Consider the following 57,340-nt stretch of genomic DNA (forward strand, 5'->3'; position numbering starts at 1 on the left):
GAACGTTTCATACGTGCTGTTACGGTAGAATCTACTATAATAGTACGAACAACATCTCCAACATCTGCAGTTTCTCCTCCTGTTGAATGAATGGTAACTCCAAACGATTTCAACTCGTTAATTAATTCTTCTGTTCCGTTGATGATTGCCGAAATAACTTCAGCTGGAATTAAGTTTTTATTTCTTCCAATTGTTGAAGAAAGCAAAATATTATCGGTTGCGCCAACACATAATAAATCGTCAATATTCATGATTAAGGCATCCTGAGCAATTCCTTTCCATACTGAAAGATCTCCGGTTTCTTTCCAATACATATAAGCTAAAGAAGATTTTGTCCCCGCTCCGTCTGCGTGCATAATAAGGCAATGCTCACCGTCTTGAGTTAAATAATCTGGAACAATTTTACAGAAAGCCTGTGGAAATAAACCTTTATCAATATTTTTTATGGCGTTGTGTACGTCTTCCTTTGATGCCGAAACACCTCTTTGCGCGTACCTTTTGCTAGAATCTGAACTCATGAAAATTAGTTTGTGTTGATGTGGTGCAAAGATAATCCCTTTTTTTAATTCTTTGATTGATTCTTATATCTGTTTCAAAAAAAAATCGGCTGAATGGTTTCTTCTGCCGATTTCCCTAAATAAAATTGGTTATGAAGCTTTTGGCTTGCTATTTTTATCATTTCAAAAGAAGACTAATCTCGTTTTAAAACAATTGATCTTATACACAAAATCATATTCAAAATTAGAAAACTAATCGAAACCGGAGCCAATCAGAAAGATTTAATTTTCAACAACTTATCACCTTTTCGACAAACTGTAGGACTATCTCGATAAACTTCAAAACACAAAAAAAATAAAAGGAAGAAATTACTTCTTTTTTATATTTTTCCATTGTATAAAAACATTAAAAAAGCCTGTCTTTTCTAGAGACAGGCTTCAAATAAAGTATTTTTTTTGAGATTATTTTGTAAATAACAACTCTCTGTATTTTGTTAATGTCCAACTTTCGTCATCAACTAATAATTCTAATTTATCGCAGTGATTACGAATTTCATCAAAATAAGGTTTCACTTTATTGCAATACGCTTCTGCCATTTTTTGAGCATCAGTCAATTGATTGGCTTTCTTTCTTTCGTTAGTCATTGCCAATACTTTAGAATTAATTCCTTCAATATGACCTGAGATTTCTTTAATTAAAACAATCTGCTCTTTTGCAATCGTTTCAAATTCTTTTCCGAAAATCTCTTTTAAACCTTTTACATTTTCAATTAATGTATTTTGGTAACGAATAGCAGTTGGAATTACATGATTTCTTGCAATATCTCCTAAAACTCTTCCTTCAATCTGGATTTTTTTAGTGTATTCTTCCAATTCAATTTCATAACGAGCTTCGGCTTCTACATGATTAAAGATTCCTAATTCTTCAAATAAATCCAAAGCTTGTTTAGAAACTTTAGCTTTAATCGCTTCCGGAGTAGTTTTGAAATTACTTAAACCTCTTTTCGCTGCTTCTTTTTCCCAAGCTTCGCTGTAACCGTCGCCTTCAAAAAGAATCTTTTTAGATTGTTTGATGTATTCTCTTAAAACATTAAAGATGGCATCATCTTTTTTCATGTCTTTATTTTCAATCAAATTCTCTACTTCTTTTTTAAAGTCAATTAACTGTTTTGCTACAATAGCATTTAAAGTGGTCATGGCATTTGAACAGTTTGAATTTGATCCAACCGCTCTAAATTCCCATTTATTTCCTGTAAAAGCAAAAGGCGAAGTTCTGTTACGATCTGTATTATCTAATAATACGTCTGGAATTTTTCCAACAACGTTCAATTTCAAATCTGTTTTTTCTTCCGGAGAAAGTTTTCCAGTTGTTACGCTTTCTAATTCAGATAAAACTTTTGTCAATTGCGCTCCAATAAATACCGACATAATTGCTGGTGGCGCCTCATTTGCCCCTAATCTATGGTCGTTACTTGCTGTTGCGATAGAAGCTCTTAATAAAGTTTCGTTATCGTTTACCGCTTTGATGGTATTAATAAAGAAAGTCAAGAACTGTAAATTGCTCATTGGCGTTTTGCTCGGACTCAATAAATTAACTCCAGTATCTGTTGCCAATGACCAGTTATTGTGTTTTCCAGAACCGTTTACTCCTTTAAATGGTTTTTCGTGAAATAACACTTTAAAGTCATGACGTTCAGCCACTCTTTGCATTACATCCATTAATAAAGAGTTGTGATCTACCGCTAAATTCGTTTCCTCAAAAATCGGAGCTAACTCAAACTGATTTGGTGCGACTTCATTATGACGCGTTTTTACTGGAATCCCCAATAACATACATTCTTGCTCCAAATCTCTCATATAAGTAAGAGCACGAGTTGGGATCGATCCAAAATAATGATCGTCTAATTGTTGTCCTTTTGCAGAAGTATGTCCTAATAAGGTTCTTCCTGTCATCATTAAGTCAGGACGAGAATTCGCCAAAGCTTTATCAATTAAGAAATACTCTTGCTCCCAACCTAAAGTTGCTGTTACTTTTTTTACGTTTTTGTCAAAATATTTACAAACTTCCGTTGCTGCTTCGTCAATTGCAGATAATGCTCTTAATAAAGGTATCTTATTATCTAAAGCTTCACCTGTATAAGCGATAAAAACCGTCGGAATACATAAAGTTGTACCATATATAAAAGCTGGAGAAGTTGGATCCCAAGCGGTATAACCTCTTGCTTCAAAAGTATTTCTGATTCCTCCGTTAGGGAAACTAGATGCATCTGGTTCTTGTTGTACTAACTGTGCTCCGCCAAATTTCTCTACAGATTCGTTTCCGTCATAGGAAGTTTCAAAAAAAGCATCATGTTTTTCTGCCGTTGTTCCTGTAAGAGGCTGAAACCAGTGTGTATAATGGGTTACACCTTTAGAAAGAGCCCATTCTTTCATTCCCATAGCAATATAGTCTGCCAGTTTTCTGTCGATTTTAGTTCCGTGCTGAATGGCATCTCTTACTCCTTTAAAAGCATCTGAAGTCAAATACTGCTTCATCGCTTTTTCGTTAAACACATTTGATCCGAAAAGATTTGATTTTCGACCAATTTCTTCAAAATGCACCGGCTTTCTGTTAGAAGCTTGTTGTAAAGCTTGGAAACGTAATGTTGACATGGTTATGTATATTTTAAATTCGTACTAATTTTCACTAAAAATTGATCGACAAATATAAACAAATTAAATCCCTGATTCGAATATTAATTTTCGATTTTTGAACTAGAATTTTTCAACATAAAATGCTTTTTTCAAAGAATAATGAATCCAATCAACAGAAATATAACAAAACTGTACGTTAATCTTGATTAAATAAACATTTTTTCATAATTTCTTAACTCAGGAACTCAAAAAAGCGTCGTAATTATTACGAATTTATTTTTTTAAGGTTAATAAAATTGCTTTTTTTAAAATATACCCCTCTTAAAATTGCGCTTATCCAAAAAATTATAGTTCACTAAACAAAATAGCCCCCTAATTTTTAGGACTAAAAAAATAAATCTATATTTGACCCAGCGAAAAAACAAAAAAAATAAATTTATATTATTATGGCTAAAATTAAGTTAGAGTACATTTGGTTAGACGGATATGAACCAACTCAAAATCTTAGAAGTAAAACTAAAGTTGAAGAGCACGAAAATTTCAAAGGAACATTAGAAGAACTTGGAAACTGGTCATTTGATGGTTCGTCAACAAGACAAGCTGAAGGTGGATCTTCTGACTGTTTATTAGTTCCTGTTGCAATCTATCCAGATCCAACTCGTATCAACGGATGGTTAGTAATGTGCGAAGTTATGTATGCTGACGGAACACCACACCCTTCTAACGGTAGAGCCACAATTGATGATGATAATGATGATTTTTGGTTTGGATTCGAACAAGAGTATTTCATCATGGATACTAAAACACAACTTCCACTTGGTTTCCCAGTTGGAGGATACCCTGCTCCACAAGGGATGTACTACTGTTCAGTAGGTGGAAAAAACACTCACGGTAGAAAATTAGTTGAAGAGCATGCTGATTTATGTATCGCTGCTGGAATCAACTTTGAAGGTATCAACCAAGAGGTTGCTTGCGGACAATGGGAGTTCCAATTATTCGCTAAAGGAGCTAAAAAAGCTGGAGATGAAATCTGGGTTGCTCGTTACTTATTAGATCGTTTGACTGAGAAATATGGTTACTATATCGAATATCACCCAAAACCTCTAGGAGACACAGACTGGAATGGTTCTGGAATGCACGCTAACTTCTCTAACGAAGTATTAAGAACATGTGGTTCTCAAGAAACTTACGAGAGAATCTGCGAAGCTTTCCGTCCTGTTACTGCTGAGCACATTGCGGTTTACGGAGCTTACAACGACCAACGTTTAACTGGTAAACACGAAACTGCTTCTATCAACGATTTCTCTTATGGAGTTTCAGACAGAGGATGTTCTATCAGAATTCCTTTGATGACTGTTCAAAAAGGATGGAAAGGTTGGTTGGAAGACAGAAGACCAGCTTCAAACGGAGACCCTTACAAAATTGCTGCTAGAATTATCAAAACTGTTAACTCAGCGCTATAATTCAAAGCTTACATTATATTCTAAAAGTGCCAACATTTATTTGTTGGTACTTTTTTTTTGCATTTAACATTATTTGCCCACTTTGACAAAGTTAAACATTGACAAAGTTCTCAAACAACCTCTCAATTCATATTTTTAAATCTTAAACTCGACACTTCAAAAACCAACAAACCTTATAACTTTATAACACTTAGCATTTTACAAATAACAAATATTACTTAATTTTAGAGGTAAATTTAATTTTTAAGTTAAACATCAAAACTTATCTTTGTATACCATTTAAAAAAAATATTATGATAGTCTGGTCCCTCTTTTTACTTGCTGTAATTTTCATTCTTGCTTTAGACCTTGGTGTCTTCAACAAAACACCACATATTATTAGTACTAAAGAAGCCAGCAAATGGACTTTGGTTTGGGTTACTTTATCATTCCTTTTTTCAGGAGTAATTTATTGGCTTTATACCACAGATTATATTGCAAATCCCGACAATCTAAAACCTACTGTCGCAGCAATGAAGTTCATTACAGGATATTTAATCGAACTTTCTTTAAGCGTAGATAATATTTTTGTGATTGCAATTATTTTCGCTTCCTTTAAGATTCCGCAAAAATACCAGCATCGTGTTTTATTCTGGGGAATTTTAGGAGCTATTGTTTTCCGTGGTTTGATGATCTTCTTTGGCGTAATGTTAATTAGCAAATTTACTTGGACGACTTATGTCTTTGGAATTTTCTTGATTTTCACTGCTATAAAAATGTTGTTTTCTGGTGAAGACGAAGACTTTCATCCAAAAGACTCTTTTGTATACAAGACATTAGGAAAAATTATTCCGATCACTTCAGAAATGGATGGCGAAAAATTCTTTATCTCAACCAACACCGCTAAAAAAGCTGCAACACCATTATTTGTTGCCCTGATTGTAATTGAAGTTATGGATGTGCTTTTTGCAGTAGATAGTGTTCCTGCAATTTTAGCCATTACAAAAGACCCATTCTTAGTATTTAGCTCTAATATTTTTGCCATTTTAGGATTACGTTCCATGTATTTCTTCTTAGCAAATATGTTAGCAAAATTCAGTTATTTAGAATACAGCTTAGTAGCCATTTTAGCTTTTGTGGGATTAAAAATGTTATTACACGATTATATTGAAGTTCCAGAATGGGCTTCTTTAGGATTTATTGCTTTATCTCTTTTAGTTGGAGTTTTGGTTTCATTAAAATTCGGAAAGGAAAAAATATTAACCGATTCATCAAGTGAAGAATAATTGTTCTTCAAATATATTCATAAAAAAAAGGAAATCTTGCGATTTCCTTTTTTTTATTACTTAATTTTTAAAACATTAAAGTTTAATATTTTTTATCTGACTCTCACTTAATTTAGCTGCTTTCATTACTTCTAAATAATTAGCTTTATTTACAGACGAAGCTAAAACTGAAGGAATTATTACAATTCTAAAAGTTTGATTTGTTGCAAATGTAGATGATGCAGATAAATTAAAATTAGCACCTACGTAAATCTTAAAATCTTCTTTACTAAAATCATAATCATAAGTTATCTCATCTCCATTATCAAAAAACAAAGTTGTTGGAATTAATTGCCAAATCGGAGTCTGAGAATCAATAGTTCCTTTTAATCTGTAAATTAAAACCGTTTCATCATTAAATAAATCTCCTCCAACATAGTCATAAAATGTACCATATATAGTTAAACCTTCCAAAGGACTTTGTGGCTTTACTGTGAAATTTTGATTTCTCACTTCAAATGCCTGAGGAATTGTGTCATTATCAACATCATCATCGTTCGAACAACTCGAAAACGCCATCATTCCAACAACAGCGAATAGTGTAAGTATCTTTTTCATAATTTTTATTTTTTTAAGGATTATACTATAAAGGTATTCCAAAAATTAAACCAAAAAAAGTAATTCGGTTAATTTTAGAGCAAAAAAGCCTTTATTTTTTCGCAGTTACCTGATTCTTAAACAATATTTTACTGAAGAACAAAACATGATAAGGCAATGAATTTTCCCAATAATCCCAAGTGTGCGCTCCTGGACGCTCTGTATAATCGTGATCTGTTTTATTGTAAACCAATCTTCTATGCAATTCTCTGTTGGGTTCAATTAAAAAATCATCAACACCACAGTCAATCACCAAAGGAAGTTTGTTTGCTTTGATTTTATCAGCCATTCTTAAAACAGAATTTTGTTCGTACAATTCTGTATTGCCACTTTTATCTCCGAAAACAGGTTGCATTAATTTTACAATCTGAGCCGATGAATCTCTATTCAACATTGTACTCATATCTACTGCGCCACTCATACTTCCTGCTGCACAAAACAAATCAGGATGTCTGGCCGATAAATATAGCGCGCCATGTCCGCCCATTGAAAGACCAGTAATTACTCTTCCGTTTCTATTGGCAATTGTTTTATACGTTTTATCTACTTTCTGAATCACTTCCTGCGTAATAAAAGTCTCAAACTGACTTTCTTTATTTATCGGACTGTCCAGATAAAAACTGAATGTTTCTCCTTCGGGCATTACAATAATCATATTGTATTGATCTGCCAGATTATGAACCAGTTTTTTGTTGGGAGTATTTTTAAGCCAGTCGCTAAAATGTCCGTAAGCTCCGTGCAATAAATACATTACCGGAAAAGCAGTTTTACTTTTAGCGTAAGAACTAGGCAAAACTACGGCCGCTTTATAGGTTTTCCCCATTGCGGTGCTGGCGACTTGCAAAGTGTCTACTTTTGCCGCGTATGTCAGGGTGGTCAGACATAGCAAAAATGCAGACAACAGCATTTTAATTTTCTTCATTTTGATATATTTTTTCTGATTAGGGTTTGTAAATATACCTTTTTTCAGAATAGTATATATGAAAAATCCGACTGAGTCTTAGTAGTAAAAAAAGATAGCCACGAATTCACGAATTTTATTTTACAGCATTCTCATATAACACGATCCTATAAATTTCACCAATTAATTTGATAGCTCCCCAATTCGTGAAATAAAAATTAAATAGCCACGAATTCACGAATTAATATTAAAAAAATTCGTGAATTCGTGGCTAAAAAAAAACTTAGCTAAAAACTAGCTAATTATAATCTTATGCTCGTGTCGGTATTGCGAAGCGCTTTTACCTGTATATTGTTTAAACGATTTACTAAAGTGACTGAAATTATTGAATCCACTTTCGTAACAAACTTCATTAATACTCATTGGCTGTTCTGCCAAAAGTTTTGAAGCATGTACCAAACGATATTCATTTACAAACTCAGTAAATGTTTTGTTGGAAATCTTTTTGAAATAACGACAGAATGAAGGCGTTGTCATACTTACCAAACTCGAAACTTCGTCTATTGAAATCGATTCCTGAAAATGATCTTTCACAAAATTAAAAACCACATTGATACGATCATTATCCTGAGTCTGCAACTCTAACGAAAATCCGTCTGCATTTAATACGGTATATTCAGCCGATTCTAATTCGTCTAAAACACTTAAAAGCGTCATTAGTTTCTGAAATGGCGGTTCATTTTCCATCATTTCAATTTTCTTTCCTATTCTTTTTTTTGCTTCACCACCAAAAGCGATTCCGCCTTTAGCCTGATTCAAAATATTCTGAACCCTTTTCATTTCAGGAGCAGCAAGAAAATCGCTTCCTAAAAATTCAGGTTTAATATGAATTACGGTTTCATTTGTATTCCCCGTATTTTCATTTGTAAATCCGCAATGGGGTAAATTGGCTCCTATCAAAAGTAAACTACCATTGGTATAATAAGAAACATGGCTTCCTATTTGTCTTTTTCCTGCCCCGCCATTTATATACACCAACTCAATCTCTGGATGATAATGCCATAAATGAGCTTTACTATTGGTCTTTTCGGCGTGTTTAGTGTAGGTAAAAGAACTTCCGTATGAGTTAGTTATCACTTCAAGAGCTGGGGCAATTGTCTTCATGATAATTCTTTTAAAAAATAATAGCAAAATTAACAAAAACACCTAAAATAATTTAAATTTTAACCTATAACGGTTTCGTAAATGCGAATTTTACATTAAAATAACGTTCTTAACACTGCGAATTATACATCAAAAATGACTTTTTTTTCAGGTCTCATTTTTTTTCTCGACATTTTTTTCAATAATCTTATTTAAAACCCGAATTAATACCAATATGGCAAATTTTGTAAGAAAGATGGAAATTTTATAAAGTATTGAATTATTGCAAAACTTTGAAGAATAACAATCAAATTAACAAAAACATAAGATTTAAATCAAATTTTAACCTATAACGGTTTCGTAAATGAGAATACAGCATATAAATTGGAAAATATAGATGTTAAAATAACACACATGTTGGTATAACTTTGCCTCAGAGAAATGAACGAAAAAAATTTAATACTATAGAATATGAAAAAGATTATGAAATTAAGTTTAGTATGCGCAGTACTTCTAACAGGAATGAGTACTTATGCAATTGATGGAAATGAAGCGTTAAATCTTCACGTATTAAAAGGAAATGGCAAGGTTATTGCTTTTGGTATTAACCAACTTCAAAAAGCTGTTATCAGTATTTATGATACTAATGGTAACTTACTTTATACTGAAAACGCATCTGGTAAAGATGGAATTTTAAGAACTTTCAGTTTAGAAGAATTTCCACAAGGAAAATACACTTTAGAAGTTGCTGATAATTTCAAAAAAGTAAAATACGATATCACTGTAGATTCAAAAACTTCAGTTTTATCTTCAAAAGGAACTACTTCTTCTTTATAAGAAGTAAATATTCTAAAAATTAAGTGTTACTTCACGGCACTTAAAACTTTATACTCTAATAAAGTATAAAAAGTGAGGTTAGATAGTTAGTAAGTTAAAAACTTTCAAAAGTTTTAGAAACAGCTCTTTGTGGTTACTGAGCTGTTTTTTTTTGCTCTTTACTTTTTTTTATTTAACCGCAAAGACGCTAAGAAAAAAAAGTGCAAAGTTCGCAAAGGCTTTCTTTAGCCACAGATTATAAGGATTAAAAGGGTTTTAAAAATCTGTGTTAATCCTTTAATCTGTGGCTAACTTTTTATATAACAATTTCGCAATTTATTCAGAACATAGCCCAAGGTTTCAACCTTGGGCACGTATGATGTTCCAATCTTTCCCAAGGTTGAAACCTTGGGCTATGTTTTATATAGAATTCGCAAAAGATATTTCACAAAGCTTTGCGAACTCTGCACCTTCTTTGTGTCTTTACGGTAAAAAACAAATCTTAACATTCAAAAATTCCTACATTTTTAAAGAAATCTTTACCTCAATGTAAATTAAAAATCATCAAAAACGTTGAAAAATAATTATCGATTTAGCCAAAACGATAAAAATAATTCAAATTTTAACCTATAACGGTTTCGTAAATGAGAATACAGCATATAAATTGGAAAATATAGTTGTGTATTTACACTTACAACTGAAGTAATTTAGCATCAGAGAATTAGAACTATTAATTTAAAAACTAAATACCATGAAAAAGATTATTAGATTGAGTTTAGTAGCAGCGTTGTTTTTCGCAGGAATAAACACTTACGCAATTGATGGCAATGAAGATTTTAATCTTCATGTTATAAAAGCAAATGGAAAATTAATCAGTTTCGGACTTAACCAGACTCAAAAAGCCACTTTAACTTTATATGCAAAAGACGGATCTTTTATTTATTCTGAAAATGCAACTGGTAAAGAAGGAATTTTAAGAACTTTCAGCCTGGAAGAATTTCCTGAAGGAACTTATTTCTTAGAAATTGAAGACAATACAAAAAAAGCAAAATACGAAATCTTAGTAGGTGAAAATGTTACTGTTTTATCTCAAAAAGCAGTTTCTTCTGTTTACAAATCAGATTTTGCTAAAAATACTAGCGTAGCAGTACGCTAAAAAAGTTTTTATACTCTCATACAGTATAAAAAGTGAGGTTAGATAGTTAGTAAGTTTAAAAACTTTCAAAAGTTTTAAAAACAGCTCTTTGTGGTTACTGAGCTGTTTTTTTTTGCTCTTTACTTTAGAATTTTATACCACAAAGTTTCACAAAGATTTTTCACAAAGGTTCACTAAAAACTTTGTGAATCTTTGCGTTTTCTCTTTGAGAATCTTTGCGGAATAATTTCTCTTTTCCGTAAATAAATTCTTAACCCATTGTAAAGTTAAAACCAAGCGAAAGTTTAAAAAATATTAAATGAATTAACATAAACATTAAATATAATTCACAATTTAACCTATAACGGTTTCGTAAATGAGAATATAGCATAGAAATCGGAAAATACAGTTGCGCTTTTTCATGCATTACATAAGTAATTTAGCATCAGAGAATTAGAACTAATAATTTAAAAACTAAGTACCATGAAAAAGATTGCAAAATTGAGTTTAGTAGTAGCGTTGCTTTTCACTGGAATTAGCACTTACGCAATTGATGGAAATGAATTTAATCTTCATGTATTAAAAGCTAATGGAAGACTGATCACTTTCGCACTTAATAAAGTACAGAAAGCCAATTTAGCTATTTATGACAAAGACGGAACTTTAATTTATTCTGAAAGCGCAACCGGTAAAGACGGAATCTTAAGATCTTTCAGCTTAGAAGAATTTCCTGAAGGAACTTATTTCTTAGAAGTAGAAGACAATGTAAAAAAAGCAAAATATGAAATTACAATTAAAGGTAATGCTTCATTATCTAGAACTGCAATTTCTTCTGTTTACAAATCAGGTTTTGCTAAAAATACAAGTGTTGCTACACGCTAAAATTTTATACACTCTAAAAAAGGTATAAAAAACAAGGTTAAAAAAAATTAAAAGTATTTTATTGTTTGAAGGAAAAAGACAGCTCTTGATTGGTTATAGAGCTGTTTTTTTTATTTCAAATTAAATGTAACATTTACACTAATACTTGTTCCTGAAAAAATATTCTTATAAATTCAAGTTCTTGATTTTGAAGCTGTAAAAAAAGTTGATTTTTTTTGAAAAAATAAAAATCCGTAAGCCCAGTAAATACGTACATAGTTCAAACAAAATGCAGAAATAGTTTCAATTCAACAACTTAAGCGTTTGAAAACGCTTTTTTATTGCTAAAAATTAAATTTGTATTTGTAGTTTTGCTCGTTCCACATTTAGTAATTAACAATTAAAAAAAAACATGACAAAATTTACCAAAGCCGGTTTAGTTGCTGCCTTTTTTTTAGCGACTGTGTTTACCTATGCCATTGATGGAAAAGGTGATTATGTTCTAAACATTAAAACAGGAAACGGAAAAGTAGTTAGCTTTACTTTAGACACTGTTGAAAATTCATCTTTCTCTATCTATGATGAGAATCACAATTTACTTTATGCTGGAGACGCTGCAGCAAACAACTTAGAAGTTTCTAAAACTATTAGTTTAGAAAGTTTTCCTGCTGGAACTTATGTTCTTGAAGTGAAAGCAAACGATACTGTGAAGAAACACGAAATCAAAGTTGCTGCTAAAAAAGTAAAGGCAGTGAAGTTAGATGAAGCTGTGAATCATAGTCCATCTTTCCGTCGCTAAGCCTTTTTTGCTCCCAACGAAAAAGTTTAAAAAGCAGTTCTTTTACCAGGAGAACTGCTTTTTTATTTTATCCCTTAATTCTTTTCTGAATCAAATCTTTTGAATTTAAAGGAGTTACTACTTTTTTTCCTGTTTTAGATTCCAATTCATTCAAAGCAACTTTAGCAACATTCCCTCCTTGTTTCGCAACTTTCTTACTTTCATCAAAGTTTTCTGGTTCTGTAGCATTTGAAATGTCTTTTGTGGATGCTTCTGCTAACATATTCAAAATTAATTCAGTATTAGACATATTGTCCCTTAAATTTTCTTTTTTTAATCCTTTTAATATTTTATACTCTTTGGTCGTTTTTCCTGACCAAGTTTTCGAAATAATATCTGTTAAAATGGCAAATTCCATACCTTCATTTACCCCTCTGTTCTTCCATTCTCTGGTTAATTCGTTACGAATTTCTATACTTTTTAATCTCTGATTAATCCAACTTTCTGAATATCCCATTTGTAAATATTGCTCTAGCGCTCTATCTATTGTAAGTTCTGGATCTTGCATTTCGTCTAAACGCTCAGATGCAATTTGTGCCAACCATAATTTAAAAGGTTCTGCTTTTGGAGAAGGGATAGATTGTATTAATCTGAAAAGTTGTTCAGTATCTGCTACATCTGTCTTATAATATTTACCATCGGAAGCTTGCATTTTCAGTTGACTACAATTTGTAGCCAACTCACTTCCCTCTTTTTTTAAACGAAGTTTTAGCACACTCCAATATTTTCTTGCATTAGGACTTTCAGTTAATGCATGTATTACATCAATAATAGAAAAATACCATTTTTCTTCATCCTCGTTCCAGATCGTTCTCACTTTTTTTTCTTCAAATAACTGAATACCCGCGCCCTCCTTGTTCATTCCAAAAGAATTAAAATTAAAAATCAAATATAGTTTTTTTTCATATTAAAGAATACTAAAAGAAAGAAAAATACCACATTTAATGTGTCGGAACATTTATTTTAATATTTTTTAATTTCAACCAACTTCCAAAAAACTTCAGCATCTGCCGGAATAATTATTTTATGGGATTGCTTATAAAAAGCCGAATGCGCAAAAACATATACATAATCCAGTAAATCTATTAATCTGAAACTTTGTTTGTATTCTGACCGAACCTCATCGCTATTGGCAAAACAAACATTTGCATTTTCTTCTTTTATGAAAATTAGATTTAAAGTTTGCTCTATTTTTGAAAGAAGTGCTTGATTTTGGTTTTGATTTTGGAAAAGATCATTTACCTGAAAATAAATACTTTTTCCGTCGAAAATCATCTTAGAAATCACGTTTTCCAATTCAGTATTTTGATCTAATTGCGAATTTTCTAACCCCCTGATTTGTTCTATATACTTTTGAATTTCCATAACCTCAGCCATTAAGTTGTCCTTAAAGCAAAAAAGCAGTTCTGTCTGAACTGCCTTTCGTTATTTCTGATTTAGTAATTTCTCTAAATATTCAATCTTTTCTTTTTCCGCCTGAAGCAAACGCTCGTAAAGCTTTTTATTTTCTTCTACAGTTTCCATCAATTTATCTAATGGATTGAAAGTGCAATGATTTCCGAAATTTACTTGACTATCTTTTGTATCATTAAAAGTATTAAAGTAATTAATCATTCCTTCTTCTGAAAAGTTTTTAATGGCTTCTGCTGTTACCCCAAGCACTTTTGCAATTGCGATAAGTTTATCTTCATCTATCGTTTCGCTATTTTCTATAGCCGAAATCGCTTGCTGGTTTGTTCCTAAAGCCTGCGCCAAAGCTTCCTGCTTCATATCTCGAAGTTCACGAATACGGCTTATTTTTCGCCCTATATGATTTGGTTTTGTTAGTGTGCTCATAATTCAAAGATAAATAATTAAAATATCAAAATTGGCAAAATGTAAAAAACAGATTTTTCGGTGTATGATACAGCCAAAAATGATTTCATACGGTAAAATCTATTTCTACTCTTGCATCAAATCAAACAAAAGTACAATTTTTCTTATAATTATTTTATAAAAGTCAAATTGTAAAGCCATTAACTTCTAAGCCAATTAAAACTAACACTATGGAAACCAACGAAACTAAAAACCTGGAACGTCTTAAAGAATTAACCACTTTATATTTCCGCACCCTAAAACCAGCCAATGACAATTCTAAAATGCAAATCGCTCAAATCAAAGTTTTAAATTATTTCGAACTCGGCTGCCTTATTTCCGATTTACTAAAACTCTGCATTCTGGCACTCAACAACGATATGCAAAACATAGAAAAAAAGAAATCTGAATCTATAAATGTAGGGCTAATTCTAGAAACGGTTCTATCTATTTTCCCTTTGGATGAAATGGAGTTTTTGGGGTATGTTGGGGAGGTTGTTGGAGAATGACTTTCTACTTGCGAAGATGAAAGGTCTAATTTGAAAAATCTCGCAAAGGCGCTAAGTCGCAAAGTTTTTTTTCACAATCTTGTCATTTCGACGGAGGAGAAATCTCCGCAAGTAGCTCTACACAGAATGTCGTCTGCTGGCGCGAGCGTCTCGCTCGTGCATTTCTTTGTGTTCACAAGCGGGACACTCGCGCTATTAGTAGCATATTTTTTATAGCTGAATAATTTAATAGTACAAATTTTATTTGCTATTTTTCCTATGTTTGTTAAACCAAACAAAAAATATGCAAACGATATCAGATTTATTACATAGTTTAATAGAATCATCAAAAGAGCGTATAAAAACTCCAATCACGGGAGCTTTCATATGCTCTTTTTTTATTTACAATTGGCGACCAATTTTTCTATTATTATTTTCGGATACAAATATTGAATATAAAATTGCAATGATTGATTATGAGTATTGTACGCTTGGAACAATATTATGGCCTCTAGGATTGGCATTTTTTTATACAATTATGGTTCCGTCAATAATGCTGGTAGTGGATGAGTTGCTTATACCAATAAATAAGCGTCGAATATCCTCAAAATACAATAGAAAGTTTTTTGAAGCTGAAAGAGAAACTGAATTAAAAAATATTATAAGTGGTAACAGAGACCATCAGGAGCTAATAGATAGAATCAAATTTTTAGAAGAATCAAATATACAAAGAGCAAATGCAGATAAAAACACTATCGAGTCACTAAATTTAAAACTAAATGATTCAAATGAACTAGTGCAAGATTTACAAAATACTTTAAATAATTTTAATTTAACTCATGACGGTAATGACAATAGTTCAAATTTAGCCGAGTTTTACAACAACCTTTCTGAAAAAAACAAAATAAGTATTTTTAATTTTGCTAATAATCCAGAAACACAATTTTCTGACTTGCCACTCACATTACAAAATCTTTTGACAGCAAAAGATTATTTTAAAAAAAATAATACAGGAAATTGGGCTTTGACGCCACTAGGAATGGATTTAGTGGATTCATTAAAAATCCATAGACGTCAACCGTAATGATTTATATATACAGGATATGACTAAAAAAAAAATGACGAAACCGATGAAGCTGTTATAGAGCAAATAAACAGCAAAATATTGAAACATACTATTCAATTTTTAAGAAAAGAGAATGGTAAGCCAAAACCATTTGGCTCTGGTGTTTTTGCTAAAATTTATGATGATTATTTCATTATAACTGCTTCACATGTTGCAAGTTTTTTTTTAGAACATCCTGATGAAGAGTTAATAATTAAGATTAATAAAGAATTATTTATACCTGTATTTGGGGATGTAAAATATTCGATTATTGAAAAAAGTGAAGGTATAGATTTGGCATACATTAAACTTGCCAAACAAACCATCATCAATTTGTTAAAAGTTTACATTCCTATTACTATAGAAAAGTTCCGACATCACAATAATTTATTGAATGGAACCAATTATTGCGTACTTGGTTATCCCACTATCAATGTTACTAAAGAAGGAAAACCTTTCGACACAGGTGCAACATTTTTTTTGGCTACTCCTAGTGCTAATGATAAACAATATCAATATTATAAATTCAACAAAAGAGATCATATAATATTGAATGTAAAAGGAAAAGGTACTGATGTAAGCACTAATAAAAAAACTAAAATAATCTCACAATTTCACGGAATAAGTGGATGCGGATTATGGTTTTTATTGATTTATGATAATCCCGCAACAGGCAAAACTGAAGCTGATTATAGATTAGTTGGCATAATGACCGAATTTAGAACTGGAAAATATTTTTGCGTAATTGCCAATAGAATATGGTTAATAATTGAAGCTTTTAAAGTTGCTGAAAATTATACCTTTAAAGAAAAATTTATAAAAAAAGGATTTGTTGCCTAGCAGTTTTTTTTGTTTGGTCTAATTGCTTTTTTAAAGTAGTTTTTTTAAATCATTAATTGTATTATCTAACAGAAGAGGAATTTCATTTTTAATTATTTGAGAATAGTTAACATCATACCCATTAAATAAATCGACTGCAATACAATTTTCAGGATTGACTTTAAATTTATCAGAATATGTTGCATTCAGATATCTATACATGATATCACAAAACATTCCTAATTCACCATTTTTGAAACCATCCTTTTTTACAATAAACCATACAGCACCAATTTCTTTAAAATCCAAATTATTATATGTAAATATATGAGTTGGTTTTAATTCAATCGAAATCCCATTAATTGTAATCAAAGATTTAGAATTTGAATTTTTAAGAAAATTCAAATCATTAGACGGCTTTAAATGTTTATAATCAAAATCTTCAAATACATGCAAAATATCTATATTTTTTTGAAACCTATTTTTAGTTTTTAGATCTTCCGTTTCATTGATTTTGTTATACAAATAATTTATTTTTTCTTCAATAAATCCAGTATCATCCGTTTTAAAAATACGATTTATTGCACTAACACAACTTACCCAATAATCACCACCTCCTCCATCATCCAGACTATTAACTTCTCCTTTATTAATATTATTTACAAAAGTCAACCTTGTCTTATCTGATTTTCTTCTAAAATCAATTAATTTTCCTATTGAAATCTTTTCCATATTTTAAAAAATTATACAGAAAATTAAGTCTTTTTATAGCCTTAGAAAAAAAATCTCGACAAACATATAAATTACTCGACCAAATACCATTTTTAACAAAAAAAATGGATTTAATTGATTATTAAATAATTAAATCCATTTTCTAAATCTATAAAACGAGTAAATAATTACATATTCCTTCTATACTGTCCACCAACCTCAAACAACGCCGAAGTAATCTGCCCTAACGAACAAACTTTTGTAGCTTCCATTAAATAATCGAATAAGTTTTCGTTTTTAATGGCTGCTTCTTGTAACTGGCTTAAATGCTCGTTTACTTTTGCTTCGTGGAAATTATGCAGGTTGTCCAGCATCGTGATCTGGTATTGTTTTTCTTCTTCTGTGGCACGAATTACCTCAGCAGGAATTACCGTTGGCGAACCTTTTGAACTCAAGAAGGTATTTACACCCACAATTGGGAAATCTCCGTTGTGTTTTAAGGTTTCGTAATACAAACTTTCTTCCTGAATTTTAGAACGCTGGTACATCGTTTCCATTGCACCAAGAACTCCGCCTCTTTCTGTTATTCTGTCGAATTCTTGTAAAACGGCTTCTTCAACTAAATCAGTTAATTCTTCAATGATGAACGAACCTTGAATTGGGTTTTCGTTTTTCGCTAAACCTAATTCTTTATTGATAATCAGCTGAATCGCCATCGCGCGACGTACAGATTCTTCTGTTGGTGTTGTGATCGCTTCATCGTAAGCGTTGGTATGCAATGAATTACAGTTGTCGTAAATTGCATATAACGCTTGCAAAGTCGTTCTGATATCGTTGAAATCAATTTCTTGTGCGTGTAACGAACGTCCAGAAGTCTGAATATGGTATTTCAGCATTTGGGCTCTTTCGTTGGCTCCATATTTCAATTTCATGGCTTTTGCCCAAATCTTACGCGCCACGCGACCAATAACCGAATATTCTGGATCAACTCCGTTCGAGAAGAAGAACGATAAGTTTGGTCCAAAATCGTTGATGTTCATGCCACGGCTCAAATAATATTCCACGTAAGTGAAACCATTTGAAAGCGTAAATGCCAATTGCGTAATTGGGTTTGCTCCCGCCTCGGCAATATGATATCCTGAAATCGAAACCGAATAGAAATTACGAACATTTTTAGTGATAAAATATTCCTGAACGTCTCCCATTAATCGCAACGCAAATTCAGTCGAGAAAATACAAGTATTCTGCGCCTGATCTTCTTTTAAAATATCAGCCTGAACCGTTCCTCGAACTTGAGCTAAGGTTTTTACTTTTATTTCGTTATAAACCTCCAAAGGTAAAACCTGATCTCCTGTAACACCCAAAAGCATTAATCCCAAACCGTTGTTTCCTGCTGGAAGTTCGCCTTGGTATTTTGGTCTTTCGATTCCTTTTTCTTTATATAATTTGTTGATTTTAGCCTCAACTTCTTTTTCTAAACCATTTTCTTTGATGTAAATCTCACATTGCTGATCGATTGCCGCGTTCATAAAGAAACCTAAAAGCATTGGCGCAGGTCCGTTGATGGTCATACTTACCGAAGTTAGAGCATGAACCAAATCGAAACCTGAATATAATTTTTTAGCATCGTCTAAACAGCAGATTGAAACTCCCGCATTTCCAATTTTCCCATAAATATCTGGACGTAAATCTGGATCGTTTCCGTACAAAGTCACACTGTCAAAAGCTGTAGAAAGACGTTTTGCAGGCATTCCCGCACTTACATAATGAAAACGTTTGTTAGTTCTTTCTGGTCCGCCCTCGCCTGCAAACATTCTCGACGGATCTTCGCCTTCACGTTTAAACGGATACAATCCAGAAGCGAAAGGAAATTCGCCAGGAACATTTTCCTGTAAATTCCAACGCAGAATATCGCCCCAACCTTCATATTTAGGTAAGGCAATTTTTGGGATTTGCAAATGCGATAAACTTTCAGAATGTGTCGCTATTTTAATTTCTTTATCACGAACCTTAAAGCTGTAAACCGGATTTTTGTATTTCGCTACTTTATCAGCCCAATTCAGGATAATTTCCCAATTGTATGGATCTAAATCCATTTTTACCTTATCAAATTGATTTAGTAAAAGATTTAAGAAGATTCTGTTTTCGTCGTGTTCTGCAATGCCGCTTGGTAAAACAGTCGAATCGTCTATTCCTGCTTTTGTAATTTGAGGCACTTTTCCAGAAACAGATTCAATCGTTTTAAAGATTCCGTATAATTTCTGAGCTACTTTTTGCTGAGCAATTGCCGTTTCATCATAACTTCTATTATTCTCAGCAATTTCAGACAAATAACGTGTTCTTCCTGGCGGAATCACGAATATTTTCTCACTCATTTCTTTAGTGATTTCAAAAGTCGATTTCAAGTCAGAATTCGTCTTTTCTGCCACTTTATCCATGATTGCTTTGTACAGCGTGTTCATTCCCGGATCGTTGAACTGCGAAGCGATAGTTCCGAAAACTGGCATTTCATCAGGATTTTTATCCCAAAGATTATGATTGCGCTGGTATTGTTTTTTTACATCGCGTAAAGCATCAAGTGCGCCACGTTTATCAAATTTATTTAAAGCCACTAAATCGGCAAAATCAAGCATGTCGATTTTCTCCAATTGTGTAGCCGCTCCAAATTCTGGTGTCATTACATATAAAGAAACGTCAGAATGATCCATAATCTCCGTATCAGACTGCCCGATTCCTGAAGTTTCCAAAATAATCAAATCGTATTTTGCCGCTTTCAAAACCTGAATCGCTTCGGCTACATATTTAGATAAAGCCAAATTAGACTGACGTGTTGCCAGCGAACGCATATAAACTCTCGGATTATTTATGGCATTCATACGGATTCTGTCTCCTAAAAGCGCTCCTCCGGTTTTTCTTTTCGAAGGATCGACAGAAACCAATCCGATTGTTTTTTCTGGAAAATCAATTAAAAATCGGCGAACTAATTCGTCCACCAAAGAAGATTTTCCTGCTCCACCCGTTCCTGTAATTCCTAAAACAGGAATTTTAGAAGTTGAATTTATTTCATGAATTTTATCAAAAGCCGATTTTGCAATTTCTGGGAAATTCTCTGCTGCAGAAATCAAACGTGCAATTGCCGTTGGAACTTTATTTTCGATATGATCGATTTCTCCGTTTAATTGATCTCCAATTGGGAAATCGGCTCTTTGTACCAAATCATTAATCATTCCCTGCAATCCTAAAGAACGACCGTCATCTGGAGAATAAATTCTGGTAATACCATATTCATGTAATTCTTCGATTTCGCTTGGCAAAATAACTCCGCCTCCGCCTCCGAAGATTTTAATATGTCCTGCTCCTTTTTCGCGAAGCAAATCATACATATATTTAAAGTATTCATTGTGGCCGCCTTGGTAAGAAGTCATTGCAATTGCGTTGGCATCTTCCTGAATGGCAGTATTTACCACCTCTTCAACACTTCTGTCATGACCTAAGTGAATAACTTCTACTCCAGTTGACTGAATAATTCGGCGCATAATATTGATCGCAGCATCATGTCCGTCAAAAAGCGAAGCAGCAGTAACAATTCTTACTTTATTTTTAGGAATATATGGTATTTGTTGTTCCATTTTATGAATATGATAATTTTATGGAGGCAATTTACAAAATATTTTAATATTCGATCTACACTATAGCTTTATGTTAACAAAAATAAATCGATTTCGTGAACCAAAAGGGTAACAATTTACGTAACTAATTGATATAGTTAAAGAAAGCTTAAAGACATGGCAATTTCGCAACATTTAAATAAAATCTGGAAACATGTTTTAAAGCCTCCTAAAGTAATTTAGCATTGTAGAAAGGCCCCAAATTTTTACCAAAGCTAGCCATGAAAAAGTAGTAACGTAAAAATTAAAAAAAATGAGAACATTTTATTCATTCACCGTAATTTTAGGTTTGAGTTTTTTTGTATTTTCTTTTAACAGAATTGACAATAATACTCCATCATATAAGAAAACTCCAACCTCATTAAACAGTAATAATGACGCAGATCTTGCAAGCAGCGAAGTTGTAAATGACTTCTTTAAAAGATATTCTGACTTAAGAAAATATAAGTCTGATGTCATGTCATTATACAAAAACAGAACACTCGGAACAATTTGGTTTGACGAAGAAGAAGTCAACGAATTTGGATCTGTATTGTATGAAAAAGCAAAAAAAACAAACGATTTGATTATTCCTTACCAAAAAGAAATCGATAAATTATTTGATTCGTCTTCAGAAACAAAACTATCTAAAACCGATGCTGATATGCTTTTGAGTTCATTATATGTAGTGTACACCAAAAAAAGTAATTCAGACAAGAAAAGATTGCAATATGATGTGTTATTGAAAGACTTCCTAAATTATAGTACTATTGAAGAAGCAACTGCCGCAACCACAGCAACAGATGAAAAAGTGCAATATGACCAATATTACAAATTGCAGGATGCTTTGAAAAAATACAAAAAATTAGATCATACCAATAAATGGAAACCAATTGTTCCGGCAGAAACTCCATACAAAGATTTGCGTCCCGATGCTGAATCTAGTACGATTGCACAAGTTAGAACACGTTTGTATTTGTTAGGAGATTTAAAACAGGATTCTAAAAGTGATGTTTACGATCGTGAATTGATGGATGCTGTAATGAAGTACAAAGTTCGTAACGGATTTAAACCAAATTATATTCTTTCTGAAGAACATATTAAAGAAATGAATATTCCGTTGACTGAAAAAATGGAAACATTAAAACTAAACATGGAAAGATGTCGTGAAATTGCAGCTCAAATTGCCGCAAGCGATGAATACGTTTTGGTAAATGTTCCATCTTACGAAATGATTTATGTTAAAAACGGAAAAGTACAATTGACCTCACCAGTATTTGTTGGAGCTCCATTAACTAAAACAACGATTTTTAATGGCGAAATTGATCGAATCGTTTTTAGTCCCTATTGGACAGTACCACAAAGTATTGTACAAAACGAATTAAAATCTAAAATTGCTTCAGATCCGAATTATCTAGCAGAAAAAAACATGGAAATTGTGAATGGACAAGTAAGACAAAAACCAGGTCCAGACAATTCTTTAGGATTGGTAAAATTTATGTTTCCAAATAAAGAGGATATATACATGCACGATACACCTTCTAAAACGTTGTTCGATTTTGAAAAAAGAACTTTCAGCCACGGATGTATCAATGTGAAATTGGCTAAAGAACTTGCTGTTGCCATGTTACAAGATTATCCAGAATGGAATCAGGCAAAAATCGATAAAGCTATGGCTGGTAAAACAGAAAACAGTTTTAAATTGTCTAAAAAAGTGCCTATTTACATTACCTATTTTACTTCATTAGTAAATGAAAATGGTGAAATCGGATTCTTTCCAGATGTTTATGAAAAAGATAAAGAGTTAACCAGCGAAAATGCTGTTGTAACTCAATAATATAAGTTTTATTCAGTTGAAGTGAGAATTTATCAATTTTGGTAAGTTCTCACTTTTTTATCTCAAAAAACAACATAACTTATTAAAAATAAACCTTTTAATAGTAAAAACACTTTTAAAGTCTTACGATTTTTGCACTCAGATTATACCACTAATTTGTAATATTTAAAAGCTAATTATTATGAAAACAAATAATACCGAAGGACTAACTATGTTTGAAATCAATGTCTTAATTCAGCAAGGAGCAAAGTTTATTGTATTTCCTTTTATCTTTTCTAAAATGGTAAAAAGAATTAAAGAATCTAACATTTATTTTGTCCGTCCAAACGAAAGTACTTTCAAATACGCTTTAAAACATTTTTATCTCAATCTCTCTGTAAGCTGGCGTATATTCCCGTACGGACCAATTTATGTTTTAAAATCACTTTTTTTCTTGATTAAAGGGGGAAAAGATTATACTGAAACCATTTTGAAAGATTTAAGTAGAAACAATCCCGTTTACAATCCGCAAACGAGATTGTCTTATAAATAAAATAGCTTCATTAAAGCATCAGCAATCTTAAATTAAATAATACTATTCAGGAAATATTGTCCCAAAATTCAATTGATTTCTGCAGATTGACCTGCTTAAATTTGTGACTTCGGATGTATTGTTAATTCTCAAACAAAATGTTGCTGTCTATGACATAAAATTGTGGCTTTATTTTTGAATAAGTAGTATTTTTGAAACTTAAATAAAACCCCATAATGAAAAAGATTTTCCTATTAGCCGTTACATTTTCTCTGACCTCTTGTGCACAAGTACAACAGACTTTAAATCAATTGCCTCAAATCGCTTCACAACTTCCTGCCGGTAATGTTGATATCGCTTCTGGATTAAAAGAAGCCTTGAACAAAGGAATTACACAACAGGTAAGTAAATTAACCGCAGTTGATGGGTTTTATAAAAATGAAGCCGTAAAAATCCTAATGCCAGAAGAATTACAAAAAGTAGACGCTACTTTAAGAAAAATCGGTTTAAGTTCTCTTGCTGATGAAGGAATCAAAATGTTGAATCGTGCCGCTGAAGATGCCGTAAAAGAAGCTACTCCGATATTTGTTACTGCTGTGAAAAACATGACTTTTACAGATGCTAAAAACATCCTTTTAGGAAACGACAGCGCCGCAACAAGTTATTTGCAAAACAGCACCACAACGGCTTTATACGGGAAATTTAATCCGGTAATCAAAAGCTCGTTTGAAAAAGTAGGTGCTGATGTAGTTTGGAAAAATATTATCACAAAATACAATACTATTCCGTTAGTAAAAAAAGTAAACCCTGATTTAACGGATTATACGACAAATCAAGCTTTAACTGGAGTTTTCAAAATGATTGCTGTGGAAGAAAAAGAAATTAGGAACGATATTTCTGCAAGAACAACGCCTTTATTAAAAAGTGTTTTTGCATTACAAGACGGAAAATAGATTTTTCCTAAGGTTCAAAGAGACAAAGTTACAAAGGCTCAAAGTTTTAAACTTGAGAACTTTATATCTTGAAAAACATTACGGTTAAATAATTAACGATTAACCGATTAAACCAAAAAACAAAAGACCAAATGCAAAAAATTACCATTTTAATTCACTGTAAAGATCAAAAAAATATTATTGCCTCTGTTACCACTTTTATTGCTAAAGTAGGCGGAAATATTACTTACATCGACCAACATGTTGATGTTGAACAAAATGTATTTTTTATGCGTTTGGAATGTGAGTTTACCAATTCTCAAATTACAGTAGAAGGTTTTAAAGAAGATTTCGATCAGACTCTTGCTTCTAAATTTGATATGTCATGGGATTTGTACAGTCAGGAACAAAAGCCTAAGATGGCATTGTTTGTTTCTAAATACGATCATTGTCTTTTTGATATTTTAGGACGTTACAGCGCTGGTGAGCTTAATATCGAAATTCCGCTGATTATTAGTAATCATAATGATTTAAGATCAATCGCAGAACGTTTTGATATTCCGTATCACTTGGTTCCTTTTACAAAAGACAACAAAGAAGAAGGTGAAGCAAAACAAATTGAGTTACTAAAAAAATATGATATCGATTTTATTGTTTTAGCACGTTACATGCAAATTATCACGCCAAAATTGATTTCACTTTACGAAAATAAAATCATCAATATTCATCATTCGTTTTTGCCTGCTTTTCCAGGAGCTAAGCCTTATCATTCTGCTTTTAAACGAGGTGTAAAAATTATTGGAGCAACCAGTCACTACGTAACTGAGGAGTTAGACGAAGGTCCGATTATTGAACAGGATATTTCCAGAGTTTCTCATATTCATTCTGTAGAAGATTTTATTATGAAAGGGCGTGATTTAGAACGAATTGTTTTGGCAAGAGCGATCAAATTACATTCGGAACGTAAAACAATGGTATACAGCAACAAAACGGTTGTCTTTTCTTAACTAAAATGCTAAGTTTTTAATCTTTGAACACATAATTAATCCGATAGATTTTTAGAATTTATCGGGTTTTCTTTTTAAAATATTTTTAGTTTAAAAGTTCTAAAATTTGCTCTTTTTAGACTTCGACATCTTCCATTTTGATCGTAATTATTATTTTTTAGAGAGAAAAAAGCATCTTTACTATTAACATTTTAGCAATTAAAAAAACAATCTCTTGTTATATTCTTAATCAAAATTAAATGTCCGTGTATTTAAATAGTTAAAAGAATATTTTTCATTGCAGAATACTCAAAATCTGGCATTTAAAAATCTTAACGTATGTCCAACAAAGTAATAACAAAACCTTAACAGCATAACATCAATTTATGTCTGACCTTTGTAATGTAATAAACTGGTTATTTATTATTTTGGTTTTGGTTAGTTAAATGATGCCGACATCTTCGAGATGCCGGCATTCTTTTTTGATATTAATTTAGGTTTTGGCTGCCTTACTTACACTTAATTTTTAACGCAGAGAAAGCTAAGTTTTTTTTTAGTTCGCAAAGCTTTATCCTAGAATTTGCAAACTTTGGGCTTCAAAATGTATTTCAACGACATTAACTTATATTCAACAAAGTAATAACAAGACCTTAACAGCTTTGCATTGATTTATGTCGGATCTTTGTAATGTAATAAACTGGTTATTTATTATTTTGGTTTTGGTTAGTTAAAACAATGCCGGCGTCTTCGAGATGCCGGCATTCTTTTTTGATATTAATTTAGGTTTTAGCTAACCTCCTATACGCTTAATTTTTAACGCAAAGAACGCTAAGTTTTTTTTATCCAAGAGTTTATTAAAAGTTCGCAAAGCTTCGTCCTAAAAATTGCAAACTTTGGACATCAAAATGATTTCAACGACATTAACTTATATCCAACAAAGTAATAACAAGACCTTAACAGCTTTACATTGATTTATGTCGGACATTTGTAATGTAATAAACTGGTTATTTATTATTTTGGTTTTGGTTAGTTAAATAATGCCAGCTTCTTCGAGAGGCTGGCATTTTTTTTTGTCTATTTTTTGAAGTTTCAAATTTCAGGTTTTCGTTGTTTCAAGTTGTTTTGTGATTATTATGTTGAAGGCAAAAACATATAAAAATGCTGATTTTTTAACAAAATTTTTTCAACCCTTTTAGAGATTTAAAACTCCTATATAATATTGAGCAATTATTAATAACCAATTAACTTTAAAAACGATGAAAAAATTTTTTTCTATTTTGACTTTGGGGCTGTTATTTTCTTGTGCAAATGAGGCCGAAATCACACAAGCTTCTACAGATGCTGAAATTATTAAGCTGATGAAAACACCCGATAAAAGCGCTTTGACAGAGGCTCAGATAAAAAGAATTGTAAATTATCTGGATAAACATCCCGAAAATTCTAAGTATTTAATAACAGAAGATATTTCAAACTTCCCTAAGCCTCCTGTAATGACTCCAGGCTTGAAAGAAAGAATGAAAACCGGAAAATATATACTAGAGGACTATTTACAAATCGAAACAGTTCCTCAAGGCGCTCCTGATTATGGCGCAACTCTTCAAATAATTAGCCTTGACAGTATAAAGTAATTCTGTTTCAGATTTAATTTTAAGTTCCTCTGCTTTGTGGTTAAAGCAGAAACTTAAGATTTTGAGCAAATCTTATACTTTTCTATTTGTTGTATTTTTTTTCTTACAAATATTCCACTCTTTTTGAGTATTTGATACTCTTACCATTTAGTGCATCGAGTAATTTTAATTTAATAATAAAAACTTTTATGATGAAATTCTTACCCATTGTCCTTTTCCTATCTGCTTTTTTAAAATTCTTTTTTCTAAAAAGTAATAACTCCGAAATAAAAAAAGGTGTATACATCTTAACCACCGAAATCAGATCCAATATCCCAAATGGTAAATCTTTAAAATTTCCTGATGACAGTATTTTTATTGATAATGAATTTGCTATTGAAAAAGTAATTAGAATCGATCAAAAAGATTCTATGGGCATAATCGAAACCAAACAATCTTTAGACCGATATAATCTTATCGATTTTAAAAAAGGCTTACATAAAAATATAGGAAAGAATCTTGAAGCAGATATCAAAAATATTCCATGGTCAGATCTTAGTAAAAAAGAAGTCTCCATGGACTTTAGTGCTACATGGGAAAATAGTGAGATTTACAAAACCAAAGACACCATTTACGAAGGAATAAAAGTCAAAAAAATCGAATATATTTCGAATACCAATAAGACGTATGAGATATATCTAAAGCCAAATTCATCAAAAAATCAGGACTTTGTGTTTTATAAAGGTATTGAAGATAAATATCAAGGTGAAGTATTAAAAATGAAATATACTTATCCAGATGGATGGAATACTACTTGCACAAAGAAATTTATCCCAATTAAAAATCATGAAGTTTTAAACGCTCTAGAAAAGCTAATTCTGAAAGCAAAACAATAGCTTTCTAACATCATAAAACAACTAATTCTTCAATCTTTCGTGAAGTATTTTAAAGTAAGAAAATGCTTTTAGCAATCGGCTGCCATGCCACGAAAACATTTCTCCGTCTACGAAAATGGTTTTGGCGTGGTGTGTAAATCTTCCGATTTCAAAAGCATCTTCTTCTTTAAAAGGATACGGTTCTGATGAAAGAAAAACAATGTCCGGATCACCTTCTAAACGCATTTTCTTCAATTCGATTTCAAGATAACGCCCTTTGTCTTCGTAAATATTTTTGAAATGATTGAGTTTTAATAACTCATTGATATAAGTATCGTTTCCTGCAACCATATAAGGATCTTTCCAGATAAAATAGGCTGCTTTTTTCTCTTTTGTATCTTTTATATAATTTTCGAAATCGCTCAAGGCGAAAGTCAATTTGTTGTTCCATTTCTGCGCTTCGATTCTGCAATTGAATAATTGCCCGAAGTCCGAAATCATTTGGAAATTATCTTCGACAGAAACAATATTAGTAACCCAAACCGGACAAATAGCACTTAATTGCTCAACAATTTCTTGAGTATTTTCTTCTTTGTTACAAATGATAATATCGGGCTGTAAAAGCTTTATTTTCTCAAAGTGAATTTTCTTTGTACCTCCAACAATCTTTTTGGTAGATTTAAAATGAAAAGGATGCACACAAAACTTCGTTATTCCGATAATTTTGTCTTCCAAACCTAAATCATATAATAATTCGGTTTGAGAAGGAACAAGCGAAATGATACGTTTTGGAGTGTTTTCAAAAGAATGAACAGTTCCTATTTGATCGGTAATTTGTTTCATATTTTTTAAGTCGCAGTTTTCGGTCTCAGTCGCAGTCTAGCCAAAGACTGAAAACTGAGACTGAGACTGAAAACTTTATCTATCAGCAATATTTAGTCGCAGTTTTTCGTCTCAGTCGTAGTCAACGCAAGACTGAAAACTGAGACCGAGACTGAAAACTTTATCTATTAGCAATAATCAAAGCCATTTCCTGTTGCACTTTTAAAGCTTCTTCTCTTGCTTTTTCAGCAAAATCAGTTCCTTTTGAGGCGTAGATAATCGCTCTTGCAGAATTTACTAAAAGCCCAACATTATCGTTCATTCCGTATTTACAAACTTCAGATAAACTTCCGCCTTGAGCTCCAATTCCTGGAACTAGCAAAAAGCTATCTGGAACAATTTTTCTAATTTCAGTAAAATATTCTGCTTTTGTAGCGCCCACAACGTACATTAAGTTCTCGCTGTTTTTCCAAGTTTTAGAAGTTTCTAGAACTTGTTTGTACAATTCCTTTCCGTTTGTATTTAAAGTCTGAAAATCGAAAGCACCTTCGTTAGACGTTAAAGCCAACATAATAGTATGTTTGTTTTCGAAAGCCAAAAACGGTTCAACTGAATCTTTTCCCATGTAAGGAGCAACAGTTACACTATCAAAATTTAAATCTTCAAAAAAAGCTTTCGCATACATACTTGACGTATTTCCGATGTCGCCACGCTTTGCGTCGGCAATGGTAAAAATATCAGGATAATTTTCGTTGATATAATTGATTGTTTTCTGCAAAGACATCCATCCTTTTATTCCGTACGCTTCAAAAAATGCTGTGTTAGGTTTGTAACCAACAGTCAAATCATGAGTTGCATCGATTATGGCTTTATTAAACTCAAAAATTGGATCTTCGGTTTCCAATAAATGTTGCGGCATTTTATCCAAATCAGGATCTAAACCAACGCATAAAAATGATTTTTTTTGAAGAATTTGTTCGTGTAGTTGTTGTGTTGTCATATTGTATTTTAATAGTGCGGCAAAATTACGAATATAATTGTGAATTGTGAATGGTTAATTGTAAATGGTTAATGCTTTACATAGAATAGAATTATCACATTCTCTAATTTTCTAATTACCTAATTAACATTGAATTCCTGTAACAACTCTTCAAAATTGTGTAAAGAAAAACAAGAGCTGCACTGGTATCTTTGAGAAAACACTTAAAAAAGACAATCATGAGCCCAAATATCGGAATCACACCCGCTAATCTAAAGAAGAGTGCTTCTATCCTAGGCACAATCTTATCTAACGAAATGACATTATATGTAAAAACCCGAAAATTTCACTGGAATATCTCAGGAAACAGTTTCATGGAATTACATAAATTATTCGAAGAGCAATACCGAATTCTGGAAGCCCAAATTGATGAAGTTGCGGAACGCATTAATCAATTGGGAGAAAAAACAATTGGTACAATGAAAGAGTTTATCGACAATTCTACTTTGAAAGAATCTCCAAAAGAATATGCTTCACAAAAACATATGTTATCGGAACTTCTTGAAAATCACGAACAACTGGTAAGTGAATTTAGAAGTTATATTCCGATTTTTGAAGATGAAACGAAAGATGCCGGATCTGCTGATTTTGTTACAGGATTACTGCAACAACACGAAAAAATGGCTTGGATTCTGAGAAGATATCAGGTTTAAAAAATAGAGGCAAAATGAAAATTATGCAACAGTCGTTAAAATAAATGTAACAAAAAGCTAACTTCTAATTTGCAATTTTACATTATAATAATTCAAACAAAAAACATCATGAATACTACAGAGATAAAAGGAAACTGGAATGAGTTAAAAGGAAAATTGAAACAAAAGTATGCCGATCTTACGGATGACGATCTATTATACGAAGAAGGAAAAGAAGATGAAATGTACGGAAGACTTCAGAAAAAATTAGGTCAAACAAAAGAAGAATTTAAAAAGATGTGGTCTGATTTGTAAATCCTTACAACTCAACAGGGAAATACCGTCTAGTAAAAAATATTAGGCGGTATTTTTTTGAAAATTTTATTTTAAAATACATTTAACTTGTAATTCTAAGCTATTTTTAAGCAAAAACACCAAATAATTTAAGTATCTTTAACCAAATTTCTATAAAATGAAACTATTTATAAAGTTCGACATTAACACCATTTGCTCGCTTTATTTGAAACAAAATCTGGAACAAAATAATATTAATTTTACAACTCTAGGTTTTGGCGAAATCGAGATTGAAGACAATATAGATGCCGAAGCACTTGAGAATTTAAAAAACAAATTAAGTCCTTGTGGTTTTGAAGTAGTTGAAAATCAAAAGAGTGTACTGGTTCAAAAAATAAAAGATGCCATTATTGAACTAGTCTTTATGGACGACAGTAATAATTATAAAAGTTCTGTGTTTCTGGCTGAGAAGCTAAATCACAGTTATGGATATTTATCAAATGTTTTCTCAGAAGTAACCTATTCTTCTATTGAAAACTTTATCATTTTACAGAAAATTGAAAGAGCAAAACAATTGATTATTATCAATGAAATGAGTTTGACGGAAATTGCTTTTTTACTAAATTACTCCAGTGTTGCCCACTTGAGTACGCAGTTTAAAAACACAACCGGAATTACTCCATCTGCTTTTCAGCGAATTATTAAGAAACGAAGAGAAAATTTAAAATAAAACCCAAACACCACGATCAAAATGCAAAAAAACGCATTACACATTTTACTTGCCGATGATGATGAAGATGACCGTCTTTTCTTTAAGGATGCTTTCGAAGAAATCAAAATACAAACAAATGTAAATTTTGTTCACGACGGAATGCAGCTTATGGATCATTTAATGAACCCAGACAATAAACTTCCAGATATTTTGTTTCTAGATTTGAACATGCCTAAAAAAACAGGTAAAGAATGTTTGATTGAAATCAAGAAAACAGAGCATTTAAAAGATATAATCATTGCCATCTACTCTACTTCTTCTTCTGAAGAAGACATTGAAGATACCTTTATTCAAGGTGCCAATATTTACATCAAAAAGCCTAGCGATTTCAATACGCTTAAAAAAATAATTAATGAAGTTGTGACTGTGAACTGGCATTATCATACTTCTGGACTTAACCGTGATAATTTCTTGCTCCGACTAAAATAAGAGCCATAAATAAATGAAGTGGATACCAAATTTTAATTCTTCAAACTCTTTGAGAGTTATTTTTGTAATCGCAGTTTTCATTCTGTTATTTCTTTCTTCAATTGCTTACAAACATAATCAGGACTTGAATGAATCGAGTAAACTGGTTATGCATACTTACGAAATAAACATCCAGCTCGAGCGATTAATGTCGGCTATAAAAGATGCAGAAACGGGCCAGCGAGGTTATATCATTACTCGCAATGCCCGTTTTCTGACGCCTTATATTTATTCTCGTGATAAGGTAAATACTTCTTTTATTACCTTAAAAAAACTGACTGCCGATAATCCGCAGCAGCAAAAAAACCTTCAGAATTTATTCAAACTCATTACCCAGCGTTTCGTTTCTTTTGAAAACTGTCTAAAATACAGCGATCCTAAAACGTACGACAAACGAAAACTAGACAATCACATGTTTGGTGGTCGTATTTTAATGGAAAACATTCGCTTTAAGGTGGATGAAATGAATGACATCGAAAAGACCTTTCTAAAAAAAAGACTTAAAATCTATGATTCCGAAATTTCTTTAAGCCCGCTTTTTTCTATTTCATTATTTTTAGTGGCTTTATGCTTTATTTTACTGGCTTACAGACAAATTAGTCGTGATTTTGAACGCTTGAAAATCTTCAACAAAAAGCTTTTAATTTCAACTGGTTTAATTGCAGAATCTGAAAACATTGGTAATTTCAGTACTTGGCAATGGGATTTAGACACCGACAAAATAGATTACTCAGACAATCAATATCGTTTGTTGGGACACGAACCTAATTCTTTTATTCCAAACAAAGCAACGCTTTTAAAATTTGTTCATCCTGACGATAAAGAAACTTTTGCCAAATATATGGACGCGATTGTGGAGAAAAAATATCTTCCGTTTGTGTATTATAAAATTGTTAGACCAAATTACGAAGTCCGTTATTTTAAAACCACAGGGAAAATTGTTACCGATCAACAAGGAAGCAAAATTTTACTTGGAATTAATTTTGACATCACAGACGAACATTTACTCAATATCGAACTTCAGGAACGAAATAAAGAACTTGAAAAAAGTAATAAAGAACTGGCTTCATTCAACCATGTCGCCAGCCATGATTTACAGGAACCGCTTAGAAAGATACAAACTTTCATCTCTAGAGTTTCAGATGCCGATAAAGCGGTAATGTCTGACAGTGCTAAAAACTATATCACTAAAATTGAAAGTTCAGCCAAAAGAATGCGTGTTTTAATTGACGACCTTCTCTTATTTTCAAGAACAAATACAACGAAAAAGGAATTCATTAAAATGAATCTTAACGAGCTTCTAGACAATGCCGAATCAGAATTAGCAGAAACTATTGAAGAAAAGAAAGCGGTTATTCGAACCAATAAACTTCCGAAGCTTGCGGTTATTCCGTATCAAATCGAGCAGCTGTTTATCAATTTAATTGGAAATTCATTAAAATACAGCCGTCCTGAAGTTGAACCTGAAATTTCGATTACAAGCGAGAAAGTAAATTCGGCAGATTATCCTGAAATATTAGAACAATCGATTAAGAAATTCCACAAAATTACCTTTACCGACAACGGAATGGGATTTGATCCGCAGTTTAAAGAAACGATTTTTATTCTTTTTCAAAGACTGCATTCCAAAACAGATTATCCTGGAACCGGAATTGGATTAGCGATTTGTAAAAAAATTGTTGAAAACCATAAAGGACATATTACAGCAAATAGTACTCTTGAAAAAGGTTCAGAGTTTACTGTTTTTCTTCCCGATTAAAATTTTATTTTAATTCGAAAAACTGAAAAATCACCAAGAGATTCCTTCTTAGATTATTTGTAAGAAAAAAAATCCCATCATTATAACCGAAACTGAAAAAGAAATTATAGAAAAATCTATAATTTCTTTTTTTTTACGCAAAACCAAAACCTCATAAACCATTGATTTTAAAAGGATAGAAGCCTAATTTAAATCTATTATGGGAATTATATAACGATTCATTTTTATGCTGTAAAGAAAAACCTTTGATTCGTTAGCATCTTTGTAATGTAATACTTGAGGAAATAATAATGAACGCAATTCCCATTTTAAAAGCTTCACTTTTTAGAGTCTTTTTCTTGCTCGTATTAGGACTCTGCATCACGTCATGCAGAAAGATTAATCCGATAGAAAGTTCTTTAAAAAACCAGGCTTTTGTAATAACAGAAAGAGAAGAAACAGAAGCACTGTTTTTTATTTCGACGGCAAATGCAACTAAATCTATTATTTCTAAAAGTGAAATTGCACAAGAAAAAAGTTCAGACGCCATTGTTCAGGAATTGGGAAAAAGAATTGAATTTCAAGAAAATCAAATTCTGAACGATATATCAAAAATGGCCACGATGAAGCTCATTGTCATTAATGAAATTAACGCCACACACAAAAGAGACCTGTACAACCTCATTGATGCAAAAGGCAAAGATTTTAATGATGTTTATCTAGACGCAATGAAAGATGCTTTAAACGATCAAATTGAATTGTTTGAAACCATATCTAGACAAACGAATGACAAACAGATTCTGGAAATGGTACTTCGTTATCTGCCTGAACAATACAAACTCTTACGAGAGACCGAAAGAATAAGAAAACAAAATGTATAAACGCCTATTATCTATCTATTAACTAAATTTTTTACTATGAAATTACAAGCCAATTTTTTATGCGCCTTAACACTTTTTTTATCAGCTTCATTTGGAATGCTGCACGCTCAAGACAATAATGTAAATACCGAGTTCGGTGTAAAAGGAGGATTCAACATGTCTAACCTGTACAATAGCGGAGACGATGTAGATGACAACAATGTTTTATACGGTTTTAATGCCGGTTTTTATGCTACACTTCCTATTTCAGATATGGTAGCAATTCAGCCAGAGCTTTTGTTTACTACAAAAGGGGCTAAGTTAGAATATAACAGTGCTTTAGCAAGCGGAGATGCAAAATTCAAACTAAATTATATCGAAGTTCCTTTATTAGTGAGAGTGAATGTTACTAAAAACTTTAATATTCATGCCGGTGGATATGCATCTTATCTGGTAAGTTCTAAAATTAAAGGAGAAGGAGATTTTCAGTTTGATCAAGAAATTGACAGAGATGATCTTGCAAAATTTGACGCAGGTATCGCTGCAGGTGTAGGAGTTGATTTTGATCCAATAAGCATCGGAGTACGATACAACTATGGTTTAACAACCGTTGGTAAAGAAAGAACTGTTGCTGGAACAACTTACACAGTTCCAGACGCTAAAAACAGTAATCTGACTTTATACCTTTCGTATAAGTTGAACTAAACAAAAATTAATTATTAACCTCTAAAATAAAAAACCATGTCTAACTTATTATATACTATCGCAGTGATTCTGGTTATACTTTGGGCTTTAGGGTTCTTTGTTTACAGTTTTGGAAGTATTATCCATATACTTTTAGTAATCGCCATTATCGCAATTCTTCTTAGACTTATTAAAGGTCGAGAAATATAAGCCAATTTTTAAATCAACAAATTATAAATATTAATCCATTTTTAAATCAATTATTATGAAAACTAGTAGCACAATTTTAGGAATTTTAGGAGCCGCAGCGGCGGGAGCGTTTATAGGAGTTTTGTTTGCACCAGATAAAGGTTCAAATACTAGAAAAAAAATCAAAGACAAATCGAAAGATTACAGCGATAACCTTAAAACGAAATTTGATAATGTTGTAAACACAATCACTTCAAATGGTAAAGAAATTATCGAAGAAGGAAAATCTAAACTGAACCAAGTGAAAGATGATTTCAACGCAATCAAAGATGAAGCTAAAACAGTAAAATCTAACTATTAATCGAGGTATTAATTAGTGAAATTTTCAAACCATAAAACCCTATATCATGGAACCAAACGCAACAACAAACGAGAATCTTAATCTTTACGAAAAAGCTGAAAACTATGCTAAAACAAGTTTAGAATTATTAAAACTAAAAACAGTATGTTCAGTGGCAGACGGTGTGTCATCGTTGGCATCAAAGATAGCAATCGGGATTGTTGTTGCGTTTTTTACCTTATTTCTAAATATAGGGATTAGCTTATGGATTGGTAAAGAACTTGGAGAGTATTATTATGGTTTTTTCATCATGGCATTGTTCTACTTACTTGTTGTAATTATTGTAGTCAAATCACATCATAAAATCATAAAAACGCCAATCGGCAATACGATCATTTCAAGTATCTTAAAAGACAATAAAGATTGAGATTTAATTTATTAATACAAAAAACTAACCTATGGAGGCTATATATAATATTGATCAGTTAAATCAGAAAATTAAAGAATTAGAAGTTCGTCAAGACACCGAATGGTGCGCTATAAAAGACCATGTTGATGAAATCAAAGAAAACCTAAAACCAATCAATTTGATTCGAAATACGGTCGAAGAAATCAACGAAACAGTAGGTTTTAAAAGTCATATAGCACAATCTGCTATCAGTATCGGAATCGGTTATATCGCAAAACGATTTATAGTCGGAAAAGGTGATAGCATGTTTAAAGGTATCTTAGGCTCCATCGTTCAGCTTATTGTGACCAATATGGTCTCTAAGCCACAAAACGAAACTTCAAATGAAACTTCCGAAGAAGAAGATTCATCAAACTACTAAACATCGCAAGAGTAATTTGTCAAACTAAATTTATGTATTATGGAAAAGTTAAACAATATAATAGTTAAAAATGGTGTATACGTTTACTCGAATCTATATAAATGTTTTGAATACACAAGAGTATTTCTAGGTATCTAACATTCATTATACGCTTATTGGGGAAAGCGGTTAATGAAGATAAGACCTTCACTATATTTTGAGGTTCTAAGAGACTAAAGTTCTGAGGTTCTAAGTTTTTTTACCATTTCGATCAATCGAAATTTAATATAAACTTGATCCTATTAGAACATCAACCTTTACCTCAAACAAAAGAGACTGTTTCGCACAAGTGAAACAGTCTCTTTTTATTTAAAAAAAGTTCGAAGAGCTAAAAAACTCAGAACCTTAGCATCTCAGCATCTTAGAACCTCTCCATTAATTATAATTTTGATAAATCGGTAATTTCAGACCGACATACACATTTGCACCTTTGGAGTTGTTTGAGAACAAATTGGTAATCAAAGTTCCAGAACCGATAAAGATTGGGCCGGCTCTGAAACCTGTTCCTACTTGTGTTCCGCTGTATTCCATGTAGGTTACTGGAAGGTAAAAACTGAATTGTCTTGTTTCGTATCTTGGAGTAAAAGTAACCGAATTTGCAATCGTAGTTCCGTTTACTTTATTGGCATTCACTAAACTGAAATCTCCGCTTAAATTTAGATAAAATTTATTGTCGATATTCCAGTCAAAGTTGGTGTGAAGCGCTGTAGGCAGATTTGCTTTAATCGCTTTTCTTGAAGACGTTTTGGTATAATTAGCGTCAAAGAATTCGAAAATATCTTCTGCATCATCAATATCTTCCTGAGTTATTCTTCCGTTTAAGTTATACGTGTTCTCTGTTATGTTTTTATAATTCAAACTACCAATATCAGTTACCGAAGCTGCAGCTTTAAACTTATAGCGGTTTCCGATACAAGTATGGCAATTGGTACGATATTCATACGTAAAACCTAAATCTACGCCTACTCCAGCCGAATTCGGATCGAATTTCATTTTTTCTCCGTTTTCGTAGTCGTAACTTGCAGCCATTCTTAAAGTTCCAGTCGAATAATATTCGCTCAAAGCCGAATTTGCCGCATTTCTGTTAAAGGCAACACTCACATCATTTCCGTTGATATAACCGTTTGCTCCTGCCATTAAATACTTCAGTGTAATTCCACCTTTTACAAAATGGTCGTCACGATCTAATAAAACCGTTCCGTAAGAAGCGCCAATTTCTGCCCACGAATTCGTAACTCCATTTGGATTTCCGCCCGAAATCAAAAAGCTGTTTGAGGCATCAATATCTTTACTAACCTCATCGACAAGTTCACCGTTTAAGCCTACCATATTGGTTACACTTCGTACTCTTGTAAAAAGTGCAATACTGTGCACAGGCGTAATATTCAAGGTAAACGAAGGCCCTAGGATATCCAGATTCAAATTTCCTCTGTTGTTTGATTTAAAGTGTTTAGTCGCATCGACATTAAAATCGTAATTTCCGTCTAAAGCATCCAAAACATTGATAGAATACAAATCATTCTGACCCGTTGCACTTACAGAACCAATGGTCACATCCGATTTATACTTAGAATCAACAACATTGGACGGATTAAACAATACACTCTGAATTCCTGCATAATTATCATCTCGAAACCCGAAATACGATTGCGACCGCGCATAAAAAAAGCTTCCAAAGAAGCATAATAATAGTAAAGTTTTCTTCATAGAATTTAAAAATAGATTGGTTGGTTCGGCAAATATGAAGCAAAAAAAGTTTAAAAAAAACTTTAGATTTTATGAATTCGTTAACTTTTTTTTAAGAGGTACTAAGTGGCTAAGATTCTAAGCTACTAAGGCTTACAACCAGTCCTATAAATCTTACTGCGTAAGATTCTCATGTATTATTTATCTTAGATAAAAACTTCTAAGCTACTAAGTCGCTAAGGTTTTAATTTACTTTTTTTTTGACATTTTTTTAACCATAAAAAAAGCCGAAACAAAGTTTCGGCTTTTTATCGTCGTCATCTAAGTAAAAACTTAGAACCTTAGTATCTTAGAATCTTAGCACCTAAAAAGTGTACGATTAGTACACCTCAGAAGCTTCCTTCAATTTCTCCATATTATTCACCAACTGAAGCTCGGCAACAATTTTCTGAATATCACCATTCATGATGTTTCCTAGATCGTAAAGTGTTAAACCAACTCTGTGATCGGTTACACGACCTTGCGCGTAGTTGTACGTACGGATTTTTGCCGAACGGTCACCAGAACTTACTTGTGAACTACGTTTAGAAGCATCTTCTTCTTGTTTTTTCGCCAATTCCATTTCGTATAAACGAGAACGTAATACGATTAAGGCTTTGTCTTTATTTTTATGCTGCGATTTCTGATCCTGACATTGCGCCACTAATCCTGTTGGAACGTGCGTTAAACGTACAGCCGATTTCGTTGTATTTACCGATTGTCCTCCAGGTCCAGATGAACAGAAGAAATCTACACGAACATCGTTCATATCGATCTGAACATCAAACTCTTCTGCTTCTGGTAAAACCATAACAGTAGCTGCCGATGTATGCACACGACCTTGTGTTTCTGTCTGCGGAACACGTTGTACACGGTGAACACCTGCTTCAAATTTTAAAGTTCCGTAAACATCTTCTCCAGAAACCTCAAAAATAACCTCTTTGAAACCTCCAGAAGTACCTTCGTTCATATCTACAACAGATGTTCTCCATCCTTGTGACTCACAGTATTTGGTATACATTCTGAATAAATCTCCTGCAAAAATACTTGCTTCGTCCCCACCCGTTCCGGCGCGGATCTCCACCATTACGTTTTTAGCATCTTCAGGATCTTTAGGAATCAACATAAATTTGATTTCCTCCTCCAGTTGTGGCAAACGTTCTTTTGCTTCATCCAATTGCATTTTAGCCATTTCCACCATATCGGCGTCGCTTCCGTCTGCAATAATTTCGTTGGCTTCGTCAATATTGGCTAACACAAGAATGTATTCTTCTCTCTTATCAACCAGCGCTTTAATACTTTTGTATTCCTGGTTAAGCTGCACATAACGTTTCTGATCTGCAATAACATCCGGCTGAATAATCAAATCCGAAATCTCATCAAAACGCTGCTTTACATATTGAAGTCTATCTAACATTTTCTTTTTCCTTTATTTGGACTGCAAAATTACAAAAATTTTGTGGAAAATTCTAGTGTTGATTTTTTTGGGATTTTGAGAAGAAAATTTACTGGAATTAGAATTGTTTTTAGGAGCTGATTCCTGCTATCCGCTATATCTTTTTAGGCAGAATGTTTATGGTTTTAATTAAGAAGTTTTTGGTTACCTAAAAAGGATGCCGCTTCTATCAGGGCTAGTGTTTTGGTTTTCATAAAATGATTTACGGTTTTCCGTAAACTAATTGAATTTAAACAAGTTATTTTTATCACATAAACAAGTTTAGACTCAAAATCAGGTATTTTTACTGAATGAATAATTCAAATAAAATGCGAGGTTTGCTTATTTATGATTATTAAAGCCTAAAATCAAATATTATATATCAATAATTTGAATAAAAATTTTAAAGACTATTATGAAAACGGGAAAAATTTTAGATCCAATACATGGACTGATCGAAATTACTGAAATAGAAGAATTTATTATAAATCAGAAAATATTCGGAAGATTAAGAAAAGTTAAACAAAATACATTACTTAATTACATATTTCCGGGAGCTAACCATACAAGATTCGAACATTCCATTGGTGTTATGCACCTATCAGAAATTATTTTTAATAAATCGAATGAAAATGTTGAAGTGACATATTTAAAAAAACAAAAATATGGTATAAATAAACAGTATGAATCACTTAAAGATATTTTAGGAAATGAAGAATTTGAAATTATATTACAAGAATTAAGACTTGCTGCTCTCTTACATGATATTGGACATGGTCCAACTTCCCATAAATTTGATGATTTTACAATTACTGGAAATAGGTTAATTGAAATAGTTAAAACAGAGCCTGATATTTTCGATTTTTTTATAGATGACATCATTAATTATGTTTCGATAAAAGGTTTAGAAACAAAAAGGATAGAACATGAGCTTGTGTCATGTGTATTTATCATTAAAATCATTAACACACTTAAAAAGAATAAATATTTAACAAATGAATCATTAAAAATAAGAGATCAAATAAATTTAAAAAACATCTTAAAAATGATTGATCCCTCATTTTTACCAAATCATGAGATCATTTTAAATAACAAAGATTACACCAACTATTTCAACTCTATTATTGCTAGTTTTCCTTTTGATGCTGACAGAATGGATTATCTTTATAGAGATAGTTTTTATTCAGGAGTAAAGTACGGTTTTTTTGACCAAAGTAGAATATTAACTTCATTGCTTCCAATAGAACATAATGGAAAAATAACATTAGGAATAAAAAAAAGTGGTTTAGATTCTGTCATCAGATTCATACAATCTAGAAATCATTTATATAATCAAGTTTACTTTCATAAAACAAATTCAGCAACTAACTCAATGTTGGATTTCGTTTTTAGGCATTTAACCAAAATAAGTGTATTAGATGATGTAAAAAACTTTAAAGATTATGAAGATTTTTATTGCAAAAACGGAGATGAATATTTTTTCAATTCAACTCTCAAACATATATTAAGTGAGAATGGCTGTGATGTTTGTGGTGATAGTTGTATAGAAAATGTTGTATTAGATGAATTGATTGATCGAAATTTATGGAAGCGTTGCTATGAAGAAAGAATAAATGTTAAAAATGCAAAAAGAAGCAGTGATTTTAATGCTCATAAATTTGATGAAACAAAACTAAATGAAATTAAAAATCAACTTGAGGATTTAGGGATTTTCATCCAAGAAAATTATTCAGCAAACTTAGGTTTAAAAGGGCTGGATAAATCAAAATCAGTTCTAATTGATAAAGATCTTAACACAATTACTAATGACTGGGATAAAGTAAGTGATGAAATGTTTTTTTTAAGTATGACAAACGTATTCATTAAAAGAATTTACGTTAGAAGAACTTTTGAAACTGCAGAAGATTTTATCAAAATTGAAAATCAAATAAAAGAGCTTTTAAAAAATAATTTCTTGATACAAGAGTAATCAAATATCAAAAAAACATAAATAAAAAAATGGAAACATTGTACAAAAAAATAATTGAAGAAATTAAAATTATCGCTAATGCAAGAGAAATTTTCTCATTACCATCAACAGACGAATATAATGTTGAAAAATCGAATTATAATTCTGGAGGTGCTACACTATATGGGGAAAAGCATATAATTGGTGACCAACTTGAAAATATAGTTGTTACTTACGAATCCAAAGATAAGTGTAGAACATTTCAAATAAATCCCGACCTAAATATAGTTACTGTAACATGGGAAAAAAATAGTATAATAATGGAAACCTTCTCTCAATCATGGGAAGATAAAATGTAAATAACTTTTATGCCATTACTATAAATACTTAATACATAAGTAAGAATCAAAATAGAGCAATATTAAAACGATAGAAAAATGGAAAAAAAAGTAATATCATATTCTCATGACATGAAAGGAATACTAGATGATGATTATACGTTATATGATGACGGCACTATTTATCATTTATATGATAAGCATTCTTATCCAGGTGGGCAAAATATCGAAGAATATTTAACTGTAGATCAATTAGGATATTCCATAAAAAAAAGACTCTTCGACTCTGCATCTAATGAAAACAAATCTATTGTACAAACTATATTAAAATTAGAGTAATTTAAAATCATAACTGCTGTTTTTGATAATTAAATACCAATGAAATTTATATTTTTCACAAGAACTGAACTATTTAACCTCGTAACCAATTAAATTTTATAAATATGGCAAGATGTACAGCACCAGTAAATGGTCATCGAACAGCAAGTGGAGCGGCAGCATGTCCCGCTTGTAGTAGTCGAAATTATCGTAGTTACAATTCATACCCTACGTATTCTTCATCTTATTCAACGTCTTCAAACAATTATGGAAGTCGTAATAGCGGGCAAGGCAGAACAAAGGCACGTTGGTCTTCAGCAGGTTCTACTATCCTCTATACAGCTGCAGAGATCCGTACACTTACACCAGTGCGCGAAAATGTAGAAAAACGTGCTGATTTACCAGACTTAAGAGATGTTTTTCTTTGTCATGCTTGGGATGATCGAAAAGAAACGGCTAAAGAGTTACATGATTTACTAGAGTTAAAAGGTGTTTCAGTTTGGTTTAGTGAAAAAGATGTTTTATTGGGCTCATCTTTACTTCGAGAAATTGATAAAGGATTGGCAAAGTCTCGTGTTGGAATTGTTTTAGTTACTCCTTCTTTTCTTAAACGTATAAAAGGAGAGGGAATTGCTGACAAAGAACTTTCTGCTTTACTAGCTCGTGATTTACTTGTTCCTATTATTCACAACACAACTTTTGATGATTTACGTGATGTAAGTCCTTTACTTGGCTCAAGAAGTGGTTTAAGTACGATAGAGGATACAATGTCGGAGATTGCAGACAAATTAGCCGAACTCGTAACTCCTGAAAGTATTACTAATTAAAATGAAATGAAACCCATAGCGCGGATTTGCAATCCATGCCCGTAACAATAAAACACAATACAAATAATCAAGAAACAAAAGCTACAATAAATCATGTAGCTTTTTTATATTTACAGAAAACAAGAAATGAAAACCTATTTTGTTGACTCATTTACAAATGAAAAATTTAAAGGAAATCCAGCTGCGGTTTGTCTTCCCGAAGCCGAACTCGATGATGCGTTGATGCAAAATATTGCGGCAGAAATTGGATTTTCTGAAACTGCTTTTATAAAACAGATCAAGGAAAACACGTATAGCATTAGATTTTTTAGTCCGAAAATGGAAATTCCGTTATGCGGGCACGCGACTTTGGCTGCGTCTAAAATTCTTTTCAGCACGACTTCTTTGGAAACTATCCGATTTATTAATTGCAATAATGTCGAATTGTTTATTGAAAAAGAAGCGAATAAAATCAAGATGCAATTTCCGGTTTATGACACAGAGCAAACAGAAGTTCCTCAAAAACTCTTAGAAGCACTTGGTATTTCTGAAATCGTCGAAAAAAGATACAGTCCGAACAATAAAATAATTTTGATAGAAATTGAAAGTGCTCAAGAACTCGCCCATTTAAAACCCGATTTTACAGCCTTAAAAAATTCGCACAACGGAATAAACGGCGTTTTGGTAACTGCCATTTCCGACAACGAAAACTTCGATTTTCATTACCGCTATTTCTGGCCGTGGGCAGGAACCGACGAAGATCCAGTAACGGGCGGCGTTCAGACCTTTTTGACAAAATATTGGGCAACGAAACTAAATAAAACGAAATTTAATGCCTTTCAATCTTCTTCTAGAACCGGAATTATGAGTACAGAACTTGTTCAAGATAAAGTCTATATTCTGGGTGAAGCTGTGATTGTTTTAGAGGGTAATTTTGTTTTATAAATCCCGTTAGCGTCTAATCTTTGCGGAGCTACTTGCGAAGATTTCTCGTTCCTCGAAATGACAAAACTGTGCAAAAGAACTTTATAGAATCTATAGTGTTAGTATCTCTTTTAAATCCCGTTAGCGCAGATTTGTAATCCGTGCCCGCAACAGTAAGACGCAATACAAATAATCAAGAAACAAAAGCTACAAAAAATAATGTAGCTTTTGTTTAGATATTTACAGAAATCAATCTTTACTGGCACGGACATGGATTGCAAATCCGCGCTAAACAAGTTACGGTTTTCCGTACTATATTTTAATCTAAAGCAATTACTTTTAACAAAGTAAATAATCAGGTAGTTTTACTTATTGGTTAATTTGAATTAAGTACGATGTTTGCTTTTATATAAAATCTATTACAAACTGGTTAAAAAATAGATTTAAAATATGACATGACTACTACCAATCTCTATTTTCCAAAAAAAAATTGATTAGTTGATAAAAATATAAAAAAATGAATATTGAAGAATTTAATAGAAATGCATCTGATGCAAAAAAAATTGGCATAATAAAAGACTGTTTTCATCACAATAAGAATGAATGTAAAGGAAAAATAAAACAAGCTCATAGTATACAACGCAACGGTAGATTATCTATAATTGAAAGTGAAGTAAATAAAAATTTATCTGTTTATTGTTTTTCTCATTTTAAGTCTGACGAAAAAAATTTAATAAGTGATTTAGTTCCTCTTGGGAAAAAAGAAGCTTCAACATTTTATGGATTTTGTGATTTACATGATACTAATTTATTTTCTCCTATAGAAAATTTCCCATTTGATATTGATTCACAAATGCACTTCTTTTTGCACTCTTATCGTTCATTTGCTCACTCTTATCATAAAAAGAAAGAAGAATTAAATTTCTGGATGAATTTTGAGAAAACAAAATTTGATTCCATAATGTATAATGAAATCAAATCATATATGCAATGGGGAAATAATGTAGCACTCAAAGAATTGGAAAAAAGTAAAGTTTATTTGGACAATGCTATCGAAAATAAAAATTGGGAGAGTTTAGAATACTTAGTATATGAGAAAGAGGGTCTGTACCCCTTTGCAGTTTCCTCTCAAATGAGTCCTAAAGTTACATACAAGGGATTTCCAATCAATAATCATGAAAATCCTAGTATTCCTTATGAAAATCCAATGATTACTTTTTTACCAGATAATAATTCAACAATAGTTATTATAGCGGTATTTCCTCATGAAAGAAAAGCTGTCAAACTAATTCGAGAACTTGAAAAACTTAATGATCTTAAACTTGAAAAGGCAATAACTTCTTTAATTATAGCTAACTGTGAAAACACTTTCTTGTCTCCTTTATTTTGGAATAAAATATCGAAAATAGGTCAGCAAAAATTAATCTCCGAATTTACTATCAATGCTTCTTCAACAAAATACAACAATAAATTTTTCATCAGCTCTTTTAATTTTTTTGATGAAAAATATGAAATAAATATGCTAAAAAAATAACTTTTTCACAAACCATGCATTAATACATAAACGAGTTTAACACTTTTTCTAGAAAGAAAAAACATAGCTTAAAAACTGAAATTATGGAATTAATTGAAATTACTGAACCAACTATTCTAATCCGAATTAATAAAACTTACAGCCCAACAATGTCGAAACAATCACTTTATGATTACAGTCGTGGAAGGTGGAAATTAAAAATCGATCGTGCTAAAAAAGCAAAAATTGCATTATCAATATTTGATGGAATTGTTGTTGAAGTTTTTGAAATTAAAAGTTGGCATAATGCTGGCAAAACCGAAAGTAGCAGAAAACCAAATGATCGGCCAGATTTGAATTCTACAAAAAGTTTGGTTGGAAGAATCGAATTTCAAGGAGAGATAGCTGCGGAAAGCATTAGAAAAAAATACTTAAATAAATCGGTCAAGCAATATTTCAAAAAAGGAAATATGAATCCTGTTAAATATGTCAACGTTTAACTCCTGATTAATTAAAGATTTAATAACATATTACATACATGCAAAACACTAAAAAATACAAGAATGACGAATATTCAAATAATTAAGATAGGACACAATGACCATGTAGATTTTTCAAAACTTAAAAAAAGATTTGATTCATCATCTACATTTAAATCCCAAAATGATGTCATTGTTACGTCACCTCCTTTTTTAAACCAAGACTACTTAACAATTACAGATCAACAACTTATGTCAATTAATTTCAATAATGGTTCTGATTTTTCTATCGGCATTATTGATCGACCTCTTCAAGGAAATTTTTTTTCAAGACCAATAAGTGAGAATTTCATTGTCATATCAACATTTGGCCTTGAAGAACTTAATTTACGTGAGGGAATAACTGTTGAAAATTATTTATTAAGATTTGTGTATGCTTTTACAATTATGTTTAATGCATATGGCGGTTTTAATCAACAAGCTGCTGAAATTATGCAAAATAATATTTCAGGATGTTTATTTGATAGAGCAATATATAAAAAGCAAATAGCTATTTTCTTTAAAAACCCACATATAAGTCTTTCCGCAGAAAACATTCTGAGTACAAAAGCGATAAATGCTCAATTAATACCTGATACAAAAAAAGATATCAAAAAACTAAAAATTTCTTGGTACTATAATTATTCAAATTGGCTTAGTCGAAATCCAGTTTGGGCAACAATTATTATATTCATATCTGGTTTATTATTAAGTGATTTGGGGGGCAATTTCATATACGATTGGCTAACTGGTAATTTATGTAAATAACATCTCCCACTAGTGTGAGTATCTCGCTCTTGCCTATTGTTTCGTTCACAAGTTAGACGCTTGCACCAGCCCAAAAGGCATGTAAATATATGATATAAAAGATTTAAAAAATTATATAAATAATTTAACCACCATAACGCGGAATTGCAATCCCGATAGCGCCGACAAAACAAAAAAGTAAAAACAAAAAAATCAAAAAACTAATGGAAAAAGGAACCCACGGAAGAGATGAAAAAAGATTCGAAGAATTAAGTTATGCTGATCAAGCTAAAACTTTGAATGCACAAATTCAAATTATCAAAAAAGGCTTAAATGCTCACTTTAAGAAAGCACTAGAAAGTAAAGATTTAAATTTTATCGAATCTTCAAAAGGAAAATATATCGCCCAGTTAAATAAAATAATTAAACAATTAGAAAAAGACACCATAAGTAAGGTCTAAATATAATTAAGCATCTAAATCCGATCGCGCAGATTTCCAATCCTTATACGCAACAGTAAGACGCAATACATATAATCAAGAAACAAAAGCTACAAAAAATATATCTACAACAATTCTCAAAAAATGCCCGAAACAAAACCCAAAAAGAAAAACTGGCTCAAAACACTTATAGAAAATCTATTAGATTTAATTCTAAATTAGAAATAAAAAAAATGCGCAAAACTCTTTCTAAAGACTTTTGCGCATTTCCTTTTATATGATCAAAAAAAGAATTAACTACTTCCCTCCCAACATTCGCTCCAAATACTCATTCTTCTCCTTTTCTGCCTGAATCAAACGTTCATAAAGTTCTACCACTTTATCTAAAGGATTAAAAGTGCACGTACTGCTATGTCCAAAATTACTATGAGAAACAGCTTCATTAAAAGTATTAAAATAGTTGATTACGTTTTCTTCCGAAAAATTTTCAATAGCTTCAACTGTTACTTCGAGTGCTTTTGCAATTTCAATTAGTTTATCCTGATCAATCGTTTCGCTGGCTTCAAGATTAGAAACCGTTTGCTGACTTACACCTATAGCAAGTGCTAAGGCTTCTTGTTTCATGCCTTTTAATTCTCTGATACGGTTAATATTTCGTCCGATATGTCTTGTCTTTGCTGGTGTATTCATTGATCAAAGGTATTTAAAATTCTAAATTGAAATAGGTTAATGGTAAAAAACAAAAGCCATTGGTACGATACAAACGCATTTAGTTCTGCACTTTGTAATCTTTTACTTGCTTTGCAATCGTTTTGTAAAATTAAACTTTCCAAAACGAATTCATTAAAAAATTAACACAGCAATACCACAACAGCTGTGTCAATGGATATCTAAAATTACAATTTTCATTTGCAATTCCCTGCATCCTGCCTTTTTAAAGTTTACACGCCAAACCAAAATTTCGCAACCATAAAAATAAAAAACAAACTAAATAAAGAAAAGAAAATGAAAATGTCTTTTAAATTGGCCCTGCTTTGCTTAGGGCTTAGCCTAACTTATGCCAATGCACAAGTGGGAATGCCATCTAACAACCCAAATAAAGATGCTGTTCTAGACTTAAACAGAACAGACGGAACAAGTACAAAAGGTCTTTTGTTACCTAAAGTAGCTTTGACCAGTATAACGAGTGCTTCACCAATGACAGCACACATCGCAGGAATGCACATCTGGAATACGGCAACCGTAACCGGTACAAATGCCGTTACACCTGGAGAATATTTTAATGATGGCACCAAATGGATCCGTGTCTCATCTGCTACAGACGCCTGGATTCAGGATGGAAATAACAACGGAGCCATAAAAGCAATTGGTACCAACGATGCTTTCGATTTGCCTATTGAAACGAATGGTGTAGAGAAAATGAGAGTGACTTCAGCAGGAAATGTTGGAATCGGAACAACAGCTCCAACAGCAAAACTTGAAATTAAAAGTGCTACAACTAATACTTCAGGTTTAAAGTTTACCAACTTAACTTCTTCAACACCTATTTCTGCAGGTGCGACTCTGGGAGTTGATACAGCAGGAAATGTGGTTACAGTAACTGGAAATGCTTTTACACCATCAACTGGCTTAGCTAAACTATCTTCCACCATTACTATTCCTGTAAATTCTACAAATGCTAATTTAACATCGATTACACTTCCAGTTACTGGAACATATTTAATAACTTATACAATGAGAGCACAGTTTAGTTCTATGCCTACTGCTGGGACACAGTATGGAGTTGGTTTTCTTTCAACTGCGGGTACAAAAGCAACTATCTTAGCCAATTCAGAAATTCTTCTAGCGTATTCAATGCCTAGTTCCTCTGGAGCATTAGGCGTAGGTGGTAACTATTCAGGAACATTTATTTATACAGTAACCAGTGGAAGTCAAATAATTTATTTAGGAGCGACAAATTCTGCAGGATCAATTAGTAGTTTAAATCTAGGGGATAATTCTGATGGACGTACCAATATTTCATTTGTAAAGATTACACCATAATAAAAACAGATATTTTAGTTTCATTCCTTTCAATGTTACTTCTAAAAAACTACACAATTGTCTTTTGATTTTGTGTAGTTTTTGCTTTTTAAAAATTAAAAGAGCAAAATAACAAATGAGACTTTGGAAAAATTTGTAAGAATACGTTTTGTTTTTATCTTTAGTCTTTTAGAAAATCAAATAAATTATAAAGGCTAAATGAAGTTTAAACCTCTTTTACTATTGCTTCTTTTCAGTATCAGTTCTTGCATGGATAAAGACGATTACTATCATCGTGGAATCGAAAAAACACATATAGAGGATTACGAAGGAGCCAAAGCAGATTTTTCTAAAGCTATAGCGTTAGACCACTCGTTTATTGATGCCTATCGTCTTCGCGGAAAAGTAAAATCGTTTCTAGGCGAATACAGCGACGCTATCCTAGATTATTCGAAAGCGATCAAGATCAATCCACAAAATAATTACTCTTACCAAGCCTATTACGACAGAGGACTTGCCAAAATGGAGTTGAGCGATTATAAGGGAGCGGTTAGCGATTTTTCAAAAGACATCCAATTCGAAAAAACTTCATGGATTACGTATGCCGAAAGAGGACTCGCAAAATATTACTTAAAAGAGTATCAAAGCGCCATTAAAGATTGCGACTCAGCCATAGAAATTCACAACTTTATGGGCTATTCTTATTACATTAGAGGAATCAATAAATTAAGAATTAACGACCAGAACGGAGCCTGTCTGGATCTAGAAAAAGCAAGTGAACTGAATACTATAGACGGTATTCAATGTCGCGACACTATTGAAAAATATTGTAAACTGAAAAACCTGCCATGAAAAAATTAGCTCTTTTATCTATTTTAGTATTCGCCGTTTCCTGCCATAACAACACCACAAAAACGGTCGAAAAATCGGATCTTCCAAAAGAAACAGAAGTCCTATCTGAAAACGAAACCCAATCGGACAGCATTGTTACTAAAGATTCGAAAAACGAAGTCATGAAAGAAGAGGATCTTCTTTTTAACGGAAAACTAAAAAGATATTTTTCTCTAAAAGAATTTGAAAACGTTCTGGGAAAAACGGACAGTATTAAATTAATGTCTGAAGAAGAGCCTTGTTCCTATATTTTTGAAAACGAAGACGGCAGCAAAGATATGGAAGACAAATATCTTTATAAAGACGGTTCGCGATTTGAAAACACAAAAGACAAAGTCGCTGTTGATGAATTCAGATTCACAAAAAACAATTTCATTTTGTTTAAGGGAAACAAATTAAACGCCAACACTACTACAAGCGATCTTCAAAAACTCTTTCCCAATGCCATTAAAAATATCGGAACCATGAATGTTTACGGAGAAGGAGACCTGCAGGTAATTCAGCTAAGAGAAGATGACGATAATATCTCTGACGGACATATCAAGGTTTTCATCAAAAACGGGAAATTATATTATATGCATTGGTGGTTTCCTTGTTAAGTTAAGTCAGGCTCAGTAGATCTACTTTTACTTCCTGTATACGGTTTGTCTTCTTTATACCTATCTTATATTTGTACTATTTTTTTTATATATTCGCTTCGCTATTATAGCTTTTTTGAGTTGCTGTTTTAGAGTTATAAATACTAATAAAACAGAAGCTTGAAATTGAATAACGAAACCAAATAATGAAATACTATTTTAAAATCTTTCTTCTCTCGGTAGGTATTGGCATAATCAATATTCTGCTTTATTTACTTTTATTACAAATTCAGATTGTTAGCCATAGTAGTTATATTCCACAAGAGCTTTTTGTTGTTTTTTTACTTCTGTGCGCCATTCCTGTTCAATTTGGTTTACTGGTTTTGGTCGCTTATCTCTTTAAAAAAAATCAATTGGCAATTGGCATCACTTCGGTATCATTTATTGTGGTTTGTTTTTGCATTTTTTGGTCCACCTCTACTTGGGAAAGGGAAGCCTATAATACGGAACAAGTTTACAGAAGCACCGAAAAATACGATTACCAACAAGGAATTTCTACACCTGAAGGATATCCCATAAAATTACTTGCGGGGAGTAATTTTAGTATCGCGGTGCGAGGACATCGCAATCCAGTTACGCTTTTAGAAACCAGCAAAGTTTATTCGACAAACTGGGGAAATGGAGATACTACTTTTAAATCATCAGATGATGGTGATGTCGTATTACCAGATAGTTTAACTCTTTACTGGTATTCTTTTTTAGAAAATAAATATTACAGCTTAGAAACAAAATTGGACAAGACCCAAATATCCAACTATTTCAAAAAAGGATATAAATGGGATTATAGCGGAAATTTAGACAAAATATTACCTAGCACATATCGCCAATTAATAGCAGGAATTGCTCCAGGAGGAGATGTCGTACTTTGGATTTCTGGTTCTCACAACACAAAAGAATTAGCCACTTTTAAAGCCTCGCTAATAGATGCAAAAGAAATTGACGACCATGATACGGTTAAAGAGGACGAAATCAAAAAAGTGCTCAGTGATACCTGTACCTGTAAGGATGATGTTCAATTTAGAAGAATCGTTAATAATGGTAAACCTATTCCTTTTGGTATTTGGAGTACTAAATATCGTAAAAAATACAATTGGAAAGCAGCAATAAACAACCTCGGACAAACAAAGTCTAAATTGTATTTTATCTTTTATAATGCTGAAGAACACGAATTGTTTAATGGTGAAATAACTAAAATGAAATATCAAAAACAAGTTTTACCTAATTATCTGATTTATACCTTCATAAAAAATAAAAAAAGATACAAAGCATATCTGGAATTTGATGAAGATGAGATATTCAGTCTTTTTGAAACGCTGGCACCAAACAACGCTAATGATCCTCTAGATTTAGTAATAAATATCAGTTCAGATTTAAGCAAGACGACAATTGAATTACATTCAAAAAACAAAACTCTTGATTTCAATAAAATGAAAAAGGTAAAAATTTATGCTGATTAAAGTGATTTAAAAAACCTCATCAAAATGAAAACAAAATCTTTTTACATATTAGGCATTTTCTTAACTCTTTTTATCAGTGCTTCCATTTTGTGGATGTTAAAAAACGATGTTTTCAAGCAAAAAGCTACTTATATTGAGTATCGAGATAAAGAGTTGGAACAAAGACTTGGCTACAATTTGGATGAGTATTTAAAAACAAAATCTATATTTTTATTACAACTCAACGGAAATGAAAAGTATGATGATAGTATTTTAAAACAGTTTCAGCTGAAAATTCAGGAGATACAAAAAGCGCAAAACCCGAAGATCGCTATTCATTTAAAATTTGACAAGAAAACAACTTATGGAAATGTGGTCCGTTCTTTTCAAATCTGCAAAATAGAAGGTTGTACCACTTACGCCCCTGACGGATATGATTTCTGGATTTTCCCCTATACTAAGTAAAACTCCAATAGTGCAGATTTACAAAATTTAATAATGAAAAAGAAAAATCAGGAAAAAATAAAAAATGATATTATCTCATAAAAACTGTACGATTGAAATCACTGATGAAAAAATTGACTGTGAGTACGAATATGTTCGCAGCAAAACTATTAACTGGGAATTATTTTTGAATGAAAAAATACAGTTTCAAAAAACCATCTTGAATCCTGAAGAAATTAGTGAATTTAAATTTGAAATTGAGGATGTAAGCCATAGAACTTTTTATACTCAAGAAGCAGTAATCTATTATTTGAAGAAAAAAGAAAAAAAGCCTATAGAGTTTTTTAGATTTTGTGTCATAGAGAAACCAAAATTGAGCAGTCAAACCAAATCATATGAGTTTGCAAATGAAATCCTTACAAATATTTCAGAGAAATACAACATTCCGTTTTCATTTAAACTTTATATTGAAACAAAGGAAAAAGAAAAAAAACTCAGCATTGCACTCTTTCTGATAATAGTAATAGTAGGAATTTTTCTTTTATTTATAGCCAATAGTGCAGATTAATCAGTGCCTGTAAAATTCAATAATGGAAAATAACATTGAGGAAAAAATAAAAAATCTAACTAATCAATTACTCGAATTGGTAAGTCTAAAATGTCGGAACGATGTTTCAAACAATCTCGTATTTATTTTATCCAATATTTCGGAAACAGACATCGCAGGAGAAAATGCTTTGGTTGATCGCCACAACAGAAACATAGTCAACAAAAAGAAAACGCCAAAAAGCTTTAATGAAGCAGTTTCTGATCTGTCAAAAATTTACGATTCGGTTTACGATATAAACTTACACGTTTATAAAGCCGAAAAAAATCGAACAATACTTGATATTCGGTATTTTCTTAAAAGTGAACTCGATACTGAGTATTTGAAAACAGTAATTGATAATCCTCCTATGCTACATTGTAAAATTGCATTACCTCCATATCTAAAAGAAAATAGCAAATTTGATGTCAATTGGGAATTGGGTGGCATCAGACATCACTGGAATCTGTTTTGGTACAGAAGAAAATTTAGAAAATTTGTACAAGCTAGACATTCTCGCTAGTAAAGTTTTTTTGATTTTAAGTAGTATTTTTCTATTGGAAACCTGCTGGGATTAAATACTATTTTTTAGAAAGTTCTTCAGATTTTTCAAGTTTAAAAGCCAAGAAGAAATCTCTTATATTTGTTTATAATCAAATATCTAAAATCTAAAACTTTCATGGAAGAAAATTTTTGTTGACGCTGTAATATGAAAACTAAAACATGAAAAAAATTCTATTTTATGGAAAACAAATTCATTAATTATGATAAATTAACTAAATCTAATATTATCACGCTTAGTTCTTATTTATTAATTTCTTTTTTCTTACTACCATATTGTTTTCAAAACAAAACTAATCACAAAGATATATTGTATCTATACGGGCTAGGAACTCAACTTTTTCTTTATTTTTTTCAATATAAGGCATTACGCAACTTTAATTATTTTTTAATCTGGATAACAATTGGAATTATACATTATTTTATTTTTCTCGCTATTAAAGATTTCTCTGAATTTAAACTTGCTCACGGCAATGCGGCTTTCGGTTTAAGAAATACAATATTTTCTTTGTTACTTTTTCAATTTTTAAGATTTATAAGCTTAGCTATTCAGGACAAAGAATTGATTTCACCAGGAAAAGGCAATACAACCGATCTTTATGATGGGCGAAAAGCTTCAATAATTGATATCATTTGCTTCTTCATTTTTTTAGGGACAACTATCTTTTTACTACAATAACATAATAGCAAAATTTAAATAAAGTGTAAAGTAGAAAACCCGATAGCGCAGATTTACAATCCATACTTACAACGATAAGACACAAAAATCATCAACAAAAAAGCTACAAAAAATCGTGTAGCTTTTTTTTTATATTTACAAAAACATAAAAACCAATCAAAATGATGACTCTAATTGCAATTTTCTTTCCATGTGTTTCTTTCCTTTTGAGAGGAAAAATACTTACTTGCATTATTTGTTTGATTTTGCAAATCACTTTAATTGGCTGGATTCCTGCTGCAATTTGGGCGGTTATCTCTTTACAAAATTCAAGAGCTGATAAACGAAATGAGAAACTAATAAAAGCAATAAGAGCAAAATCCTAAGCGAACAACGAGTAACCCAAAAGCATGAAAGCAATATTCTCCTTGCCGTACTTACTTTTAATCTTTTTCCTTTTTGGAGTTTACTTTTCAGTTGCTTCATGTCAGGAAAAAAGTAATAACGAAAACAAGATTACAGAAAAAGAAGCTCTGCAAATCGCAAAAAGATATGGCATTTCTGGAGATAATGTTGAAATATATTTTCAAACTTATATCTATGGAAAAGGAACCCTGGGTTATGAAAAAGGCAAAAGAAAATTATTCTATTGGGATGTATCCAAAAAATGTAACCATTGCCCTATGATACAAATTGATGCCGTAACCGGAAAAGTGTTTTCTGAAGGCAGATATAAGTATGTCTACTAAACATTAAAGAAGGAAGAAATAAAAATTTCAACTACTCAATTGCTTAGCCATAAAAAGACTTTTAGATAAGTTTAAGAACCGTCAAATTCAAGTAAAATGAAAAAATTGTTACTGTATTTTCCGATACTATTTTTATTTGGTTTTAGCGCTACACTACTGGCGCAAACACAAGCCGAAATGAATCAAACCGCCATTAACGATTATAAAAAAGCGGACAATGAACTTAATCTGGTGTATAAAAAACTAGTAAAACAACTATCTGAAAAAGAGAAAAAATTACTAATCGTAGCTCAAAAAGACTGGATTAAGTTTAGAGATTCAAAGTGTAATTTTGAACAGAAAGAATATGAGGGAGGAAGCATTCAACCTGTCATTTATTATGCCTGCCTAATGGAATGCACCAATAAAAGAACAGAGGATTTAAAAGCCAATTTAGAAGATCGCGAAAAAAGATATGGCGCTAAGTAATGCAACTTAACAGGAAGACTTTAATCAAATAAAATTCAGCTTAAAATGGAAAACTTCGACTGGACTTCATTCACCAAAAAAATAGCAATTAAAGCACCCCTTGAAGACATTTACAACGCCTGGACCATAGCAAATGAAATCGCAAAATGGTTTCTGGAAAAAGTATCTTTTTTTGATAGCAAACAAAATCCAATCAGCAAAGACCAAAACGTTTCTCAAAATGATACTTATGAATGGTTCTGGTATTTATACAAAGATGCGATGAAAGGAAAAATAACTGCTGCCAACGGAAAAGACCAATTGCAGTTTACCTTTGAAGGAACTTGTCTGGTCGATATAAAACTGAGCGAAAGTGATGGTTACACTATTGTTGAACTTCGTCATCACAATATTCCAACAGATGATTTTTCTAAACAATACATCAGGTTAGGCTGTTCTAACGGCTGGCATTTTTATTTGATCAATCTAAAATCGGTTTACGAAGGAGGTTTGGATTTGCGCAATAAGGATGAGAATTTGAATCCGATGATTAATAACTAAACAAACCCCACAAATGCCTGAATTAAAAAACCTTACAGAAAAGGAGTTACTGAAATTAAACTCTGACATCATGGATGAGTTAAAAGCAAGAAAAATAATTCGTACACGAAACAATCCAATTGCCGATTATTGCGAATGGTATGTGGCAGAAAAATTCGGATGGAATTTAAAAAACAACTCAAATTCAGGTTATGATGCGATTGATTCCGAAAATCTTAGGGTACAAATCAAATGCAGAACTTTAATGAACACAAAACGATCCAGACAGCTTGGAGTTATCAGAAAACTGGATCAGGACACATTTGATTATTTAATTGCTCTTTTATTTGATGAAAACGCTGAAGTTACAGAAGCTTATAAAATTTCAAAGGGACTAATAAAAAAATATGCCAAATTTAGTAAACATCAAAACGGACATATACTTCATGTGAAAGGGAATTTGCTGAATGATGAAAAATTGGAAGATATTACAGAACTTTTGAAATAACCACAGAAACACCAATTCTATTATATAATTGTAAATTATAGAAAAACTTCAAAATAAATATGGTTGACATTCCTGAATTAAGTAAAAAAGTACTAAGTCGTCTTGTTAAAATGAATAACGAAAAAACAGGAGGAAACTTTCGTGAACAGCTCATTTTCCCAATAAAAATTCAAGATAGCGGCAACAAAAAAGTAATTAGAATATCTGAACAAGAAATGCGTTTTCTATTTGTTGAAGAGTTTAAAATGAAATATCCTTATTTATTTTATTCTATTGAAACACCAACAACTGGCAAGTTTTCATTTGGCAAAACCTACGAAGATATCAAACTTGAAGACGAAGGTCAGTCTGCTTCTCATGACATGTGTGTATATGAAAAAACTAATTCGGAATATAAACGTATTCTAAATATTGAATTCAAACATCGTAATTCTGGAATTGCCAAAAGCGGAAAAGATATTTTAAAACTAATAAGGGAAGAACAAAACGGAGTATTCATTCATTTACTCGAAAATACAGATGACAATACCTTAGTTAGTGTATTTATAAAACTTCTAGACTGTTTCGAAAAGTTTAAACAACTATGGCTTAACGAAAGTAAAAGTATTCAAGTAGTTATTCTTTCTTTAAAACAAAAAAAATTAATCCACTGCAAATTGCAAAAGAAAGATTTGTTACAGCTAAACCAATTCTTTGTATTAGAGCAAAAACTTGGAAACATCGATAATTTCAAAAACAGTTTTTGGACTCTTGTCGATTTAAATAAAAATTAAAAACATCCCAAGAAATTTCCTCTTTGGGATGTTTTTTATAAAGGTAAGGTAAAGCAAAGAAAAAAAACTAAGCCTCCTCTTCTACCTTCAAAATTTCGAGTTTCAAA

General features: G+C 31.8%; 65 protein-coding genes (2 of these 65 running past the window's edge). 49 read left to right on the plus strand and 16 right to left on the minus strand.

The features are described from left to right. Window positions 1-518 carry the start of an AIR synthase related protein gene (locus NQQ59_RS05945; RefSeq protein WP_144214737.1) on the minus strand. 661 nt of this gene lie to the left of the window's left edge, so 518 of the gene's 1,179 nt are visible here — the first part of the coding sequence; the start codon lies at window positions 516-518; its stop codon lies beyond the left edge, outside the window. 441 nt (window positions 519-959) lie between these two features. After that, window positions 960-3,149 carry a glutamine synthetase III family protein gene (locus tag NQQ59_RS05950; RefSeq protein ID WP_144214738.1) on the minus strand — a complete coding sequence of 730 codons (2,190 nt, stop codon included), beginning with the start codon at window positions 3,147-3,149 and terminating at the stop codon, window positions 960-962. Between the two features lie 428 nt (window positions 3,150-3,577). Here NQQ59_RS05950 and NQQ59_RS05955 point away from each other — a divergent pair, with 428 nt between their 5' ends. Next, a complete protein-coding gene (locus NQQ59_RS05955; RefSeq protein WP_144214739.1) occupies window positions 3,578-4,594 on the plus strand; it encodes a glutamine synthetase beta-grasp domain-containing protein in 1,017 nt (338 codons plus the stop codon). 293 nt (window positions 4,595-4,887) lie between these two features. Continuing rightward, window positions 4,888-5,859 carry a TerC family protein gene (locus tag NQQ59_RS05960; RefSeq protein ID WP_144214740.1) on the plus strand — a complete coding sequence of 324 codons (972 nt, stop codon included), beginning with the start codon at window positions 4,888-4,890 and terminating at the stop codon, window positions 5,857-5,859. A gap of 75 nt (window positions 5,860-5,934) precedes the next feature. Here the strand turns inward: NQQ59_RS05960 and NQQ59_RS05965 are convergent, their stop codons facing one another. The 3 genes from NQQ59_RS05965 to NQQ59_RS05975 form a co-directional block, all read right to left on the minus strand. After that, window positions 5,935-6,456: a hypothetical protein gene (locus NQQ59_RS05965; protein WP_144214741.1), complete on the minus strand. Its 522-nt coding sequence runs from the start codon at window positions 6,454-6,456 to the stop codon at window positions 5,935-5,937. Between the two features lie 91 nt (window positions 6,457-6,547). Further along, window positions 6,548-7,417, minus strand: a complete 870-nt coding sequence (locus tag NQQ59_RS05970) for an alpha/beta hydrolase (protein WP_144214742.1) — start codon at window positions 7,415-7,417, stop codon at window positions 6,548-6,550. A 273-nt stretch (window positions 7,418-7,690) separates the two neighbouring features. Beyond that, window positions 7,691-8,560, minus strand: coding sequence for an AraC family transcriptional regulator (locus NQQ59_RS05975; RefSeq protein WP_144214743.1), 870 nt, complete (start codon window positions 8,558-8,560; stop codon window positions 7,691-7,693). A 450-nt stretch (window positions 8,561-9,010) separates the two neighbouring features. On the opposite strand from NQQ59_RS05975, the gene NQQ59_RS05980 reads away from it, so the two are divergent. The 4 genes from NQQ59_RS05980 to NQQ59_RS05995 all read left to right on the plus strand — a co-directional run bounded on the left by NQQ59_RS05980 (window position 9,011) and on the right by NQQ59_RS05995 (window position 12,150). After that, window positions 9,011-9,376 (plus strand): DUF3244 domain-containing protein, encoded by a 366-nt coding sequence (locus NQQ59_RS05980; protein WP_144214744.1) that lies wholly within the window; start codon window positions 9,011-9,013, stop codon window positions 9,374-9,376. Between the two features lie 730 nt (window positions 9,377-10,106). Next, on the plus strand, window positions 10,107-10,511 hold the full coding sequence (locus tag NQQ59_RS05985; RefSeq protein WP_144214745.1) for a secretion protein: 405 nt from the start codon (window positions 10,107-10,109) through the stop codon (window positions 10,509-10,511). 462 nt (window positions 10,512-10,973) lie between these two features. Then, the gene (locus NQQ59_RS05990) at window positions 10,974-11,372 is read left to right on the plus strand and encodes a T9SS type A sorting domain-containing protein (protein ID WP_144214746.1); all 399 of its coding nucleotides are present in this window, start codon (window positions 10,974-10,976) and stop codon (window positions 11,370-11,372) included. A 391-nt stretch (window positions 11,373-11,763) separates the two neighbouring features. Next, window positions 11,764-12,150 carry a secretion protein gene (locus NQQ59_RS05995; RefSeq protein WP_144214747.1) on the plus strand — a complete coding sequence of 129 codons (387 nt, stop codon included), beginning with the start codon at window positions 11,764-11,766 and terminating at the stop codon, window positions 12,148-12,150. Window positions 12,151-12,217: 67 nt separating this feature from the next. On the opposite strand, the gene NQQ59_RS06000 is transcribed toward NQQ59_RS05995, so the two are convergent. The 3 genes from NQQ59_RS06000 to NQQ59_RS06010 all read right to left on the minus strand — a co-directional run bounded on the left by NQQ59_RS06000 (window position 12,218) and on the right by NQQ59_RS06010 (window position 14,025). Further along, window positions 12,218-13,051, minus strand: a complete 834-nt coding sequence (locus NQQ59_RS06000) for a BRO-N domain-containing protein (protein ID WP_144214748.1) — start codon at window positions 13,049-13,051, stop codon at window positions 12,218-12,220. Between the two features lie 101 nt (window positions 13,052-13,152). Beyond that, complete coding sequence (locus tag NQQ59_RS06005) at window positions 13,153-13,554, minus strand: hypothetical protein (RefSeq protein ID WP_144214749.1); 402 nt, start codon at window positions 13,552-13,554, stop codon at window positions 13,153-13,155. A gap of 60 nt (window positions 13,555-13,614) precedes the next feature. Then, complete coding sequence (locus NQQ59_RS06010) at window positions 13,615-14,025, minus strand: helix-turn-helix domain-containing protein (RefSeq protein WP_144214750.1); 411 nt, start codon at window positions 14,023-14,025, stop codon at window positions 13,615-13,617. A gap of 209 nt (window positions 14,026-14,234) precedes the next feature. Here NQQ59_RS06010 and NQQ59_RS06015 point away from each other — a divergent pair, with 209 nt between their 5' ends. The 3 genes from NQQ59_RS06015 (at window position 14,235) to NQQ59_RS06025 (ending at window position 16,476) form a co-directional block, all read left to right on the plus strand. Next, entirely contained in the window at window positions 14,235-14,552 is a 318-nt protein-coding gene (locus NQQ59_RS06015) for a hypothetical protein (protein WP_144214751.1), read from the plus strand. A 283-nt stretch (window positions 14,553-14,835) separates the two neighbouring features. Next, window positions 14,836-15,615 (plus strand): hypothetical protein, encoded by a 780-nt coding sequence (locus NQQ59_RS06020; protein WP_144214752.1) that lies wholly within the window; start codon window positions 14,836-14,838, stop codon window positions 15,613-15,615. An 81-nt stretch (window positions 15,616-15,696) separates the two neighbouring features. After that, the gene (locus NQQ59_RS06025; protein WP_144221497.1) at window positions 15,697-16,476 is read left to right on the plus strand and encodes a hypothetical protein; all 780 of its coding nucleotides are present in this window, start codon (window positions 15,697-15,699) and stop codon (window positions 16,474-16,476) included. A gap of 30 nt (window positions 16,477-16,506) precedes the next feature. Here NQQ59_RS06025 and NQQ59_RS06030 read toward each other — a convergent pair whose 3' ends face one another. Next, window positions 16,507-17,187, minus strand: coding sequence for a hypothetical protein (locus NQQ59_RS06030; RefSeq protein WP_144214755.1), 681 nt, complete (start codon window positions 17,185-17,187; stop codon window positions 16,507-16,509). A gap of 167 nt (window positions 17,188-17,354) precedes the next feature. Further along, window positions 17,355-20,795, minus strand: a complete 3,441-nt coding sequence (locus tag NQQ59_RS06035) for a methylmalonyl-CoA mutase family protein (RefSeq protein WP_144214756.1) — start codon at window positions 20,793-20,795, stop codon at window positions 17,355-17,357. 292 nt (window positions 20,796-21,087) lie between these two features. Here NQQ59_RS06035 and NQQ59_RS06040 point away from each other — a divergent pair, with 292 nt between their 5' ends. The 6 genes from NQQ59_RS06040 (at window position 21,088) to NQQ59_RS06065 (ending at window position 27,582) form a co-directional block, all read left to right on the plus strand. Beyond that, entirely contained in the window at window positions 21,088-22,650 is a 1,563-nt protein-coding gene (locus NQQ59_RS06040; RefSeq protein ID WP_144214757.1) for a L,D-transpeptidase family protein, read from the plus strand. 181 nt (window positions 22,651-22,831) lie between these two features. Next, entirely contained in the window at window positions 22,832-23,182 is a 351-nt protein-coding gene (locus tag NQQ59_RS06045; RefSeq protein WP_144214758.1) for a hypothetical protein, read from the plus strand. A gap of 215 nt (window positions 23,183-23,397) precedes the next feature. Next, on the plus strand, window positions 23,398-24,114 hold the full coding sequence (locus NQQ59_RS06050) for a DUF4197 domain-containing protein (RefSeq protein WP_144214759.1): 717 nt from the start codon (window positions 23,398-23,400) through the stop codon (window positions 24,112-24,114). Between the two features lie 131 nt (window positions 24,115-24,245). Next, window positions 24,246-25,100 carry a formyltetrahydrofolate deformylase gene (gene purU / locus NQQ59_RS06055; RefSeq protein WP_144214760.1) on the plus strand — a complete coding sequence of 285 codons (855 nt, stop codon included), beginning with the start codon at window positions 24,246-24,248 and terminating at the stop codon, window positions 25,098-25,100. 1,235 nt (window positions 25,101-26,335) lie between these two features. After that, the gene (locus NQQ59_RS06060) at window positions 26,336-26,707 is read left to right on the plus strand and encodes a hypothetical protein (protein ID WP_144214761.1); all 372 of its coding nucleotides are present in this window, start codon (window positions 26,336-26,338) and stop codon (window positions 26,705-26,707) included. 188 nt (window positions 26,708-26,895) lie between these two features. Then, window positions 26,896-27,582: a hypothetical protein gene (locus tag NQQ59_RS06065; protein WP_144221499.1), complete on the plus strand. Its 687-nt coding sequence runs from the start codon at window positions 26,896-26,898 to the stop codon at window positions 27,580-27,582. A gap of 21 nt (window positions 27,583-27,603) precedes the next feature. Here NQQ59_RS06065 and NQQ59_RS06070 read toward each other — a convergent pair whose 3' ends face one another. Continuing rightward, on the minus strand, window positions 27,604-28,404 hold the full coding sequence (locus NQQ59_RS06070) for an ABC transporter substrate-binding protein (protein WP_144214763.1): 801 nt from the start codon (window positions 28,402-28,404) through the stop codon (window positions 27,604-27,606). A gap of 160 nt (window positions 28,405-28,564) precedes the next feature. Further along, the gene (gene pyrF, locus NQQ59_RS06075; protein WP_144214764.1) at window positions 28,565-29,383 is read right to left on the minus strand and encodes an orotidine-5'-phosphate decarboxylase; all 819 of its coding nucleotides are present in this window, start codon (window positions 29,381-29,383) and stop codon (window positions 28,565-28,567) included. A gap of 218 nt (window positions 29,384-29,601) precedes the next feature. On the opposite strand from pyrF, the gene NQQ59_RS06080 reads away from it, so the two are divergent. From NQQ59_RS06080 to NQQ59_RS06130, 11 genes are all read left to right on the plus strand, one after another. Further along, complete coding sequence (locus tag NQQ59_RS06080; RefSeq protein ID WP_144214765.1) at window positions 29,602-30,075, plus strand: Dps family protein; 474 nt, start codon at window positions 29,602-29,604, stop codon at window positions 30,073-30,075. Between the two features lie 108 nt (window positions 30,076-30,183). Further along, window positions 30,184-30,369: a CsbD family protein gene (locus NQQ59_RS06085; RefSeq protein ID WP_144214766.1), complete on the plus strand. Its 186-nt coding sequence runs from the start codon at window positions 30,184-30,186 to the stop codon at window positions 30,367-30,369. A gap of 157 nt (window positions 30,370-30,526) precedes the next feature. Beyond that, complete coding sequence (locus tag NQQ59_RS06090; RefSeq protein ID WP_144214767.1) at window positions 30,527-31,078, plus strand: helix-turn-helix domain-containing protein; 552 nt, start codon at window positions 30,527-30,529, stop codon at window positions 31,076-31,078. A gap of 21 nt (window positions 31,079-31,099) precedes the next feature. Beyond that, window positions 31,100-31,549: a response regulator gene (locus NQQ59_RS06095; RefSeq protein WP_144214768.1), complete on the plus strand. Its 450-nt coding sequence runs from the start codon at window positions 31,100-31,102 to the stop codon at window positions 31,547-31,549. A gap of 13 nt (window positions 31,550-31,562) precedes the next feature. After that, window positions 31,563-33,347 carry a CHASE3 domain-containing protein gene (locus NQQ59_RS06100; protein WP_144214769.1) on the plus strand — a complete coding sequence of 595 codons (1,785 nt, stop codon included), beginning with the start codon at window positions 31,563-31,565 and terminating at the stop codon, window positions 33,345-33,347. Window positions 33,348-33,637: 290 nt separating this feature from the next. After that, window positions 33,638-34,207, plus strand: a complete 570-nt coding sequence (locus NQQ59_RS06105; RefSeq protein ID WP_144214770.1) for a DUF4142 domain-containing protein — start codon at window positions 33,638-33,640, stop codon at window positions 34,205-34,207. A gap of 36 nt (window positions 34,208-34,243) precedes the next feature. Then, window positions 34,244-34,891, plus strand: coding sequence for a porin family protein (locus NQQ59_RS06110; RefSeq protein ID WP_144214771.1), 648 nt, complete (start codon window positions 34,244-34,246; stop codon window positions 34,889-34,891). 36 nt (window positions 34,892-34,927) lie between these two features. Further along, a complete protein-coding gene (locus NQQ59_RS06115) occupies window positions 34,928-35,080 on the plus strand; it encodes a lmo0937 family membrane protein (protein WP_143102046.1) in 153 nt (50 codons plus the stop codon). Window positions 35,081-35,135: 55 nt separating this feature from the next. Further along, window positions 35,136-35,420, plus strand: coding sequence for a YtxH domain-containing protein (locus tag NQQ59_RS06120; protein ID WP_144214772.1), 285 nt, complete (start codon window positions 35,136-35,138; stop codon window positions 35,418-35,420). Between the two features lie 46 nt (window positions 35,421-35,466). Further along, the gene (locus NQQ59_RS06125; protein WP_144214773.1) at window positions 35,467-35,826 is read left to right on the plus strand and encodes a hypothetical protein; all 360 of its coding nucleotides are present in this window, start codon (window positions 35,467-35,469) and stop codon (window positions 35,824-35,826) included. 31 nt (window positions 35,827-35,857) lie between these two features. Beyond that, window positions 35,858-36,229, plus strand: a complete 372-nt coding sequence (locus tag NQQ59_RS06130; protein ID WP_144214774.1) for a hypothetical protein — start codon at window positions 35,858-35,860, stop codon at window positions 36,227-36,229. Window positions 36,230-36,643: 414 nt separating this feature from the next. Here NQQ59_RS06130 and NQQ59_RS06135 read toward each other — a convergent pair whose 3' ends face one another. Together NQQ59_RS06135 and prfA are read right to left on the minus strand one after the other, a co-directional pair. Beyond that, complete coding sequence (locus NQQ59_RS06135; protein ID WP_144214775.1) at window positions 36,644-37,975, minus strand: DUF5723 family protein; 1,332 nt, start codon at window positions 37,973-37,975, stop codon at window positions 36,644-36,646. A gap of 358 nt (window positions 37,976-38,333) precedes the next feature. Then, entirely contained in the window at window positions 38,334-39,410 is a 1,077-nt protein-coding gene (prfA, locus tag NQQ59_RS06140) for a peptide chain release factor 1 (RefSeq protein WP_144214776.1), read from the minus strand. Between the two features lie 433 nt (window positions 39,411-39,843). On the opposite strand from prfA, the gene NQQ59_RS06145 reads away from it, so the two are divergent. The 9 genes from NQQ59_RS06145 to NQQ59_RS06185 all read left to right on the plus strand — a co-directional run bounded on the left by NQQ59_RS06145 (window position 39,844) and on the right by NQQ59_RS06185 (window position 47,001). After that, window positions 39,844-41,397, plus strand: coding sequence for an HD domain-containing protein (locus tag NQQ59_RS06145; protein ID WP_144214777.1), 1,554 nt, complete (start codon window positions 39,844-39,846; stop codon window positions 41,395-41,397). A 29-nt stretch (window positions 41,398-41,426) separates the two neighbouring features. Beyond that, on the plus strand, window positions 41,427-41,735 hold the full coding sequence (locus NQQ59_RS06150) for a hypothetical protein (protein ID WP_144214778.1): 309 nt from the start codon (window positions 41,427-41,429) through the stop codon (window positions 41,733-41,735). Window positions 41,736-41,813: 78 nt separating this feature from the next. Beyond that, window positions 41,814-42,053 (plus strand): hypothetical protein, encoded by a 240-nt coding sequence (locus tag NQQ59_RS06155; RefSeq protein ID WP_144214779.1) that lies wholly within the window; start codon window positions 41,814-41,816, stop codon window positions 42,051-42,053. A gap of 104 nt (window positions 42,054-42,157) precedes the next feature. Continuing rightward, window positions 42,158-42,859 (plus strand): toll/interleukin-1 receptor domain-containing protein, encoded by a 702-nt coding sequence (locus NQQ59_RS06160; RefSeq protein WP_144214780.1) that lies wholly within the window; start codon window positions 42,158-42,160, stop codon window positions 42,857-42,859. A gap of 126 nt (window positions 42,860-42,985) precedes the next feature. Beyond that, window positions 42,986-43,783: a PhzF family phenazine biosynthesis protein gene (locus tag NQQ59_RS06165; RefSeq protein ID WP_144214781.1), complete on the plus strand. Its 798-nt coding sequence runs from the start codon at window positions 42,986-42,988 to the stop codon at window positions 43,781-43,783. A 496-nt stretch (window positions 43,784-44,279) separates the two neighbouring features. Continuing rightward, window positions 44,280-45,296, plus strand: coding sequence for a hypothetical protein (locus NQQ59_RS06170; protein ID WP_144214782.1), 1,017 nt, complete (start codon window positions 44,280-44,282; stop codon window positions 45,294-45,296). 83 nt (window positions 45,297-45,379) lie between these two features. Beyond that, window positions 45,380-45,775 carry a hypothetical protein gene (locus tag NQQ59_RS06175; protein ID WP_144214783.1) on the plus strand — a complete coding sequence of 132 codons (396 nt, stop codon included), beginning with the start codon at window positions 45,380-45,382 and terminating at the stop codon, window positions 45,773-45,775. 63 nt (window positions 45,776-45,838) lie between these two features. Further along, window positions 45,839-46,561: a hypothetical protein gene (locus NQQ59_RS06180; RefSeq protein WP_144214784.1), complete on the plus strand. Its 723-nt coding sequence runs from the start codon at window positions 45,839-45,841 to the stop codon at window positions 46,559-46,561. A gap of 203 nt (window positions 46,562-46,764) precedes the next feature. Further along, window positions 46,765-47,001, plus strand: a complete 237-nt coding sequence (locus NQQ59_RS06185; protein WP_144214785.1) for a hypothetical protein — start codon at window positions 46,765-46,767, stop codon at window positions 46,999-47,001. 276 nt (window positions 47,002-47,277) lie between these two features. Here NQQ59_RS06185 and NQQ59_RS06190 read toward each other — a convergent pair whose 3' ends face one another. Beyond that, window positions 47,278-47,670 carry a helix-turn-helix transcriptional regulator gene (locus tag NQQ59_RS06190; RefSeq protein WP_144214786.1) on the minus strand — a complete coding sequence of 131 codons (393 nt, stop codon included), beginning with the start codon at window positions 47,668-47,670 and terminating at the stop codon, window positions 47,278-47,280. 321 nt (window positions 47,671-47,991) lie between these two features. On the opposite strand from NQQ59_RS06190, the gene NQQ59_RS06195 reads away from it, so the two are divergent. The 14 genes from NQQ59_RS06195 to NQQ59_RS06260 all read left to right on the plus strand — a co-directional run bounded on the left by NQQ59_RS06195 (window position 47,992) and on the right by NQQ59_RS06260 (window position 57,233). Continuing rightward, the gene (locus NQQ59_RS06195) at window positions 47,992-49,023 is read left to right on the plus strand and encodes a hypothetical protein (RefSeq protein ID WP_144221501.1); all 1,032 of its coding nucleotides are present in this window, start codon (window positions 47,992-47,994) and stop codon (window positions 49,021-49,023) included. Between the two features lie 198 nt (window positions 49,024-49,221). After that, entirely contained in the window at window positions 49,222-49,854 is a 633-nt protein-coding gene (locus tag NQQ59_RS06200) for a tetratricopeptide repeat protein (RefSeq protein ID WP_144214788.1), read from the plus strand. After that, window positions 49,851-50,492 (plus strand): hypothetical protein, encoded by a 642-nt coding sequence (locus tag NQQ59_RS06205; protein ID WP_144214789.1) that lies wholly within the window; start codon window positions 49,851-49,853, stop codon window positions 50,490-50,492. The genes NQQ59_RS06200 and NQQ59_RS06205 overlap by 4 nt, the downstream gene beginning before the upstream one ends. A 185-nt stretch (window positions 50,493-50,677) precedes the next feature. Further along, a complete protein-coding gene (locus NQQ59_RS06210) occupies window positions 50,678-51,988 on the plus strand; it encodes a DUF2931 family protein (RefSeq protein ID WP_144214790.1) in 1,311 nt (436 codons plus the stop codon). 24 nt (window positions 51,989-52,012) lie between these two features. Beyond that, window positions 52,013-52,432, plus strand: coding sequence for a hypothetical protein (locus NQQ59_RS06215; RefSeq protein WP_144214791.1), 420 nt, complete (start codon window positions 52,013-52,015; stop codon window positions 52,430-52,432). A gap of 64 nt (window positions 52,433-52,496) precedes the next feature. Beyond that, window positions 52,497-52,979, plus strand: coding sequence for a hypothetical protein (locus NQQ59_RS06220; RefSeq protein ID WP_144214792.1), 483 nt, complete (start codon window positions 52,497-52,499; stop codon window positions 52,977-52,979). Between the two features lie 22 nt (window positions 52,980-53,001). Next, on the plus strand, window positions 53,002-53,520 hold the full coding sequence (locus NQQ59_RS06225; RefSeq protein WP_144214793.1) for a hypothetical protein: 519 nt from the start codon (window positions 53,002-53,004) through the stop codon (window positions 53,518-53,520). A gap of 219 nt (window positions 53,521-53,739) precedes the next feature. Then, complete coding sequence (locus tag NQQ59_RS06230) at window positions 53,740-54,237, plus strand: hypothetical protein (RefSeq protein WP_144214794.1); 498 nt, start codon at window positions 53,740-53,742, stop codon at window positions 54,235-54,237. A 161-nt stretch (window positions 54,238-54,398) separates the two neighbouring features. Then, window positions 54,399-54,602 carry a YqaE/Pmp3 family membrane protein gene (locus tag NQQ59_RS06235; RefSeq protein WP_222104877.1) on the plus strand — a complete coding sequence of 68 codons (204 nt, stop codon included), beginning with the start codon at window positions 54,399-54,401 and terminating at the stop codon, window positions 54,600-54,602. A 24-nt stretch (window positions 54,603-54,626) separates the two neighbouring features. Beyond that, the gene (locus NQQ59_RS06240) at window positions 54,627-54,965 is read left to right on the plus strand and encodes a PepSY domain-containing protein (protein WP_144214795.1); all 339 of its coding nucleotides are present in this window, start codon (window positions 54,627-54,629) and stop codon (window positions 54,963-54,965) included. Between the two features lie 96 nt (window positions 54,966-55,061). Beyond that, window positions 55,062-55,433 (plus strand): lysozyme inhibitor LprI family protein, encoded by a 372-nt coding sequence (locus NQQ59_RS06245; RefSeq protein WP_144214796.1) that lies wholly within the window; start codon window positions 55,062-55,064, stop codon window positions 55,431-55,433. Window positions 55,434-55,478: 45 nt separating this feature from the next. Then, window positions 55,479-55,973 carry an SRPBCC family protein gene (locus NQQ59_RS06250; RefSeq protein WP_144214797.1) on the plus strand — a complete coding sequence of 165 codons (495 nt, stop codon included), beginning with the start codon at window positions 55,479-55,481 and terminating at the stop codon, window positions 55,971-55,973. A gap of 13 nt (window positions 55,974-55,986) precedes the next feature. After that, on the plus strand, window positions 55,987-56,460 hold the full coding sequence (locus tag NQQ59_RS06255; protein ID WP_144214798.1) for a DUF6998 domain-containing protein: 474 nt from the start codon (window positions 55,987-55,989) through the stop codon (window positions 56,458-56,460). 110 nt (window positions 56,461-56,570) lie between these two features. Continuing rightward, window positions 56,571-57,233: a hypothetical protein gene (locus NQQ59_RS06260; RefSeq protein WP_144214799.1), complete on the plus strand. Its 663-nt coding sequence runs from the start codon at window positions 56,571-56,573 to the stop codon at window positions 57,231-57,233. Window positions 57,234-57,300: 67 nt separating this feature from the next. Here the strand turns inward: NQQ59_RS06260 and NQQ59_RS06265 are convergent, their stop codons facing one another. Continuing rightward, window positions 57,301-57,340 carry the end of a GreA/GreB family elongation factor gene (locus tag NQQ59_RS06265; RefSeq protein WP_144214800.1) on the minus strand. 338 nt of this gene lie beyond the right edge of the window, so the window shows 40 of its 378 coding nt (coding positions 339-378); its start codon lies off the right edge, out of view — the gene reads right to left on this strand; its stop codon occupies window positions 57,301-57,303.

The sequence above is a fragment of the Flavobacterium panacis genome, from assembly GCF_024649945.1.
Lineage (GTDB): Bacteria > Bacteroidota > Bacteroidia > Flavobacteriales > Flavobacteriaceae > Flavobacterium > Flavobacterium panacis.

Coding starts and splice junctions, on each gene's coding strand:
- NQQ59_RS05950 (WP_144214738.1), bottom strand. CDS start 3,149: ATGTCAACATTACGTTTCCAAGCTTTACAACAAGCTTCTAACAGAAAG.
- NQQ59_RS05955 (WP_144214739.1), top strand. CDS start 3,578: ATGGCTAAAATTAAGTTAGAGTACATTTGGTTAGACGGATATGAACCA.
- NQQ59_RS05960 (WP_144214740.1), top strand. CDS start 4,888: ATGATAGTCTGGTCCCTCTTTTTACTTGCTGTAATTTTCATTCTTGCT.
- NQQ59_RS05965 (WP_144214741.1), bottom strand. CDS start 6,456: ATGAAAAAGATACTTACACTATTCGCTGTTGTTGGAATGATGGCGTTT.
- NQQ59_RS05970 (WP_144214742.1), bottom strand. CDS start 7,417: ATGAAGAAAATTAAAATGCTGTTGTCTGCATTTTTGCTATGTCTGACC.
- NQQ59_RS05975 (WP_144214743.1), bottom strand. CDS start 8,560: ATGAAGACAATTGCCCCAGCTCTTGAAGTGATAACTAACTCATACGGA.
- NQQ59_RS05980 (WP_144214744.1), top strand. CDS start 9,011: ATGAAAAAGATTATGAAATTAAGTTTAGTATGCGCAGTACTTCTAACA.
- NQQ59_RS05985 (WP_144214745.1), top strand. CDS start 10,107: ATGAAAAAGATTATTAGATTGAGTTTAGTAGCAGCGTTGTTTTTCGCA.
- NQQ59_RS05990 (WP_144214746.1), top strand. CDS start 10,974: ATGAAAAAGATTGCAAAATTGAGTTTAGTAGTAGCGTTGCTTTTCACT.
- NQQ59_RS05995 (WP_144214747.1), top strand. CDS start 11,764: ATGACAAAATTTACCAAAGCCGGTTTAGTTGCTGCCTTTTTTTTAGCG.
- NQQ59_RS06000 (WP_144214748.1), bottom strand. CDS start 13,051: ATGAACAAGGAGGGCGCGGGTATTCAGTTATTTGAAGAAAAAAAAGTG.
- NQQ59_RS06005 (WP_144214749.1), bottom strand. CDS start 13,554: ATGGAAATTCAAAAGTATATAGAACAAATCAGGGGGTTAGAAAATTCG.
- NQQ59_RS06010 (WP_144214750.1), bottom strand. CDS start 14,025: ATGAGCACACTAACAAAACCAAATCATATAGGGCGAAAAATAAGCCGT.
- NQQ59_RS06015 (WP_144214751.1), top strand. CDS start 14,235: ATGGAAACCAACGAAACTAAAAACCTGGAACGTCTTAAAGAATTAACC.
- NQQ59_RS06020 (WP_144214752.1), top strand. CDS start 14,836: ATGCAAACGATATCAGATTTATTACATAGTTTAATAGAATCATCAAAA.
- NQQ59_RS06030 (WP_144214755.1), bottom strand. CDS start 17,187: ATGGAAAAGATTTCAATAGGAAAATTAATTGATTTTAGAAGAAAATCA.
- NQQ59_RS06035 (WP_144214756.1), bottom strand. CDS start 20,795: ATGGAACAACAAATACCATATATTCCTAAAAATAAAGTAAGAATTGTT.
- NQQ59_RS06040 (WP_144214757.1), top strand. CDS start 21,088: ATGAGAACATTTTATTCATTCACCGTAATTTTAGGTTTGAGTTTTTTT.
- NQQ59_RS06045 (WP_144214758.1), top strand. CDS start 22,832: ATGAAAACAAATAATACCGAAGGACTAACTATGTTTGAAATCAATGTC.
- NQQ59_RS06050 (WP_144214759.1), top strand. CDS start 23,398: ATGAAAAAGATTTTCCTATTAGCCGTTACATTTTCTCTGACCTCTTGT.
- purU (WP_144214760.1), top strand. CDS start 24,246: ATGCAAAAAATTACCATTTTAATTCACTGTAAAGATCAAAAAAATATT.
- NQQ59_RS06060 (WP_144214761.1), top strand. CDS start 26,336: ATGAAAAAATTTTTTTCTATTTTGACTTTGGGGCTGTTATTTTCTTGT.
- NQQ59_RS06065 (WP_144221499.1), top strand. CDS start 26,896: ATGATGAAATTCTTACCCATTGTCCTTTTCCTATCTGCTTTTTTAAAA.
- NQQ59_RS06070 (WP_144214763.1), bottom strand. CDS start 28,404: ATGAAACAAATTACCGATCAAATAGGAACTGTTCATTCTTTTGAAAAC.
- pyrF (WP_144214764.1), bottom strand. CDS start 29,383: ATGACAACACAACAACTACACGAACAAATTCTTCAAAAAAAATCATTT.
- NQQ59_RS06080 (WP_144214765.1), top strand. CDS start 29,602: ATGAGCCCAAATATCGGAATCACACCCGCTAATCTAAAGAAGAGTGCT.
- NQQ59_RS06085 (WP_144214766.1), top strand. CDS start 30,184: ATGAATACTACAGAGATAAAAGGAAACTGGAATGAGTTAAAAGGAAAA.
- NQQ59_RS06090 (WP_144214767.1), top strand. CDS start 30,527: ATGAAACTATTTATAAAGTTCGACATTAACACCATTTGCTCGCTTTAT.
- NQQ59_RS06095 (WP_144214768.1), top strand. CDS start 31,100: ATGCAAAAAAACGCATTACACATTTTACTTGCCGATGATGATGAAGAT.
- NQQ59_RS06100 (WP_144214769.1), top strand. CDS start 31,563: ATGAAGTGGATACCAAATTTTAATTCTTCAAACTCTTTGAGAGTTATT.
- NQQ59_RS06105 (WP_144214770.1), top strand. CDS start 33,638: ATGAACGCAATTCCCATTTTAAAAGCTTCACTTTTTAGAGTCTTTTTC.
- NQQ59_RS06110 (WP_144214771.1), top strand. CDS start 34,244: ATGAAATTACAAGCCAATTTTTTATGCGCCTTAACACTTTTTTTATCA.
- NQQ59_RS06115 (WP_143102046.1), top strand. CDS start 34,928: ATGTCTAACTTATTATATACTATCGCAGTGATTCTGGTTATACTTTGG.
- NQQ59_RS06120 (WP_144214772.1), top strand. CDS start 35,136: ATGAAAACTAGTAGCACAATTTTAGGAATTTTAGGAGCCGCAGCGGCG.
- NQQ59_RS06125 (WP_144214773.1), top strand. CDS start 35,467: ATGGAACCAAACGCAACAACAAACGAGAATCTTAATCTTTACGAAAAA.
- NQQ59_RS06130 (WP_144214774.1), top strand. CDS start 35,858: ATGGAGGCTATATATAATATTGATCAGTTAAATCAGAAAATTAAAGAA.
- NQQ59_RS06135 (WP_144214775.1), bottom strand. CDS start 37,975: ATGAAGAAAACTTTACTATTATTATGCTTCTTTGGAAGCTTTTTTTAT.
- prfA (WP_144214776.1), bottom strand. CDS start 39,410: ATGTTAGATAGACTTCAATATGTAAAGCAGCGTTTTGATGAGATTTCG.
- NQQ59_RS06145 (WP_144214777.1), top strand. CDS start 39,844: ATGAAAACGGGAAAAATTTTAGATCCAATACATGGACTGATCGAAATT.
- NQQ59_RS06150 (WP_144214778.1), top strand. CDS start 41,427: ATGGAAACATTGTACAAAAAAATAATTGAAGAAATTAAAATTATCGCT.
- NQQ59_RS06155 (WP_144214779.1), top strand. CDS start 41,814: ATGGAAAAAAAAGTAATATCATATTCTCATGACATGAAAGGAATACTA.
- NQQ59_RS06160 (WP_144214780.1), top strand. CDS start 42,158: ATGGCAAGATGTACAGCACCAGTAAATGGTCATCGAACAGCAAGTGGA.
- NQQ59_RS06165 (WP_144214781.1), top strand. CDS start 42,986: ATGAAAACCTATTTTGTTGACTCATTTACAAATGAAAAATTTAAAGGA.
- NQQ59_RS06170 (WP_144214782.1), top strand. CDS start 44,280: ATGAATATTGAAGAATTTAATAGAAATGCATCTGATGCAAAAAAAATT.
- NQQ59_RS06175 (WP_144214783.1), top strand. CDS start 45,380: ATGGAATTAATTGAAATTACTGAACCAACTATTCTAATCCGAATTAAT.
- NQQ59_RS06180 (WP_144214784.1), top strand. CDS start 45,839: ATGACGAATATTCAAATAATTAAGATAGGACACAATGACCATGTAGAT.
- NQQ59_RS06185 (WP_144214785.1), top strand. CDS start 46,765: ATGGAAAAAGGAACCCACGGAAGAGATGAAAAAAGATTCGAAGAATTA.
- NQQ59_RS06190 (WP_144214786.1), bottom strand. CDS start 47,670: ATGAATACACCAGCAAAGACAAGACATATCGGACGAAATATTAACCGT.
- NQQ59_RS06195 (WP_144221501.1), top strand. CDS start 47,992: ATGTCTTTTAAATTGGCCCTGCTTTGCTTAGGGCTTAGCCTAACTTAT.
- NQQ59_RS06200 (WP_144214788.1), top strand. CDS start 49,222: ATGAAGTTTAAACCTCTTTTACTATTGCTTCTTTTCAGTATCAGTTCT.
- NQQ59_RS06205 (WP_144214789.1), top strand. CDS start 49,851: ATGAAAAAATTAGCTCTTTTATCTATTTTAGTATTCGCCGTTTCCTGC.
- NQQ59_RS06210 (WP_144214790.1), top strand. CDS start 50,678: ATGAAATACTATTTTAAAATCTTTCTTCTCTCGGTAGGTATTGGCATA.
- NQQ59_RS06215 (WP_144214791.1), top strand. CDS start 52,013: ATGAAAACAAAATCTTTTTACATATTAGGCATTTTCTTAACTCTTTTT.
- NQQ59_RS06220 (WP_144214792.1), top strand. CDS start 52,497: ATGATATTATCTCATAAAAACTGTACGATTGAAATCACTGATGAAAAA.
- NQQ59_RS06225 (WP_144214793.1), top strand. CDS start 53,002: ATGGAAAATAACATTGAGGAAAAAATAAAAAATCTAACTAATCAATTA.
- NQQ59_RS06230 (WP_144214794.1), top strand. CDS start 53,740: ATGGAAAACAAATTCATTAATTATGATAAATTAACTAAATCTAATATT.
- NQQ59_RS06235 (WP_222104877.1), top strand. CDS start 54,399: ATGATGACTCTAATTGCAATTTTCTTTCCATGTGTTTCTTTCCTTTTG.
- NQQ59_RS06240 (WP_144214795.1), top strand. CDS start 54,627: ATGAAAGCAATATTCTCCTTGCCGTACTTACTTTTAATCTTTTTCCTT.
- NQQ59_RS06245 (WP_144214796.1), top strand. CDS start 55,062: ATGAAAAAATTGTTACTGTATTTTCCGATACTATTTTTATTTGGTTTT.
- NQQ59_RS06250 (WP_144214797.1), top strand. CDS start 55,479: ATGGAAAACTTCGACTGGACTTCATTCACCAAAAAAATAGCAATTAAA.
- NQQ59_RS06255 (WP_144214798.1), top strand. CDS start 55,987: ATGCCTGAATTAAAAAACCTTACAGAAAAGGAGTTACTGAAATTAAAC.
- NQQ59_RS06260 (WP_144214799.1), top strand. CDS start 56,571: ATGAATAACGAAAAAACAGGAGGAAACTTTCGTGAACAGCTCATTTTC.